This window comes from Pseudomonas sp. TE12234 (genome assembly GCF_054061835.1).
Window position 1 is genome coordinate 1 of the sequence record NZ_JBSSEP010000016.1, and the last position, 56536, is coordinate 56536.

The 56536-nt window shown below is 57.9% G+C and carries 52 protein-coding genes, 4 tRNA genes and 1 riboswitch (1 of these 57 cut by a window edge); of the genes, 24 read left to right on the forward strand and 32 right to left on the reverse strand.

Annotation, left to right across the window (positions count from 1 at the left end):
• Positions 1–241: 241 nt before the first annotated feature.
• Positions 242–318: transfer RNA gene (locus ACVWYU_RS22020), tRNA-Arg, on the reverse strand.
• A 311-nt stretch (positions 319–629) separates the two neighbouring features.
• Positions 630–800 carry a hypothetical protein gene (locus tag ACVWYU_RS22025; RefSeq protein ID WP_162842380.1) on the reverse strand — a complete coding sequence of 57 codons (171 nt, stop codon included), beginning with the start codon at positions 798–800 and terminating at the stop codon, positions 630–632.
• A gap of 110 nt (positions 801–910) precedes the next feature.
• Between ACVWYU_RS22025 and ACVWYU_RS22030 the strand changes: the two genes are divergently transcribed.
• The gene (locus tag ACVWYU_RS22030; protein WP_003178899.1) at positions 911–1237 is read left to right on the forward strand and encodes an Arc family DNA-binding protein; all 327 of its coding nucleotides are present in this window, start codon (positions 911–913) and stop codon (positions 1235–1237) included.
• A gap of 97 nt (positions 1238–1334) precedes the next feature.
• On the opposite strand, the gene mgtE is transcribed toward ACVWYU_RS22030, so the two are convergent.
• Complete coding sequence (mgtE, locus tag ACVWYU_RS22035; protein ID WP_247258094.1) at positions 1335–2777, reverse strand: magnesium transporter; 1443 nt, start codon at positions 2775–2777, stop codon at positions 1335–1337.
• 322 nt (positions 2778–3099) lie between these two features.
• Between mgtE and ACVWYU_RS22040 the strand changes: the two genes are divergently transcribed.
• Positions 3100–3618 (forward strand): cell envelope protein SmpA, encoded by a 519-nt coding sequence (locus ACVWYU_RS22040; protein WP_457373660.1) that lies wholly within the window; start codon positions 3100–3102, stop codon positions 3616–3618.
• A gap of 19 nt (positions 3619–3637) precedes the next feature.
• Here the strand turns inward: ACVWYU_RS22040 and ACVWYU_RS22045 are convergent.
• The 7 genes from ACVWYU_RS22045 to ltaE form a co-directional block, all read right to left on the reverse strand.
• Positions 3638–3714 (reverse strand) — tRNA-Arg (locus ACVWYU_RS22045).
• Between the two features lie 72 nt (positions 3715–3786).
• Positions 3787–3863, reverse strand: a tRNA-Arg gene (locus tag ACVWYU_RS22050).
• 108 nt (positions 3864–3971) lie between these two features.
• Positions 3972–4062, reverse strand: a tRNA-Ser gene (locus tag ACVWYU_RS22055).
• A 62-nt stretch (positions 4063–4124) separates the two neighbouring features.
• Positions 4125–4313 (reverse strand): carbon storage regulator CsrA, encoded by a 189-nt coding sequence (gene csrA, locus ACVWYU_RS22060; RefSeq protein WP_002554426.1) that lies wholly within the window; start codon positions 4311–4313, stop codon positions 4125–4127.
• 188 nt (positions 4314–4501) lie between these two features.
• Positions 4502–5743 (reverse strand): aspartate kinase, encoded by a 1242-nt coding sequence (locus ACVWYU_RS22065; protein ID WP_007934911.1) that lies wholly within the window; start codon positions 5741–5743, stop codon positions 4502–4504.
• A gap of 91 nt (positions 5744–5834) precedes the next feature.
• Positions 5835–8459: an alanine--tRNA ligase gene (gene alaS / locus ACVWYU_RS22070; protein WP_247258096.1), complete on the reverse strand. Its 2625-nt coding sequence runs from the start codon at positions 8457–8459 to the stop codon at positions 5835–5837.
• A gap of 146 nt (positions 8460–8605) precedes the next feature.
• Positions 8606–9610, reverse strand: a complete 1005-nt coding sequence (gene ltaE, locus ACVWYU_RS22075) for a low-specificity L-threonine aldolase (RefSeq protein ID WP_457373661.1) — start codon at positions 9608–9610, stop codon at positions 8606–8608.
• Between the two features lie 196 nt (positions 9611–9806).
• Positions 9807–9977: riboswitch (FMN riboswitch) on the forward strand.
• Between the two features lie 115 nt (positions 9978–10092).
• Between ltaE and ACVWYU_RS22080 the strand changes: the two genes are divergently transcribed.
• Positions 10093–10602: a 6,7-dimethyl-8-ribityllumazine synthase gene (locus tag ACVWYU_RS22080; RefSeq protein ID WP_090324574.1), complete on the forward strand. Its 510-nt coding sequence runs from the start codon at positions 10093–10095 to the stop codon at positions 10600–10602.
• Positions 10603–10729: 127 nt separating this feature from the next.
• Here ACVWYU_RS22080 and astE read toward each other — a convergent pair whose 3' ends face one another.
• The 7 genes from astE to ACVWYU_RS22115 all read right to left on the reverse strand — a co-directional run bounded on the left by astE (position 10730) and on the right by ACVWYU_RS22115 (position 18605).
• Entirely contained in the window at positions 10730–11740 is a 1011-nt protein-coding gene (astE, locus tag ACVWYU_RS22085; RefSeq protein ID WP_090324575.1) for a succinylglutamate desuccinylase, read from the reverse strand.
• Positions 11741–11752: 12 nt separating this feature from the next.
• Entirely contained in the window at positions 11753–12040 is a 288-nt protein-coding gene (locus ACVWYU_RS22090) for a topoisomerase II (RefSeq protein WP_090324577.1), read from the reverse strand.
• A 59-nt stretch (positions 12041–12099) separates the two neighbouring features.
• The gene (gene astB, locus ACVWYU_RS22095) at positions 12100–13446 is read right to left on the reverse strand and encodes an N-succinylarginine dihydrolase (RefSeq protein WP_247258098.1); all 1347 of its coding nucleotides are present in this window, start codon (positions 13444–13446) and stop codon (positions 12100–12102) included.
• 160 nt (positions 13447–13606) lie between these two features.
• On the reverse strand, positions 13607–15073 hold the full coding sequence (astD, locus tag ACVWYU_RS22100; RefSeq protein ID WP_457373727.1) for a succinylglutamate-semialdehyde dehydrogenase: 1467 nt from the start codon (positions 15071–15073) through the stop codon (positions 13607–13609).
• Entirely contained in the window at positions 15070–16095 is a 1026-nt protein-coding gene (gene astA / locus ACVWYU_RS22105; RefSeq protein ID WP_090324582.1) for an arginine N-succinyltransferase, read from the reverse strand. The genes astD and astA overlap by 4 nt, the downstream gene beginning before the upstream one ends.
• A 73-nt stretch (positions 16096–16168) precedes the next feature.
• Complete coding sequence (aruF, locus tag ACVWYU_RS22110) at positions 16169–17188, reverse strand: arginine/ornithine succinyltransferase subunit alpha (protein ID WP_247258099.1); 1020 nt, start codon at positions 17186–17188, stop codon at positions 16169–16171.
• A gap of 196 nt (positions 17189–17384) precedes the next feature.
• Positions 17385–18605, reverse strand: coding sequence for an aspartate aminotransferase family protein (locus ACVWYU_RS22115; protein WP_090324584.1), 1221 nt, complete (start codon positions 18603–18605; stop codon positions 17385–17387).
• Positions 18606–18917: 312 nt separating this feature from the next.
• On the opposite strand from ACVWYU_RS22115, the gene ACVWYU_RS22120 reads away from it, so the two are divergent.
• The gene (locus ACVWYU_RS22120; RefSeq protein WP_457373662.1) at positions 18918–23942 is read left to right on the forward strand and encodes a dermonecrotic toxin domain-containing protein; all 5025 of its coding nucleotides are present in this window, start codon (positions 18918–18920) and stop codon (positions 23940–23942) included.
• Positions 23943–23958: 16 nt separating this feature from the next.
• Here the strand turns inward: ACVWYU_RS22120 and argR are convergent, their stop codons facing one another.
• The 7 genes from argR to acs form a co-directional block, all read right to left on the reverse strand.
• A complete protein-coding gene (gene argR, locus ACVWYU_RS22125; protein WP_047532376.1) occupies positions 23959–24939 on the reverse strand; it encodes a transcriptional regulator ArgR in 981 nt (326 codons plus the stop codon).
• A 159-nt stretch (positions 24940–25098) separates the two neighbouring features.
• The gene (locus ACVWYU_RS22130; protein ID WP_090324587.1) at positions 25099–25863 is read right to left on the reverse strand and encodes an ABC transporter ATP-binding protein; all 765 of its coding nucleotides are present in this window, start codon (positions 25861–25863) and stop codon (positions 25099–25101) included.
• A gap of 27 nt (positions 25864–25890) precedes the next feature.
• Positions 25891–27003, reverse strand: coding sequence for a M14 family metallopeptidase (locus ACVWYU_RS22135; RefSeq protein ID WP_457373663.1), 1113 nt, complete (start codon positions 27001–27003; stop codon positions 25891–25893).
• A gap of 1 nt (position 27004) precedes the next feature.
• Positions 27005–27703: an ABC transporter permease gene (locus ACVWYU_RS22140; RefSeq protein WP_390957088.1), complete on the reverse strand. Its 699-nt coding sequence runs from the start codon at positions 27701–27703 to the stop codon at positions 27005–27007.
• A complete protein-coding gene (locus ACVWYU_RS22145; RefSeq protein ID WP_047532379.1) occupies positions 27700–28389 on the reverse strand; it encodes an ABC transporter permease in 690 nt (229 codons plus the stop codon). Before ACVWYU_RS22145 ends, ACVWYU_RS22140 begins: the two co-directional genes overlap by 4 nt.
• 92 nt (positions 28390–28481) lie before the next feature.
• A complete protein-coding gene (locus ACVWYU_RS22150; protein WP_047532380.1) occupies positions 28482–29258 on the reverse strand; it encodes an ABC transporter substrate-binding protein in 777 nt (258 codons plus the stop codon).
• Positions 29259–30083: 825 nt separating this feature from the next.
• On the reverse strand, positions 30084–32039 hold the full coding sequence (gene acs / locus ACVWYU_RS22155; protein WP_457373664.1) for an acetate--CoA ligase: 1956 nt from the start codon (positions 32037–32039) through the stop codon (positions 30084–30086).
• 478 nt (positions 32040–32517) lie between these two features.
• On the opposite strand from acs, the gene ACVWYU_RS22160 reads away from it, so the two are divergent.
• From ACVWYU_RS22160 to ACVWYU_RS22175, 4 genes are all read left to right on the forward strand, one after another.
• The gene (locus tag ACVWYU_RS22160) at positions 32518–32781 is read left to right on the forward strand and encodes a DUF2790 domain-containing protein (RefSeq protein WP_090324593.1); all 264 of its coding nucleotides are present in this window, start codon (positions 32518–32520) and stop codon (positions 32779–32781) included.
• A 191-nt stretch (positions 32782–32972) separates the two neighbouring features.
• Complete coding sequence (locus ACVWYU_RS22165; RefSeq protein WP_457373665.1) at positions 32973–33188, forward strand: hypothetical protein; 216 nt, start codon at positions 32973–32975, stop codon at positions 33186–33188.
• A gap of 514 nt (positions 33189–33702) precedes the next feature.
• Entirely contained in the window at positions 33703–34950 is a 1248-nt protein-coding gene (locus ACVWYU_RS22170) for a ribonucleotide-diphosphate reductase subunit beta (protein ID WP_090324615.1), read from the forward strand.
• A 366-nt stretch (positions 34951–35316) separates the two neighbouring features.
• Positions 35317–35895: a BRO-N domain-containing protein gene (locus tag ACVWYU_RS22175; protein ID WP_457373666.1), complete on the forward strand. Its 579-nt coding sequence runs from the start codon at positions 35317–35319 to the stop codon at positions 35893–35895.
• A gap of 99 nt (positions 35896–35994) precedes the next feature.
• Here the strand turns inward: ACVWYU_RS22175 and ACVWYU_RS22180 are convergent, their stop codons facing one another.
• The gene (locus ACVWYU_RS22180; protein WP_457373667.1) at positions 35995–36801 is read right to left on the reverse strand and encodes an HNH endonuclease; all 807 of its coding nucleotides are present in this window, start codon (positions 36799–36801) and stop codon (positions 35995–35997) included.
• A gap of 215 nt (positions 36802–37016) precedes the next feature.
• On the opposite strand from ACVWYU_RS22180, the gene ACVWYU_RS22185 reads away from it, so the two are divergent.
• Positions 37017–37988 carry a hypothetical protein gene (locus tag ACVWYU_RS22185; protein ID WP_457373668.1) on the forward strand — a complete coding sequence of 324 codons (972 nt, stop codon included), beginning with the start codon at positions 37017–37019 and terminating at the stop codon, positions 37986–37988.
• 6 nt (positions 37989–37994) lie between these two features.
• On the opposite strand, the gene ACVWYU_RS22190 is transcribed toward ACVWYU_RS22185, so the two are convergent.
• Positions 37995–38810 carry a sulfite exporter TauE/SafE family protein gene (locus tag ACVWYU_RS22190; RefSeq protein ID WP_457373669.1) on the reverse strand — a complete coding sequence of 272 codons (816 nt, stop codon included), beginning with the start codon at positions 38808–38810 and terminating at the stop codon, positions 37995–37997.
• A gap of 109 nt (positions 38811–38919) precedes the next feature.
• On the opposite strand from ACVWYU_RS22190, the gene ACVWYU_RS22195 reads away from it, so the two are divergent.
• The 4 genes from ACVWYU_RS22195 to ACVWYU_RS22210 all read left to right on the forward strand — a co-directional run bounded on the left by ACVWYU_RS22195 (position 38920) and on the right by ACVWYU_RS22210 (position 40820).
• Positions 38920–39687: an AraC family transcriptional regulator gene (locus tag ACVWYU_RS22195; RefSeq protein ID WP_457373670.1), complete on the forward strand. Its 768-nt coding sequence runs from the start codon at positions 38920–38922 to the stop codon at positions 39685–39687.
• A 93-nt stretch (positions 39688–39780) separates the two neighbouring features.
• Positions 39781–40098, forward strand: coding sequence for a helix-turn-helix domain-containing protein (locus ACVWYU_RS22200; RefSeq protein ID WP_090324630.1), 318 nt, complete (start codon positions 39781–39783; stop codon positions 40096–40098).
• Positions 40099–40165: 67 nt separating this feature from the next.
• Positions 40166–40507: a type II toxin-antitoxin system RelE/ParE family toxin gene (locus ACVWYU_RS22205; protein WP_457373728.1), complete on the forward strand. Its 342-nt coding sequence runs from the start codon at positions 40166–40168 to the stop codon at positions 40505–40507.
• Positions 40500–40820 (forward strand): helix-turn-helix domain-containing protein, encoded by a 321-nt coding sequence (locus ACVWYU_RS22210; protein ID WP_090324633.1) that lies wholly within the window; start codon positions 40500–40502, stop codon positions 40818–40820. The genes ACVWYU_RS22205 and ACVWYU_RS22210 overlap by 8 nt, the downstream gene beginning before the upstream one ends.
• 22 nt (positions 40821–40842) lie before the next feature.
• Here ACVWYU_RS22210 and ACVWYU_RS22215 read toward each other — a convergent pair whose 3' ends face one another.
• Positions 40843–41901, reverse strand: a complete 1059-nt coding sequence (locus ACVWYU_RS22215) for an MBL fold metallo-hydrolase (RefSeq protein WP_457373671.1) — start codon at positions 41899–41901, stop codon at positions 40843–40845.
• Positions 41902–42117: 216 nt separating this feature from the next.
• Between ACVWYU_RS22215 and ACVWYU_RS22220 the strand changes: the two genes are divergently transcribed.
• Together ACVWYU_RS22220 and ACVWYU_RS22225 are read left to right on the forward strand one after the other, a co-directional pair.
• On the forward strand, positions 42118–42729 hold the full coding sequence (locus ACVWYU_RS22220; protein WP_457373672.1) for a TetR/AcrR family transcriptional regulator: 612 nt from the start codon (positions 42118–42120) through the stop codon (positions 42727–42729).
• Between the two features lie 123 nt (positions 42730–42852).
• Positions 42853–43389, forward strand: coding sequence for a DUF1003 domain-containing protein (locus ACVWYU_RS22225; RefSeq protein ID WP_457373673.1), 537 nt, complete (start codon positions 42853–42855; stop codon positions 43387–43389).
• Here ACVWYU_RS22225 and ACVWYU_RS22230 read toward each other — a convergent pair.
• Positions 43378–44337, reverse strand: a complete 960-nt coding sequence (locus ACVWYU_RS22230) for a LysR family transcriptional regulator (protein ID WP_457373729.1) — start codon at positions 44335–44337, stop codon at positions 43378–43380. The genes ACVWYU_RS22225 and ACVWYU_RS22230 overlap by 12 nt on opposite strands.
• A gap of 15 nt (positions 44338–44352) precedes the next feature.
• Between ACVWYU_RS22230 and ACVWYU_RS22235 the strand changes: the two genes are divergently transcribed.
• Both ACVWYU_RS22235 and ACVWYU_RS22240 read left to right on the forward strand, forming a co-directional pair.
• The gene (locus ACVWYU_RS22235; protein WP_457373674.1) at positions 44353–45060 is read left to right on the forward strand and encodes a CTP synthase C-terminal region-related (seleno)protein; all 708 of its coding nucleotides are present in this window, start codon (positions 44353–44355) and stop codon (positions 45058–45060) included.
• Complete coding sequence (locus tag ACVWYU_RS22240; RefSeq protein WP_248916764.1) at positions 45057–45380, forward strand: antibiotic biosynthesis monooxygenase family protein; 324 nt, start codon at positions 45057–45059, stop codon at positions 45378–45380. Before ACVWYU_RS22235 ends, ACVWYU_RS22240 begins: the two co-directional genes overlap by 4 nt.
• A 71-nt stretch (positions 45381–45451) precedes the next feature.
• On the opposite strand, the gene ACVWYU_RS22245 is transcribed toward ACVWYU_RS22240, so the two are convergent.
• The gene (locus tag ACVWYU_RS22245) at positions 45452–45778 is read right to left on the reverse strand and encodes a DUF2025 family protein (RefSeq protein WP_457373675.1); all 327 of its coding nucleotides are present in this window, start codon (positions 45776–45778) and stop codon (positions 45452–45454) included.
• Between the two features lie 198 nt (positions 45779–45976).
• Between ACVWYU_RS22245 and ACVWYU_RS22250 the strand changes: the two genes are divergently transcribed.
• Complete coding sequence (locus ACVWYU_RS22250) at positions 45977–47116, forward strand: glycerophosphodiester phosphodiesterase (protein WP_457373676.1); 1140 nt, start codon at positions 45977–45979, stop codon at positions 47114–47116.
• Positions 47117–47234: 118 nt separating this feature from the next.
• Positions 47235–47540 carry a PepSY domain-containing protein gene (locus tag ACVWYU_RS22255; RefSeq protein ID WP_457373677.1) on the forward strand — a complete coding sequence of 102 codons (306 nt, stop codon included), beginning with the start codon at positions 47235–47237 and terminating at the stop codon, positions 47538–47540.
• Between the two features lie 59 nt (positions 47541–47599).
• Here the strand turns inward: ACVWYU_RS22255 and ACVWYU_RS22260 are convergent, their stop codons facing one another.
• Together ACVWYU_RS22260 and ACVWYU_RS22265 are read right to left on the reverse strand one after the other, a co-directional pair.
• A complete protein-coding gene (locus ACVWYU_RS22260; protein WP_457373678.1) occupies positions 47600–48043 on the reverse strand; it encodes a hypothetical protein in 444 nt (147 codons plus the stop codon).
• A 110-nt stretch (positions 48044–48153) separates the two neighbouring features.
• The gene (locus ACVWYU_RS22265; RefSeq protein ID WP_457373679.1) at positions 48154–49779 is read right to left on the reverse strand and encodes a methyl-accepting chemotaxis protein; all 1626 of its coding nucleotides are present in this window, start codon (positions 49777–49779) and stop codon (positions 48154–48156) included.
• A 275-nt stretch (positions 49780–50054) separates the two neighbouring features.
• Between ACVWYU_RS22265 and ACVWYU_RS22270 the strand changes: the two genes are divergently transcribed.
• The 4 genes from ACVWYU_RS22270 to ACVWYU_RS22285 all read left to right on the forward strand — a co-directional run bounded on the left by ACVWYU_RS22270 (position 50055) and on the right by ACVWYU_RS22285 (position 55347).
• A complete protein-coding gene (locus ACVWYU_RS22270) occupies positions 50055–51077 on the forward strand; it encodes a transporter (protein ID WP_090324653.1) in 1023 nt (340 codons plus the stop codon).
• A 129-nt stretch (positions 51078–51206) separates the two neighbouring features.
• The gene (locus ACVWYU_RS22275; RefSeq protein ID WP_090324655.1) at positions 51207–52820 is read left to right on the forward strand and encodes an inorganic phosphate transporter; all 1614 of its coding nucleotides are present in this window, start codon (positions 51207–51209) and stop codon (positions 52818–52820) included.
• A gap of 626 nt (positions 52821–53446) precedes the next feature.
• Positions 53447–54601, forward strand: a complete 1155-nt coding sequence (locus ACVWYU_RS22280; protein ID WP_390957105.1) for an MBL fold metallo-hydrolase — start codon at positions 53447–53449, stop codon at positions 54599–54601.
• Complete coding sequence (locus ACVWYU_RS22285; RefSeq protein ID WP_390957106.1) at positions 54598–55347, forward strand: class I SAM-dependent methyltransferase; 750 nt, start codon at positions 54598–54600, stop codon at positions 55345–55347. Before ACVWYU_RS22280 ends, ACVWYU_RS22285 begins: the two co-directional genes overlap by 4 nt.
• Positions 55348–55717: 370 nt before the next feature.
• On the opposite strand, the gene ACVWYU_RS22290 is transcribed toward ACVWYU_RS22285, so the two are convergent.
• Complete coding sequence (locus ACVWYU_RS22290) at positions 55718–56155, reverse strand: multidrug/biocide efflux PACE transporter (RefSeq protein ID WP_090324656.1); 438 nt, start codon at positions 56153–56155, stop codon at positions 55718–55720.
• A gap of 89 nt (positions 56156–56244) precedes the next feature.
• Here ACVWYU_RS22290 and ACVWYU_RS22295 point away from each other — a divergent pair, with 89 nt between their 5' ends.
• A protein-coding gene (locus ACVWYU_RS22295) for a LysR family transcriptional regulator (protein WP_248916770.1) crosses the window boundary here: on the forward strand, positions 56245–56536 show its beginning. It continues 563 nt past the right edge of the window; the window shows 292 of its 855 coding nt (coding positions 1–292); the start codon lies at positions 56245–56247; the stop codon falls past the right edge of the window.

Genomic DNA, 56536 nt, shown 5'->3' on the forward strand with positions numbered 1-56536 from the left:
CATTGTTTATCAAGGAGTTTTCCGTTTCGACTGCGCCGGAAGTGGGGCGAATTATAGGCCTCCAGAATCTGCCGTCAAGCACTGATTTGGTTTTTCTATCAATTACTTACGGAAGGGAGGAAAGACCCTCTCCCTATCGCCTCTCTATATAGAAGCGACTAAGCGGAAAGGAACGACAATACGCAGCAGTCACCGAATAATGACCAACAGGCAATGATGAAATTGGAAATTACAAATGAAATGGTGTCCCAGGGCAGGTTCGAACTGCCAACCTTCCCCTTAGGAGGGGGATGCTCTATCCAATTGAGCTACTGAGACACAAGCTGCCCGCGAGAACACGCGAAGCAAGGGACGGCGTGCATGTTAACGGGCAACCATGCCTTTGTCATGTCGTCCTTAGGCATTTTAAGTGTAGGCAGATGCCTCCGCTTCATCGCGAGCTCACCGCGACGCAAAAAAAGCCCACCCGCATGACGATGTTTTTCCCAAGGATCCACGCCCACCCTATGGCGAACGACTCACCATCCATCCTAAAAAGCATTGACTGCGCAGCTACCCCTAGTAAATCGGCCATTTGCCACTATCCTGTAGAGGTAAGGAACAGTAATTGAATTCGCATGACTTGCCCTTCAGATTTCATGACATCCACTGTCGGGCAGAAGGACGCGGTCAGCAATACGCGCTTGGGCAAACTTTTCAACCCAGCCCGCATTTCTGATAATTGGTGCTGGCATAACGCCTTTATCCAGTTCAATATTTGTCACAGAATTGACGCCAAGGATCTGGCTAATTTGAGGCATGATGCGGGCCTCTATCAATTCAGGTTGAACATTTGGCCAGAGCGCTTGTCCTATCAGACATCCTGCGGCCAATCCCGAGAACCGCTCCCCTGAACTAACCGGTTAAATATATGCGCCCATTGAAACAGGCAATTTATTCCAGCCGTACGGCTGACAAGTTCGTCGTACGTCTGCCAGACGGAATGCGTGAACGCATTGCCGAGGTGGCTCGCAATCATCACCGCAGCATGAACTCCGAAATCATCGCGCGCCTTGAGCAGAGCCTCATTCAGGAAGGTGCATTGGGCGAAGAATTAAGCATGCGCCTGGACAGCCCGGAACTTTCACTGCACGAACGTGAATTGCTGCAACGCTTCCGCCAACTCTCCCACCGCCAGCAAAACGCACTCGTTTCGCTGATTGCACATGACGCCGAAATGGCCGCAGACGCCTCGTAATTACCTGAAAGCTCAAGCCAGCCTAATCGCTGGCTTTTTTTTGCCCAAAATTCAGGCATAAAAAAACCCGCCGGTAAGCGGGTTTTAAAAAAGCATCTCAGAGCAGGAAGATCGTTGCCAGACCAAGGAAGATAAAGAACCCACCACTGTCAGTCACGGCCGTGATCATCACACTGGAGCCCATGGCAGGATCGCGCCCAAGCCGCACTAATGTCATGGGGATCAAAACGCCCATCAACGCCGCAAGCAGTAAATTGAGCGTCATGGCTGCGGTCATTACCACACCCAAAGACCAACTGCTGTAAAGAAGATAGGCGACAATGCCGATCACACCACCCCAGATCAGACCATTAATCAGCGCAACCGCCAACTCTTTGCGCATCAGCCGTGACGTATTGCCGGTACTGACTTGATCCAACGCCATCGCCCGAACAATCATGGTGATGGTTTGATTGCCGGAATTGCCCCCGATACCCGCCACAATTGGCATAAGCGCCGCAAGCGCCACCAGCTTCTCGATTGAGCCCTCGAAAAGGCCAATCACCCGAGATGCGACGAATGCGGTGATCAGATTCACCGCCAACCAGGCCCAACGGTTACGTAGGGACTTCCAGACGGACGCGAAAATATCTTCTTCTTCGCGCAGACCCGCCATATTGAGAACTTCGCTCTCACCCTCCTCACGAATCAGGTCGACCATTTCATCGATAGTCAGTCGACCGATCAATTTCCCGTTTTTGTCTACAACAGGTGCAGAAATAAGATCGTATCGCTCAAACGCCTGCGCGGCATCATAGGCCTCCTCATCCGGATGAAAGCTCACCGGATCGCTGGCCATTACCTCAGATACTTGCTTTTCCGGGTCGTTAACCAGCAAACGCTTGATCGGCAAAACCCCCTTGAGGACGCCGTCGTAATCAACCACAAACAGTTTGTCGGTATGACCGGGAAGCTCCTTGAGACGCCGCAGGTAGCGCAAAACCACTTCGAGACTGACATCCTCGCGGATGGTCACCATCTCGAAGTCCATCAATGCACCGACCTGATCCTCGTCGTAGGACAATGCGGAGCGAACACGCTCACGCTGCTGACCATCGAGCGTTTCCATCAGCTCATGGACGACATCTCGCGGCAGCTCAGAGGCCAAGTCAGCAAGTTCGTCGGCATCCATGTCCTTGGCAGCAGCCAGAAGCTCCTGATCGTCCATGTCGGCGATCAGGGTTTCACGGACCGAGTCAGATACTTCAAGAAGAATGTCGCCGTCGCGATCAGCCTTGACCAACTGCCAAAGCGTCAGACGATCGTCCAGTGGCAAGGCTTCAAGGATATAGGCGACGTCAGCGGAGTGCAGATCATCGAGTTTGCGTTGCAATTCGACGAGGTTCTGCCGGTGAACCAGATTCTCGACCCGATCGTGATGCGGGCCTTCCTGGCGATGAGTCAGGTCTTCTACTACTCGCTGACGCTGCAACAGCTCAACAACTTGAGCAAGGCGGTCCTGCAAGCTTTCTTGCGTTTTCTTTACTTCAACTTCAGACATAGGCGAACTCCACTCCCAGCAGCGGGGCACGCCGGAAGCATCAATCAGTCAATTCATGATTGGAAAAACGGGGTATTGAGTAACTACTGGGTAAGTCCATGGAGGTATTCCACAAGCCCCGGCGGGGCTGACGGGCGCAATGATAACACCGCCCGACGGTTTTAAACGTTAAAAAATCGTGGCTGAAACAAGCGCTTGCGAAACAATCTTGAGTGCCATCCTGATCCTTCAAACTGCGACGACTCATCCTGAAAAGAAAACACACCGGCAACTGAAAATGTAGCAGCTACCTTTGGACGAGTACTGTCACGGAGGACGTCGAATGCTACAAAAATCATCCCGCCTTTTACTGATCCCCCTTCTCTGCCTGCCACTTGCAGCGCGCGCTACCAATATCCATCGCTGTGAGGCACCAGGCGGACGCATAACCTTCACCACAATGAGCTGCAAAGCCGGTGAGCAGCTTTCACCCCAGGAAGTACAAACCTACTCACCCGGCACGGCACTCGCACTCATACCGGAAGCCAGCCATCGAGAAATAGCAGGAAGAAAACTCACAAACCGCGAACCGGCTGTCATCGGTCAGCCAGAAGACAAATGTGGAAACCTGATCAGCGCCAGGGAACGCCGAGAAGCAATCATCAATCAGCGCATCGTTGCCGGCATGAGCCAACAAGACGTCGAAAGCGCCTTGGGCAAACCAGACAAGATCAGCATCCGGAATTCGGCCACGAGCTATCGCTATGACACCAAGCGAGGTCGAAGTGCAAACGTAGAGTTTGATGCAAGAGGGTGCACGAAAGGAAAAGCCAAATCCCAGACGGCAAAAAGCCCGCATTAAATGCGGGCTTTCTGTTGTATGGTGCACTCGACAGGATTCGAACCTGTGACCGCTCGGTTCGTAGCCGAGTACTCTATCCAGCTGAGCTACGAGTGCATTTTGTGTTTTTATACCAGATCACAACTGGTTGAAGCCAAGTCATTCACATTACTGCAAACAACTCTTAAATGGTGCACTCGACAGGATTCGAACCTGTGACCGCTCGGTTCGTAGCCGAGTACTCTATCCAGCTGAGCTACGAGTGCATTTGTTGCCGCGCATTATAGGCCGTTCAATCTGTTTGTAAAGCGCTTTTTTCTAGTAATTTCAACAACTTACCGAAGAAGCCAGATTACAACGTACTACGAAAATAATGGCGGAGAACGGGGGATTCGAACCCCCGACACCCTTTTGAGGTGTACTCCCTTAGCAGGGGAGCGCCTTCGGCCACTCGGCCAGCTCTCCGCAACACGGGGCGTATATTAACCAGCTTCTTCCCCGTTTGCAAACATAAAAAACGATAAAAATTAATGGCTTGGTTCTTCGTCCTTCTCTTTCTTGATACGCAGGTAGATTTCCTCACGGTGCACAGCCACCTCTTTGGGGGCGTTCACACCAATACGCACTTGATTTCCTTTGACGCCGAGCACGGTCACGGTGATTTCGCCATCACCAATAATCAGGCTTTCTGCGCACCGACGAGTCAAAATCAGCATACCTTTCTCCTCACGCCTTACATTTCAGGGACAACAGTCTGCAAAAAAAAGGCACTCGACCTACAACCAAAATCGGTCATGGCCTACATGCCTGAGTATTGACTAGCGCGAGCAAAAGAACAGTCTCGAGGGTCACGCCATTCAAAAAACAAAAAGCGCGGTCAGACCGCGCCTTTTGGCAAAACGCATCACTCGCCCTGGCGGGCCGGTGCGTCCAGTTCGAAAGCCGTGTGCAGGGCGCGCACAGCCAGTTCCAGGTACTTCTCTTCGATCACCACGGAGACTTTGATTTCCGAGGTCGAGATCATCTGGATGTTGATGCTTTCCTTGGCCAGGGATTCGAACATGCGGCTAGCTACGCCTGCGTGTGAGCGCATGCCTACGCCGACGATCGAAACCTTGGCGATCTTGGTGTCACCCACGACCTCACGGGCTCCGATCTCGCGAGCGGTGTTTTCCAGCACCGATTGCGCGGCCTGGTAATCGTTACGGTGCACGGTGAAGGTGAAGTCGGTGGTGTTATCGTGCGCGACGTTCTGCACGATCATATCGACTTCGATGTTCGCGGCGCTGATCGGGCCGAGAATCTTGAACGCAACGCCCGGGGTGTCTGGCACGCCACGGATGGTCAGCTTGGCTTCATCGCGGTTGAAAGCGATGCCGGAAATGATCGGCTGTTCCATGGTTTCCTCTTCATCAATAGTAATGAGGGTGCCCGGACCCTCCTTGAAGCTGTGCAGTACGCGCAGCGGAACGTTGTACTTACCGGCGAACTCGACCGCACGGATCTGCAAAACCTTGGAACCGAGGCTGGCCATTTCCAGCATCTCTTCGAAGGTAATCTTGTCCAGGCGCTGAGCCACGGACACGACGCGCGGGTCAGTGGTGTAGACGCCGTCGACGTCGGTGTAGATCTGGCACTCATCAGCCTTCAAGGCTGCCGCCAGTGCTACGCCGGTGGTGTCTGAACCGCCACGACCCAGGGTCGTGATGTTGCCGTGCTCATCGACACCCTGGAAACCAGCGACGACAACCACACGGCCAGCCTTCAGGTCGCCGCGAATCTTCTGGTCATCGATCTGCAAGATACGCGCTTTATTGTGAGCGCTATCCGTCAGAATCCGCACCTGATTGCCGGTATACGACACCGCCGGCACACCGCGCTTGATCAGCGCCATGGCCAACAGGGCAATCGTCACCTGCTCACCGGTAGAAACGATCACGTCCAGTTCGCGCGGAACCGGTTGTCCGTCGCCACTGATTTGCTTGGCCAGATCGATCAGACGGTTGGTTTCGCCGCTCATTGCAGACAGCACAACCACCAGGTCATCGCCAGCATCGCGGAATTTCTTAACCTTGTCGGCGACCTGCTCGATTCTCTCGACAGTGCCGACCGAGGTGCCTCCAAATTTCTGTACGATCAAAGCCATTTCAAAGCCGCCTCTGCCCATGAAGGGCGCCCAAATAATCACTCAAACAGCGTTGCGGCCCGCCACTAGACTGCGGGCCGAAAGCACTGCCTTATAAACCCTGCTCTACAAATGGAACGGTCAGCGCCAGTGCTGCATCCAGTGCGCCAGCGTCGGTACCGCCGCCCTGCGCCATGTCTGGACGACCACCGCCCTTCCCGCCCACTGCCGCAGCGGCTTGCTTCATCAAATCACCGGCTTTGAGTTGGCCAGTCAGGTCTTTGGTTACGCCTGCAACCAGTACGACCTTTTCCTCATGGACACTGCCGAGCAGGATCACTGCGCGGCCGAGTTTGTTTTTCAGTTGATCGACCAGCGCCAGCAGCGCCTTGCCGTCCTGACCGTCCAGACGCACGGACAGCACTTTAACGCCGTTGACGTCCTGCGCCTGTGCCGACAAATCGTCGCCCGCAGCGCTGGCAGCCTTGGCTTGCAATTGCTCGAGTTGTTTCTCCAGCAGACGGTTGCGCTCCAGCACAGCCGACAACTTGTCGATCAGGTTATCGCGGCTGCCCTTGACCAGGCTGGCCGCTTCCTTGAGTTGCTCTTCTGCAGCGTTCAAGTAGGCCAGTGCCGCAGCACCGGTGACTGCCTCGATACGACGCACACCAGACGCCACACCGCCTTCGCTGATGATTTTCAGCAAGCCGATGTCGCCGGTACGGTTAGCGTGGATACCGCCGCACAATTCGACGGAGAAATCACCGCCCATGCTCAGCACACGAACGTTGTCGCCGTACTTCTCGCCGAACAGCGCCATGGCGCCTTTCTTCTTGGCGGTTTCGATATCGGTCTCTTCGGTTTCAACCGCAGAGTTCTTGCGAATCTCGGCATTGACGATCTCTTCCAGCGCCTTGAGCTGTTCCGGCTTGATCGCCTCGAAGTGACTGAAGTCGAAACGCAGGCGCTGACTATCAACCAGCGAGCCTTTCTGCTGAACGTGATCGCCCAGCACCTGACGCAACGCGGCGTGCAGCAAGTGGGTGGCCGAGTGGTTCAGCGAGGTGGCGTGACGCACGTCAGCCTCGACGTGGGTTTCCACCGGTGCACCGATCAACAGGCTACCCGACGCCAGCACACCGTGATGCAGGAACGCGCCACCGGTCTTGGTGGTGTCACGTACGTCGAAGCGGGAAGCACCGGCTTGCAGGTAACCGCAATCGCCGACCTGGCCGCCGGACTCAGCGTAGAACGGGGTCTGGTTCAAAACCACCACGCCCTCTTCGCCTTCGCTCAATACATCGACCGATTGCCCGTCTTTATAGAGGGCAATGACTTTCGCCGAGCCGCTGGTGGCGTGGTATCCGGTGAACTCGGTGTCAACATCCACCTTGACCAGACTGTTGTAGTCCATGCCGAAGGAGCTGGCAGAACGAGCGCGGACGCGTTGGGCTTCCATTTCGCGCTCGAAACCTTCTTCGTCGATGGTCAGGTTGCGTTCGCGAGCGATGTCACCGGTCAGGTCCATCGGGAAACCATAGGTGTCGTAGAGCTTGAACACGACATCGCCCGGTACCACGTCGCCTTTTAGCTCGGCGAGATCCTGCTCGAGGATTTTCAGGCCCTGCTCCAGGGTCTTGGCAAATTGCTCTTCTTCAGCCTTCAGAACGCGCTCGATGTGCGCCTGCTGGGATTTCAACTCAGGGAAGGCTTCGCCCATCTCGGCAACCAGCGCCGCGACGATCTGGTAGAAGAAGCTGCCCTTGGCGCCCAGCTTGTTGCCGTGACGGCAGGCGCGACGAATGATCCGGCGCAGTACATAGCCACGACCTTCGTTGGACGGCAACACACCGTCAGCGATCAGGAAACCGCAAGAACGGATATGGTCAGCCACGACTTTCAGGGAAGCCTGTGCGTCGTTGGTGCAACCGATGGCCTTGGCCGATGCGTTCAGCAGGCTCTGGAACAGGTCGATTTCATAGTTCGAGTGCACGTGCTGCAGCACCGCACTGATCCGCTCCAGGCCCATACCGGTATCTACCGACGGCGCTGGCAGCGGGTGCAGCACGCCATCGGCGGTACGGTTGAACTGCATGAACACGTTGTTCCAGATTTCGATGTAACGGTCGCCATCTTCTTCTGGCGAGCCCGGTGGGCCACCCCAGATATCGGCGCCGTGATCGTAGAAAATCTCGGTGCAAGGACCGCACGGGCCGGTATCGCCCATGGTCCAGAAGTTGTCGGACGCGTAAGGCGCGCCTTTGTTGTCGCCGATACGAACCATGCGCTCGGCCGGAACGCCGATTTCCTTGGTCCAGATGTCGTACGCCTCGTCATCGCTGGCATAGACCGTGACCCAGAGCTTTTCCTTCGGCAGGTTGAGCCACTTGTCGGAAGTCAGGAAGGTCCAGGCGTAGGTGATGGCATCACGCTTGAAGTAGTCACCGAAGCTGAAGTTGCCCAGCATTTCGAAGAAAGTGTGGTGACGGGCGGTGTAACCGACGTTTTCCAGGTCGTTGTGCTTGCCGCCGGCGCGCACGCATTTCTGGCTGCTGACCGCGCGGGTGTACGCGCGCTTTTCCTGGCCCAGGAAACAGTCCTTGAACTGGTTCATCCCCGCGTTGGTGAACAGCAGGGTTGGGTCGTTGCCCGGAATCAAAGAGCTGGAGGCTACACGGGTGTGGCCTTGCTCTTCGAAGAAGCGAAGGAAGGCTTCACGGATTTCTGCGCTTTTCATTAGGTTCTTCCACGGAGGCTGCGGCCAAAGGCCTGTTCGAAACGTCAACAGACGAAGCGACGGCAAAGGGCCGCATTATATCGGCCCTGCGCGCGGGGTACAGCGTGTTTATACGATAGAAACAGTCAATTGGAGCGCTAACGCTATCACTTGCGCGAAAAGTCGACGAATGTCGCGACGACCTGCTCGATTTGCGCCGCACTGACATCCATAAGCGTGACCATTCGCAAACGCGCAGCCGCGCTCAACTTGATCCCGCGCGCGTCAGCGAACGCCTTGATCGCTTCGGCCTTGTCGCCCATCTGCACGTAGACCATGTTGGTCTGCACCGGCTCGACCTCAAAACCTGCCCCGCGCAGGCCCTCGGCCAGCAACTGCGCATTGGTGTGGTCATCAGCCAGCCGCTGAACGTTGTTATCCAGCGCGTACAGGCCTGCCGCCGCCAGAATCCCGGCCTGCCGCATGCCGCCGCCGACCATCTTGCGCAGGCGCCGAGCCTTGCCTATCAACTCGACCGAGCCGCACAACACCGAACCCACCGGCGCGCCCAGACCTTTGGACAGGCATACCGAGACGGAGTCGAAATGCTGGGTGATTTCCCGGGCGTCGACCCCGAGCTTGACCGCTGCGTTGTACAACCGCGCGCCGTCCAGATGCAGTTGCAGCCCGTGCTCACGGGTAAAACGGCGCGCCCTTGCCAGATATTCCAGCGGCAAGACCTTGCCCTGCATGGTGTTTTCCAGCGCCAGCAGCCGGGTCCGGGCAAAGTGAAAATCATCCGGTTTGATGGCAGCAGCGACCTGCGCCAGGTCCAGCGAACCATCGGCCTGCACTTCCAGTGGCTGCGGCTGGATCGAACCGAGCACTGCCGCGCCGCCACCCTCGTATTTATAAGTGTGTGCCTGCTGACCGACGATGTACTCGTCACCGCGCTCGCAGTGGGCCATCAGTCCCAGCAAATTACTCATCGTGCCGGTCGGTACGAACAGCGCCGCGGCAAAACCCAGACGCCGGGCTAATTCGGCTTCCAGCCGATTGACCGTCGGATCCTCACCATAGACGTCATCACCAGTGGCCGCTGTGGCCATCGCGTCGAGCATACCGGCGGTGGGTTGGGTGACCGTGTCGCTGCGAAGATCGATAACACTCATGAATCTGGCCTCGGTAATCAGGGGAATTCCCTTTCAGAAAAGAATTACTGCGGTCATGCCGATGAATAATCAACCCTCAAGGAAGGAAAAGACGGCTTAATCCAGTGAATAATTCGATGAGATTCATCAGAAAGCATCGATGCGTGCGTAGGAAATATGTGTTAAAAACGCTGCGCCGCCAAACAATCTGGCGGCATAACGTTCTCAGGGCGGGGTGCAACTCCCCACCGGCGGTAATTGCGCGCAACGTGCATAGCCCGCGAGCGCTTGGTGACAGTACGGCTTCGGCGGTGACTGGCGGCAAGGTCAGCAGACCCGGTGTGATCCCGGGGCCGACGGTCATAGTCCGGATGAAGAGAGAACGGGATTGGCGCCGCCTAGGCTCTGTACCAAAGCGCCGTCCGCAGGCACTTGTGCCTGCGTACCCTTAAATCCCATTCGATTCATAACGCCCTGTTTTTCACACAAACAGGAGTCAGAACATGCAACCCACCGCAATCGACAGCAAAAGCAAAAACCATCACGGCGAACGCGTTGCGTTCATCCAGGCCTGCTGGCACAAGGATATTGTTGATCAGAGCCGTAAAGGCTTCGTCAGCGAAATGATTGCTCAGGGTTATCAGGAATCCGACATCGACTTCTTCGAAGTCGGCGGCGCCTTTGAAATGCCCCTGCACGCCAAGCTGCTGGCCAAGACCGGCCGTTATGCCGGCATCGTAGCGGCAGCCCTCGTGGTGGACGGCGGTATCTACCGTCACGAATTCGTCGCCCAGTCAGTGGTCAGCGGCCTGATGCAGGTTCAGCTGGAAACCGAAGTGCCGGTGTTCTCGGTGTCCCTGACCCCGCACCACTTCCATGCCGGTGAAGAACACCACAAGTTCTTCTTCGAGCATTTCGTGCATAAAGGCCAGGAAGCGGCGAAGACTTGCGCGGATACGCTGCTCAAGATCCGCAGCCTGCGCCGCACTGAACCACGTGCGGTAGCAGTCTAAACACCGCAAAAACCTGTAGGAGCGAGCCTGCTCGCGATGGTCTGCAACGATAACGCTGCGTATCTGATACCCCGCAGCGTTCTCTAGTCCATCGCGAGCAAGCTCGCTCCTACAGGGGGTTATCCGGTCAGGCCAGATTTTCGTCCGTGGTCGGCACGATCAGAATGCCGGCACGCAGGCCATTCTTCACCTTGGGGTTCGGGAAGATGATCCGGGCGCCCTCTTCCTCGATGATCCAGCGGGTCTGGGCGATGTCTTCGGCCAGCAGATAACCTACATCCAGCTCCGAAAAATTCTCGATGTCGGCTGGCAGGTTCAGGCGGAAGTTGTCGCTGTGCTTGATGATTTCCCGCGCGACGCTAAACAGTTTCAAGCCATCCAGCGCCACTTCATTCAGCGCCGGCTCGGAGCCTTCAATGATCTGTTTGAGGCGTGTTTCCAGCCGGGACACGTTCACCCCGTCGTTCTGCCCGAATGGCCGCGCCTTGCCCAACTCCAGCGTGAAGGACTCGGCACCGAGCTTGTCGTAGGTGTAGGAACTGAAAACGATGGACGGCTTGTTCTGCAGCAGCACCGCTTCCATGCCCGCAGCGCGCAGACGGGCCAGCTCCTGGCGTGAATGCTGACGACCTTCCTTCCACGGATACAGCGCGAACTGCTCGATTTTCGAGCCGCGAATGGCGGTATGCAGGTCATAGTGCAGGCGGTCGCGGTCCGGCAGGCTGAAGAAACTCGCCGCCAGGCGCTCCAGTTCACAGGCGCGCAACGCTTCGGAGCCGCTGCTTTGTTCGTGACGGCCGTTGAACAGCCGATTGACGTCCTGCTCGACAAATCGCTCGCCTTTGCGAATCGCTTCGGGGTTGCCAAACAGGAACAGAATACGAGCACGCGGTTTCAGATCACCGCGAGCGATGTCATGCAACAGACGATCAAGCAGTTCGATCGGCGCTGTTTCATTACCGTGGATACCCGCCGACAGCAGCAGGTCCAGACCATTGTCGCGAGCTTCAGGCGGCCGGACTTCCAGCGCGCCCTCGCTCAACCAGCGCATGCGCACGCCTTCGACAGTCAGTTGAGTCTTCTCCGCCGGTTCGCGGCCGGCGAGGGTCAGTTCAAGCAGTTTGCCGAGGGCGAGCATAGAGCGGTTTCCTTAGTGATCGTGATTGCAATCCGGACCATGGACGTGATCGTCGTCACCGAGCTCAGCCGGTTCCATTTCCAGTTGCAGACTTACCAGATTAGTCGCCAATGGGCGCAGCAGCAGGTTGGCGTATTCGGCGTCACCTTCTTCGACGTCCACGCCAATCAGCAATTGACCACGACCATCGTGCTGGATCCACAGCTCTTTGCCTTGCCACATGACCGCGACGCGGGTGCAGGAGGTTTCCAGTTGCGTGCCATCAGTGTCTTCAAGGATCAGCTGCAGTTTGTCGCTCATGTAATTACGCTCTCATTGGAGATGAAGCGGCGCGCTGTCGTGCCCGAGCGCGCCGTCGATCAATTGATCTGGAATGGATAAACCGAGCCCAGTTTAAGGATTTGTGTCAGTTCATCCAGTGCCGTCCGGCACTCAAGCAGCAATTGCGGGTCCGCCAGATCGTTTTCGGTCATGCGGTCGCGGTAGTGCTTGTCGACCCATTCGGTCAGCGTGCCATACAACGGTGCCGTCATGATAACCCCTGGATTGACCGCCGCCAGTTCGGTTTCGTTGAGAGCGACGCGCAAACGCAGGCAAGCCGGGCCACCACCGTTCTGCATGCTCTGCTTGAGATCGAAGACTTTCACTTCGCGGATCAGGCCGCCGGAGCTGGTCAAACCCTGCAGGTATTGCCAGACACGCTCATTGCCACGGCACTCTTCCGGCACGATCAACAGCATGGAACCGTCCGGACGGGACAGCAGCTGGCTATTGAACAGGTAGGAGCGAACGGCGTCTTCTACGGTTACAGCGGAACGCGGCACGCAGATCGACTGAAATTGGCCACCGACCCTGGCGAGCTTGCCCTGCAATTCGGCCAGCATCTGCTCGGTCTCGAGGAACGCGTCCTCGTGATAGAACAGCACCTCGCCATTACCTACGGCAATCACGTCATTGTGGAATACACCCTGGTCGATCACCGACGGATTCTGCTGGGCGTAGACCACGCCGTCATCGCTCAAACCGTGCAAACGGGCAACGGCTTGCGATGCTTCGAGGGTCTGGCGCGCCGGGTACTTTTGCGGTGCCGGGTAGCGGGTGTCGAACGCGCTACGACCGAAGACGAAGAATTCAACGCCGGCTTCGCCGTACTCACGGCAGAAACGAGTGTGGTTGGCTGCGCCTTCATCACCGAACTGCGCCACGGCCGGCAGGGCCGCGTGGTGCGCGAAGTGCTTCTGGTCGGCGAACATCGCACCCAGTACGCGACTGGTAGTCGGGTGTTCGATGCTGCGGTGGTATTTGCAATTCAGGTTGGCGGCGGTGAAGTGCACGCGGCCATCGGCAGTGTCCGCACTTGGGCTGACGGTAGCGGCGTTGGCCACCCACATGCTCGAAGCCGAGCAACTGGCAACCAGCAGAGGCATGGCGTCTTTGGCGGCGCGCTCGATGACTTGAGCGTCGGTACCACTGAAACCCAGGCGACGCAGTGCCGCTACGTCCGGGCGCTCTTGGGGTGCCAGCACGCCCTGCTGAAAGCCCATTTCCATCAGCGCTTTCATTTTTGCCAGGCCTTGCAGCGCAGCTTCCTTCGGGTTCGAAGACTGCTGGCTGTTGCTCTGGGACGCCACGTTGCCGTAGGACAGGCCACCGTAGTTATGGGTCGGCCCCACTAGACCGTCAAAATTGACTTCATAGGATTTCATCAGCGAGGCTCCACGAGAATCTGTTTTTTATAGGCATCAATAACAAAGCATTGGCGGCCGCTTCGCGACCGATCGCTGGCAAGCCAGCTCCCACAGAAATCACATGCATCCTGTAGGAGCCGGCTTGCCGGCGATGAGGCCCGAAGGGCCTCTTGGCGCACTAAAGCTGGACACCCGGCGTCAAGGCCGAAGGCAATACCAGGCTCGGGGTTTCCAGCGAGGCCACCGGGTACGCGCAGTAATCCGCAGCGTAGTAGGCGCTGGCCCGATGGTTGCCCGAGGCGCCGACACCACCGAATGGCGCGCTGCTGGCAGCACCGGTCAACTGCTTGTTCCAGTTGACGATACCGGCCCGGCTCTCCAGCCAGAATTGCTGATAACGTGCTTCGGAATCCGACAACAGGCCAGCGGCCAGACCGTAGGCAGTGTCGTTAGCCTCAACAATCGCCGATTCAAAATCAGCGTAGCGGATCACTTGCAGCAGCGGCCCGAACAACTCTTCGTCCGGGCGATCCGCCACGGCGGTCACATCCAGAATGCCGGGGGTCAGCAAAGCAGATTGCGCCTGAGGCTGAGTCATCTCCAGCAACGACACCGCGCCGTTAGCCAGCAAATGCGCCTGGGCGTCCATCAGTGCTTTGGCAGCGCCGAGGGAAATCACCGAGCCCATGAACGGTGCAGGTTGCTGATCGAAGGCCCCGACGGAAAGAGTCGAGCTGACCGCCACCAGACGCGCCAGCAGGGTGTCGCCCCAAGCGCCTTGCGGCACCAGCAGACGGCGCGCGCAGGTGCAACGTTGACCGGCAGAAATGAATGCCGACTGGATGATGGTGTACACAGCGGCATCGAGATCGGCGACCTGATCGACCACCAGCGGGTTGTTGCCGCCCATTTCCAGCGCGAGGATCTTGTCCGGACGACCGGCGAACTGCTGGTGCAGATGATTGCCAGTACGGCTGGAACCGGTGAAGAACAGACCGTCGATGCCAGGGTTCGCCGCCAGGGCGATACCGGTTTCGCGAGCGCCTTGCAGCAGGTTCAACACACCGGCTGGCAAACCGGCTTCAATCCAGCACTTGACCGTCAACTCGGCCACTTTCGGCGTCAGCTCGCTCGGCTTGAACAGCACCGTGTTACCGGCCAGCAGCGCCGGCACGATGTGGCCGTTGGGCAGGTGACCTGGGAAGTTGTAGGGACCGAACACGGCCACCACGCCATGTGGCTTGTGACGCAGAACAGCGGTGGCGTCGCCCAGCGGGCCGCTCTTCTCGCCGGTACGTTCGCGGTAACTCTGCACCGAGATCGCAATTTTGTTGACCATGCTGGTGACTTCGGTCGCCGCTTCCCACAGGGGTTTGCCGGTTTCCTCACCGATGGTGCGGGCCAGTTCGTCAGCGTTGTGCTTCAACGCCGCGGCAAAAGCCTCCAGCACCGAAATACGTTCTTCCAGGGTCCGACGGGCCCAGCCCGGAAACGCCTGGCGCGCCGCTTGTACGGCCGATTCAACTTGAGCGGCGGTGGCGCCTTCGCCGGACCAGATCACCTGCTGGGTCACCGGGTTCAGCGACTCAAAGGCTTCGCCCTGACCGGCCAGCCATTCACCTGCAATGTAAAGCGACTTCATTATTTCGACTCCCGAGCAGCGGACAACGGAACGGCGCGCACTTGATCGCCGGCGTTGAGTTGAAGACGTTTGGCGGTCAGCGGATCGACCACCAGCGTACCGGCGGCGAAGCGTGCGGGTGCGGCAGTGATCCGGCAGTCTTCGCGCTTGCGGTTGTGAATAATGAAAGGCGTGGCGTCATCACCCGGTGTGCCGATGGCCAGCACCAAGGCCTGGCTGTCGCGCACCGCGCGGATCTTGCCGGTTTCGCACTCGATGGCCGGGCCGGCGTCGAAGATGTCGACGTAGCCTTGATAGCTGAAACCTTCGCTCTTGAGCATCGCCAGGGCCGGCTCGGTGTCCGGATGAACCTGACCGATCACGTTGCGCGCCTCTGGAGAGAGGAAGCAGGTGTACAACGGGAATTTCGGCATCAGCTCGGCGATGAACGCCTTGTTGCCAACGCCGGTCAGGTAATCGGCCTGGCTGAATTCCATTTTGAAGAAGTGCCGGCCCAGGCTCTCCCAGAATGGCGAACGCCCCGCTTCATCGGACACGCCGCGCATCTCGGCGATGATCTTGTTGCCGAACAGGTGCGGGAATTCGGCAATGAACAACATCCGCGCCTTGGACAGCATGCGGCCGTTGAGGCCACTGCGGTAGTCGGCGTGCAGGAACAGCGAGCACAGCTCCGAGTTACCGGTCAGGTCGTTGGCCAGGAACAGCGTCGGGATTTCGCGATAGATTTTCAGCTCCTGCGAGGCGCTGACCGTCAGCCCCACGCGGAAGTTGTACCAAGGCTCACGCAGGCCTACGGCACCGGCGATGGCGGAAATGCCCACCACGCGACCGTCGTCGTCTTCGAGTACGAACAGGTAGTCCGCATCGCCCCGCCCGGCTTCGCCGCGGAAAGTCTTCTCGGCCCAACCGACCCGATGGGCCAGGCGCTCTTCGTTGGCTGGCAAGGTAGTCAGGCCGGTGCCGGTGCTGCGGGCCAGGTCGATCAGAGCGGGTAAATCGCTGCTGCGTACGGGACGAACGATCATGCTATCTCCTCAATCGGGTCGCTTGCGCCACCCGCGAAACTCGCTGCTTTCTAAGCATTCTTTGAAGCAGGCGTTAAACCGCCACCAGGCGCACGCTCGCACCTTCACCGACGCCCAGGGCTTCGGCAGCTTCCAGATCCAGGGTGACGGGTTTGCCCGGTGCGTAATCAAGCTCGAGCAATACCGCGCGGTAATCCTGCAACTGGGCGTTGGCCACCAGGTATTGACGACCGGCGCCTTTGACCGGCTCACCGATTTTCACCGGCACCACACGGCTCTGGGCAATCGAACGAATCCCCGAGACACGGGCGTGCAAGGTCGGACCGCCGTCGAAAATGTCGATGTAGTGATCGGTCTCGAAGCCTTCGCGCATGAGGATGTCGAACGTGATCTGCGCCCGGGGGTGCACCTGCCCCATCGCTTCCTGGGCGGAATCCGGCAGCAACGGCACGTAAATCGGGTAATGCGGCATCAGCTCGGCGAGGAACGTCCGGCTCTTCAGACCGCACAAACGCTCGGCTTCGGCGTAGTTGAGGTCGAAGAAGTTGCGACCAATGGCGTCCCAGAACGGTGAATCGCCATGTTCATCGCTGTAACCGACGATCTCGGTCACCACGGAATCGGCAAAGCGCTCCGGATGGCTGGCCACGAACAACAGGCGACCACGGGAGTTGAGTTCCGCCCAAGGCGAACCCACCAACTCGCGCTGTACGTAGAAACTGGTCAGCAAGCTGTTGCCGGTCAGGTCGTGGCACTGCGAAAGCACGTGGATCTTGTTATGAATCTTCAGCTCGCGGGAAGCGTGCACGAAGGTTTCATTACGGAAACTGTAGAACGGCTCGGAATAGCCGGCCGACGCGACGATTGCCGAGCAACCGACCAGTTTGCCGGTCGCAGTGTCTTCGAGGACGAAGAAATAGCTCTCTTCACCGTTGAAGCTGACTTCGGCGGCGAATGAGGCTTCGCTTGCCGCGATCTTGTCGCTCAAGCGTTCAACGTCATCCGGCAGGGAAGTGACACCAATCGGGCTGTCCGCAGCCAGACGCTGTACCTCGCCCAGATCAGCCATTTGCGCGGGGCGCATCACCAGCATGGTGTCACTCCTTTTTTAAAAAACTCTTCGAGGAAAATAAGCCGGCCCCTTGTAGGAGCGAGCCTGCTCACGATGGTGGATCAGCAACAATGATGTCGACTGACACACCATCGTGAGCAGGCTCGCTCCGACAGGAAAGCGGGTCCGGCATCAGAATTGGGTTCGACGCCTGAATGGTCAGGCGTCGAAAGGTCTATCAGGCTTGTGTCAGCTTAGCTGCGGCGCGTTCGAAGCGGTCCAGACCGGCATCGATATCGGCGTCTTCAACCACCAGGCTCGGGGCGAAACGAATCACGTCCGGACCGGCTTGCAGAATCATCAGGCCTTCTTTTTCAGCGGCGTTGAAGATGTCCTTGGCCTTGCCTTTCCAGGCATCGCTCAGGACGCAACCGATCAGCAGGCCCAGGCCACGCACCTGAGTGAACAGGCCGTACTTCTCGCCGATTTGTTCCAGGCGGGCCTTGAACTTGTCGTGCTTGGCCTTGACGCCATTCAGCACTTCAGGGGTGTTGATCACGTCGATCACGGCTTCCGCGACTGCGCACGCCAGCGGGTTGCCGCCGTAAGTGGTGCCGTGGGTGCCGACGACCAGGTGTTTGGCCAGGTCTTCGGTGGTCAACATCGCCGCGATCGGGAAACCGCCGCCCAGGCTCTTGGCGCTGGTCAGGATGTCCGGCGTCACGCCGTAGTGTTGATAGGCGAACAGCTTGCCGCTGCGGCCCATGCCGGTTTGCACTTCGTCGAACACCAGCAGCGCATTGTGCTCGGTGCACAGCTCGCGGGCGCCTTGCAGGTAGGCCAGTTCGGCCGGCAGTACGCCGCCCTCACCCTGGATCGGCTCCAGCACCACGGCACAGGTTTTGTCGGAAACGGCGGCTTTCAAAGCAGCCAGATCGTTGTAAGGGACGTGAGTAATACCGGTGATTTTAGGACCGAAGCCGTCGGAGTACTTCGACTGGCCACCCACGTTCACGGTGAACAGGGTCCGACCGTGGAAGCTGTTCAGCGCGGCAATGATTTCGTATTTTTCGCTGCCAAAGCGATCGAACGCAACGCGACGGGCCAGCTTGAAAGCGGCCTCGTTGGCTTCAGCACCGGAGTTGCAGAAGAACACACGTTCGGCAAAGGTGGCATCGATCAGCTTATGGGCCAGGCGCAAGGCCGGCTCATTGGTGAACACGTTGGACACATGCCACAGCTTGTTGGCTTGCTCGGTCAACGCACCGACCAGCGCCGGATGCGCATGGCCCAATACGTTTACCGCAATCCCGCCGGCAAAGTCGATCAACTCGCGGCCGGACTGGTCCCATACGCGGGAACCGGCGCCACGCACTGGAATGAAAGCGGCAGGCGCGTAGTTGGGAACCATTACCTGGTCGAAATCGGCGCGTTGTACCGCAGCGTGCTCAACGGACATCGGAGTCTCCTGAAGACGAACACTCGCCTGAAACTGGCGAGCGATGGGGGGATTGTAAGGACAGTTTTCAGCCCGGCCTTGCCGCCAAGCGACAACTTCTTATAGCGCAAACCCCGGATTTTCCCGGGTTTACGGCAATGCGACATATAGGGTCGCAAAGGCGCAGTTTAACTGGCTGCGAGCGTTTGCGGCAGGCTTGCTCCGCTGTAACCGATGCCGATTGGTCGAGTGAGGTAAATATGTACCGCACGTCATCCGCCCTCGCGCGGTTTCCTAAGGGCCTTATCAAACTTCGACGGCCCACCGCCCCCCATGACGACCCAACCTACCTCCCTGGCGACCGATGCTCTCCGGCCGGACGCCCACTATCAGCACCTGATCAACGTCATCCCGTCCTGGCTGCGCCAGGCAACGCCCCAGCGGCGTGAGGCACTGAGTCATATAAGCCCGGGCTTGCCGGCCAACCTCAAGGACGCCCCACCCCATCAGCAGGCGGAACTGCGCAAACTCATCGCCCTGCATGCGACCAGCCAGAATCGGGTCGATCGGATGATGGCGAATCTGCAAAGCCCCGCCGACTTCGCCGAGCCGCTGCTGCAAGCCGCGCTCAAGCGCGATTTCGGTCTGGAGCTGGACGTTCGCCATACCTGCCTGCGTCTTTATATCCCCACCCACCTTCCCTGGCTGCGATTGAAGTCAGGGGCCGCGCGCGTCTGGACGGTATCGCTGCTCGATGCTGCGCTGCACAACTTCGAAAGCGCCGAAACCGAAACGGACGCCTTCGAGCCCGCCTCGACTTACATCACGCCCCCCTCCGCCGACGGGCGATTCGATACCTTGCCGCAGATGACGGAAAAAATGCCCATCACGGCTTTCACCCGCCTGTGCCGGGAGCTGGATATTGGCCAGCGTTATAAAGAGTATCTGGAGGACAACCTGGGCATCAGCAACCCAGTGGCGGCGGCACTGCTGCAACCGAAAATCCAGGACAGCCAGAAAACCGCTCTGATCGCCGCCCTGCATATGGCGCAGATGCAAAAACTGCTGGGCAGTGATGCCCATCGGCTGATTCTTGGCCTGCTGGACGATCTGCCTTATTTGCGCTTGCGCGGCCAGCCATGGGGCTGCCACGAGCTGACCATCATGAACGCGCGTCTGACCGGCGTTCTGTTATTTGCCCCGGACCTTGAGAGCGCACGCGAAGTGGCCAGGGTCGTGGCCTACATCCCTGATGACCCCGAACATCCCGTCAAGGAATACCCCTCATCCGCCGCTTTTGCCGAGGAACTGAGCACGCGCCTGCGCGCGCCCACCTATCAACAGTTCTTCAGTCGCTTCATCGACCATGAGGATCGCGGCCACTTCTTCGCCCAATTGAACAGTCAACTGGCGCCCATCACCTGGCAACCCGTTGAGCCGGGTGATCCGCGCCCGACCTGGCGCGAGCAACCCGACCAACGAGCCAACCTGCGTATCGCCTCAATGCCGATCAAGGGCGACCTGTGGACTCACCAGTATCAGTCGAAGCTCAACAAGATTCTCAACGACGCGCGGGTCATCGCGGTCTCCACGGCAACGGTCGACCAGAGAGCCCGTTGGGCACTTTGGGATTCCTTCACCGAAATCGCTTCAACACTGTTGAACATCGCTGCCTTCATTGCTCTGCCGTTTGTGCCTTTGCTTGGCGAGTTGATGCTCGGTTACATGGCGTACCAGTTGCTCGACGAAACCTTCGAATGCGTCGTCGACTGGGCCGAGGGTCAGGGTCGCGAAGCATTCGGGCATTTGATGGGCGTCGTTGAATCCGCCGTACAGATGGGCACGTTTGCGGTGGGCGGGATGATTGCCGCAGGAGAACTGCGCGCGGCGCTGCCCGGGAAAACCGTGCAGTTCTTCGACCGCTTCAACTCGGTGAAACGACCGAACGGCGAACCCCGCTACTGGCAACCCGACCTCACCGCCTACGAGCATCCCGTCGTGCTGCCCGACGAATCAAAACCGGACGCGCTCGGGCTGCACCGTCATCAGGACAAAACCCTGCTATCCCTGGAGAACAAACGCTACGCCGTCAGCGAGAATCCACTGACGGGCGAGCATCGTATCGACCATCCGACCCGCCCCGAAGCCTACAAACCCGCGCTCAAACACAACAGGGCCGGCGCCTGGCAAACCGAGGTCGACCAGCCCCTGAGCTGGGACAAGGCCACCTTGCTTCGCCGTATCGGGCCGGACATGCAACGCTTTTCCGAGCGCGAATGCGAAGGCATGCTTTCCATCAGCGGCACTCACGAAAATGTCCTGCGCCAGATGCACATGAATGCCGCACAGGTACCGCCACTCCTGGCCGACACCCTCAAACGCTTCAAGATCGACCGGGATATTCAAACCTTTATCGAGCAAATCGGCAGTGACCGGCCTGAGGTGTATCTGAAGGCCGACCCCGTCACCCAGCTCGAATTACTCAACGCCAACGGCTACTGGCCGAAAACCAAAGGGCTGCAACTGACGGATGGCGAGGCGCACATACTTTGGCAAAGTCCAGCACCGAATGTGCCGCGGGTGCCAATCGATATCGCGAACCTCAAGGACGGCGATCTGCTAAAAACCTTCCTGCTTGCCCTGTCGGACGAAGAAGCAAGAACCTTGATGGGCGAAGAATTCGGCCTGCCCTCCCCCCGCCTCGAAAGTCGTACGCACAGCCTGCGCCAGAAACTGGCCCAACTCGCCCAACGCAAGCGACAGAGCCTGTTCGAACAGCGCTACCGCACACTCGAGCGTGGCGCTCACTCCATGGCACAAATGCTCATTGATGCCGAACCCGGATTACCGACCACCATCGCAGAAGCCATTGCCGCAACGGCCAACGACCTGGAGCTGCAACAACTCAAGGGCGGAAAGGTTTCCCCCAGACTGGCGGAGCTGAGCCAGGAGGCCAGGTTGCAAGTGCGCGTGACACGCGCCTACGAAGGGCTTGAGTTGCCGTCGACCGAGGACAACATCGACACCGATTGCCTGGCCCTGCACTCTCTGGAAAACCTGCCAGGCTGGACCGGCCATTTGCGTCTGGAAATTCGCCACTACAGCCCTGACGGGCGCCTGATTGACAGCCTTGGCAGCGCCGACGCCAGCGTGCGCAAAATACTGGTGCTCGGCGAAGACGGCGCCTATCAGCCATTCGATCAGGACGGAGAAGAACTCAGCGGTTCGACCACATTCTTCAACAGCCTGCTACAGGCGTTGCCCGACAGCGAGCGCATGGCGCTGAACGTCCAGATTGGCGACGAGGCACGGCTCAAACAGTTGATTCGCCAACACACCCTGAGCCGCGAGGCGCTGCGCACACGACTGGCTCAACAGTCCAATTTCAAACCTGCCTATGATCCGAAGGTCATGCGGCTGTTGGGCGGCGGCGATGGTTATCGGCACCTTCCCACCCATACCCCCACCCTGCAGGCCCGCGTCCAGTCCCTGTTTCCGCAATTGTCGGCCGAGGAACTCGATGCCTTTGTCGAGCGCCTGCAACAACACCCGACAGGGCCACGGGCAGAACTGAATCGACTCATGGTTGAATATTCGCGGCTCTACGACACCCTGTCTCCCTGGTGCAACGATGTTCCGCCGTTCCTGCCTGAAACCCAAACCAGGCTTACGCCTGAACAGCTCACCACCCAGATGCAAGCTCGAAGGCATTTCATGATCGACCTGATGGAGTGCTGGCGACGTCAATGGACACCCACGCAGAACGGATTCGCAACGACCGACTTCAATTTCTATCAACCGATCATTGGCGAGCTGCCAGCGCTGACCGCCGACTTCAGTCGTGTTCAGACGCTGACCATGGATGGCTGTGGCGCCACGCGGGGTACGCAGGCGTTTCTGCGCAGTTTTAGCGGGTTGCGCGCCCTGAGATTGCGTTATTTCAACCTGGGTCGACTTCCCGATGTGCTCGCGCAGCTACAACTGGAAGAACTGATTCTCAGCGATTGCGCGATCAGCCTCAGCCCCGAGGCCCACGCCACGCTCGCCGCACAGAATCAAATGACCACACTGGATATGTATAACAATCCGCTGGGCCTGGTGCCGGACGTCGGCAGCATGCCCAACCTGAACTACATAGACCTCTCACACACCGGCCTCCCCGAGCTGCCCAGGGACTTGCTGACTCGCCCGCGTCTGCGTACTGCACTGCTAAACGACAACCGGATCGAAGAATTGCCCACAGCTCTTTTCTCACTTCCACCCGACAGTCAGGAAGGATTCGACCTGGGCAATAACCCACTGTCGTCCGCCTCCCGCGAACGCCTCAAGCAACACTACCTGGCGACAGGCCAGGACTTTGGCATCTTTGCCGAGGCGGCGGACCTGCGACGTGCGCAAGCGCTTTATCCGATGATGGACCAGGAAGAAGCGAGCAAATTCGTGTATTCGCTGCCTGGAACACTGGACGAGGGGCGGGCCGAACTGAGTCGCCTGGAAGCCGAACTTGCCACTCTGGAAACTGAACTGGCTGCCTGGACCGCCGACATTCCGGCTCTCCACCCCGTCACCCAACAACCTTTCAACGCGCAGCAACTGCTGAACGAGCATTGGGCCCGTGATGAATTCAAACAGCTCGTGCTGCGATGCTGGCGTCGGGAGATCGGGGCCGATGACATGAGCGACTTGCTGCAACCCAGCTACGACTTAAGCCTGGACACCCACATTAACGGTGATTTGCCGGCACTGAGTGCAGACTTCAGCCATGTCACGATGGTTTATCTCAATAGCGAAAGCGGCATGACCATGGGCGTCAGCCCGTTCCTGGAAAGCTTCCCGAAACTCAAGACCCTCAGCATCCGCGACTTTCACCTGGGCAATATCCCGGACGCGATTTTCCGCATGGGCGAACTGACCTCGCTGAACCTTCCCGATTGCAACATCACCTTGACGGCGCAGAGCGTCCTGAACCTGTCCGAGATGACTCAACTGGATTTCCTGGACTTGAGTAACAATCCATTGGGACTCGCACCGGATGTCACTCAGATGACCGAGCTGGCCACCCTGCAACTGGACAACTGCGGTCTCACCGAACTGCCTGCCGGCCTGTTGCAACTCAAGAGTCTGGACATCGCCAATCTGAGCGGTAACGAGATCACCCGGATCCCCACCGATATTCTCGAGTTGCCGATGGAGGCAGCCGAAACCATCAACCTGCGCAACAATCCGTTCAACGAAGCCAGCTTGAAAATCCTGATTGAATATTTCAGGTTGACCAACGTCGACTTCGGGGTCGAGGAAGTGATCGAGCGGGCCGAGCTGGAGGCGTCGTCTTCCGGAGAATCAGACCCGGACGAGTAACCCTGTCAGGCGCGGATCAACCGCGCTCCGACGGCACCGAGGACAACTCGAATGGGCTGCTGCTGCGCCGCTGGTTGCGATCTTCCCGCGGTGTGGCGCCGAAGAAGTTGCGGTAGGCGCTGGAGAAATGCGGCCCCGAGGAAAAGCCGCAGGACAGGCCGATCTGGATGATCGACTTGCTGGTTTGCATCAACATCTGCCGGGCCTTGTTCAAGCGCAGTTCCAGGTAATACTGGCTCGGTACACGGTTGAGGTATTGCTTGAAAATCCGCTCCAACTGCCGACGGGACACGCACACGTGCTGGGCGATTTCGTCGGTGGTCAGTGGCTCTTCGATGTTGGCTTCCATCAGCAACACCGCCTGGGTGAGCTTTGGATGACTGGAGCCCAGACGGTTCTGCAACGGAATGCGTTGGCGTTCGCCCCCCTCACGGATACGTTCGACCACCAGCTCTTCGGAGACCGCACCGGCCAGCTCGGCGCCGTGATCGCGGGCCAGCACCGCCAGCAGCAAATCAAGTACCGACAGGCCACCGCACGCGGTCAAACGATCACGATCCCAGTCGAACAGATGGCTGGTAGCGATGACTTTCGGGAAGCGTTCAGCGAAATCGTCCTGCCAGCGCCAATGCACGGCCGCGCGATAGCCATCGAGCAAACCGAGTTGCGCCAACGGATAGACACCCGCCGACAGACCGCCGATCACACAGCCGGCACGCACCAATTGCTTCAGCGCACTGCTGAGCGCCGGAGCAAGGCTGGTCGGTGGCTCATCTGCCAGCAGGAACAGTTTCTGAAAGTTTTCGAGCTTGCCGGTCCACGCCTCACCAGGCAATTGCCAGGCACCTTCGGCAGGCGGTTCGGCCTGCAGGAACGACAGTTCGTAAACCACCTCCGGATGCACACGCTGAGCAACACGCAAGGCCTCCTCAGCCAGCGCAAGCGTCAGTGCTTTAGTGCTGGGCCAAACAAGGAAACCAATTCGATGGGCAGTCATGGCGGGCAATCCGAAGCGAAAAACAATGATGAAGGCATGGGCCAATGCTAGCCCGTAAATGAACGCAAATCTCGAAACCAGCATCGTCCCCTGTGGGACCGGGGATCGATCTCTAGGCTGCGAAGCATGCACTATCCCTGTGCACAACGTCAGCCCTGATTACTTCAGGCTGCCCGACAAGAATTGCTGCAGACGTTCGGATTGCGGATTCACCAGCACTTCGCGCGGGTTGCCGCTTTCTTCAACGACACCTTTGTGCAGGAACACCAACTGGTTCGACACTTCACGGGCAAAGCCCATTTCGTGGGTCACCACCACCATGGTCCGGCCTTCCTGAGCCAGGGCCTGCATCACTTTCAGCACGTCGCCGACCAGCTCCGGGTCGAGGGCCGAGGTCGGTTCGTCGAACAGCATCACTTCCGGTTCCATCGCCAACGCACGGGCAATCGCCACACGCTGCTGTTCACCGCCGGACATATGACCCGGGTAAGCATCCTTACGGTGACCCACACCCACCTTGTTCAGGTAGTGCTCGGCCTTTTCACGCGCTTCGGCCTTGGACACGCCCAGCACATGCACCGGCGCTTCCATGATGTTTTCCAGCGCGGTCATGTGCGACCACAGGTTGAAATGCTGGAACACCATCGACAGGCGCGAACGCATGCGTTGCAGCTGTTTTGGATCGGCAGCCTTGAGTGCGCCGTCCTTGTTCGCCACCAATTTCAGTTCTTCGTTGTTGAGCAAGATCTTGCCCGCGTGCGGCTGCTCCAGCAGGTTGATGCAACGCAGGAAGGTACTTTTGCCGGAGCCACTGGAGCCGATGATGCTGATCACATCACCCGCTGCCGCTTTCAGGGACACGCCCTTGAGCACTTCGTGACTGCCATAGCGTTTATGCAGGTCTTGGACTTCAAGTTTGTACATGCGGTCGGTTCTCACAAAAGCAGTCAGTCAGTCGTTGAGCAAGCGCCCGTGACGCAGCGCTTCGCGCCCCGCCACCTTGGCCAGCCAGAAACCGGGTTGGGCGTAACGCAGCCGTTCAATGGCAAACAGCACCCCGGACGTACCAGCACACACCGTGCTGACCCGATCCGCCAGCGGATCGATCACTTCAAAAATCTCGTCTCCGGCTTCCACCCATTCACCGGGCTTGCGCAGGAAACTCACCACGCCAGGGTGCGGCGCAAACAACAATTCAGTGCCTTCGAAGGGCATGCCTTCGCATGCGTCCTGCGCAGGTGCAGGCCATTCACCGCTGATCAATCCCTGCTCGGCGAGGAATGCCAGAATGCCTTCGGCGTGAGCCTCGGACTCGGCACGACCGGTGTCGGCCTGACCACCCAGCTCCAGAGTGGTCGCCAGGCACGCCAGCGGAATCTGCGCATCCGGGAACAGGCGCGACAAACGCAACCACGGCAGCGAACAGGCTTCGTCGAAGGAGCTGCCGCCGGAATCCTCCGCCAGCAGGCCGACTCGCACATTCAGGTGCGCGGCCAACGAACGCCAATGCGGCCAATGCTGCGGCAAGGCATACATATGCAGCGCGGCTTCGGCGTCGCAATGCAGGTCCAGCACCACATCGGCGGTGCAGGCATGGCTGAGCAAAATGCGCTGCATGCCCTGCAACTGGCTGCTGGCCGGTGGCAATGCGGCGAGCGCATCGCTCATGGCCTGGCGAATCAAACGGATGTTGGCGTGCGGGTCATCGCCCAGATGCCCGGCGACTTCGGCAGCCACTGGCGCACTGAGCTCGACGAAATCGCGGTTGAAGTTCTTGCCGCTGCCCGCCTCGAAACGCCCTTGGTGATTGCCTTGCAGCAGTTGACCGAGGCCCAGTGGATTGGCCACCGGCACCAGTTCGATCACACCGTTCAACAAGCCTTGGGCTTCCAGTTCGGCCAGGCGCTTTTTCAGTGCCCAGGCCGTGCGCATACCCGGCAGTTCATCGGCGTGCAGGCTGGCCTGGATGTAGGCCTTGCGCTCACCGGTGCCGAAGCGGAACACCGAAATCTGGCGTTCGCTGCCCAGGTGGCTCCACGGCAATGAATGATCAATGCGTTCCATATCAGTGCTTCCGCGGGGCCAGGTAGCCCAGCCAGCGGCGCTCGGCCAGTTTGAACACCTTCACCAGGATGAAGGTCAGGCACAGGTAGAACACACCAGCGGTGATGTACGCCTCGAACGGCAAGTAGAACTGGGCGTTGACCGTGCGCGCGGCACCGGTGATGTCAATCAGGGTCACGATGGACGCCAGACTGGTGGTCTGCAGCATCATGATCACTTCGTTGCTGTACTGCGGCAGCGCCCGGCGCAAGGCCGATGGCAGCAGGATGCGCTTGTACATCTTGAAGCGCGACATGCCCATGGCCTTGGCGGCTTCGATCTCACCGTTCGGCGTGGCGCGCAGGCTGCCAGCAATGATTTCGGCGGTGTACGCACTGGTGTTGATGGCGAACGCCAGACACGCACAGAACGTCGCGCTCGACAGCCACGGCCAGAGGAAGCTTTCCCGTACGACTTCAAACTGCGCCAGACCGTAGTAGATCAGGAACAGCTGCACCAGCATCGGCGTGCCGCGGATCACGTAGGTGTAGAGCCAGGCCGTCATATTGACGGCAGCATTTTTCGAAACGCGCATCAGGCCCAGCGGCAATGCACACAGCAAGCCGAAGAACAGTGACAGTGCGAGCAGTTTGAGGGTGGTCACCAGGCCGCCGAAGTACAGCGGCAAGGCCTCCCAAATGACGTTGTAGTCGAAGATCATAGATCAGCCGCCCTTACGCCTACCGAGTAGCGCTTCTCAAGGTGACGCAATGCCAGCAACGAGACACTGGTAATCACCAGATACATCGCCGCCACTGCGAGGAAGAAGGTGAAAGGCTCACGGGTGGCGTCTGCCGCCTGCTTGGCCTTGAACATCATGTCTTGCAGGCCCACCACCGAAATCAGCGCGGTTGCCTTGGTCAGTACCAGCCAGTTGTTGGTGAAGCCCGGAATCGCCAGACGAATCATCTGCGGCACCAGCACGCGGAAGAACACCTGGAAACTGCTCATGCCATACGCCATGCCGGCTTCGGCCTGACCTTTGGGAATCGCCATGAACGCGCCACGGAAGGTCTCCGACAAGTACGCACCGAAGATGAAGCCCAGGGTGCCGATACCGGCGGCCAGCGGGTTCAGGTCGATGTATTCGTCAAAGCCGAGCAGCGGTGCGACGCGGTTCAGCAGGTCCTGACCACCGTAGAAAATCAGCAGGATCAGCACCAGATCGGGAATACCGCGGATCACGGTGGAATACAGATCGCCCAGCCAGGCCAGCCAGCGTACCGGCGAAAGGCGCAGTGCCACACCGATCAGGCCAAGGACAATGGCCAGGGCCATGGACGACAAGGCGAGCTGAAGCGTCAGCCAAGCGCCATCGAGGATGACAGCCCCGTAGCCTTTCAACATGATTCAGGTCCTCGAAAGTTGGGATGAAAAAATGGCGCAAACCTCAGAGATCCTGTTGCTTGCGCCATTTCGGACTTTTCGTTGCGACGTACTTACTTGCCGTAAATGTCGAAATCGAAGTACTTGTCCTGGATTTGCTTGTACTTGCCGTTCTCACGAATGGCGGCGATGGCGGCGTTGAGCTTGTCCAGCTCAGCCTTGTCACCCTTGCGAACCGCGATACCTACGCCGTCGCCGAAGTATTTGACGTCGGTGAAAGCCGGGCCCACGAACGCGAAGCCTTTACCGGCGTCGGTCTTCAGGAAACCGTCATTCAACAGGGTAGCGTCTGCGACAGTGCCGTCGAGGCGGCCGGCGGCCACGTCGAGGTAAATTTCGTTCTGCGAACCGTAAGGCTTGATCTCGGCTCCCAGCGGGGCCAGGACTTCGCGGGCGAAACGCTCGTGGATCGAACCACGTTGCACGCCGATGTTCTTGCCCTTGAGCTCGGTCAGGCCTTCGCTGACCTGAGTGCCTTCCTTCATGACCAGGCGGGCCGGGGTGTTGTAGTACTTGTTGGTGAAGTCCACGGACTTCTTGCGATCTTCAGTGATCGACATGGACGACAGGATCGCGTCGATCTTGCGCACTTTGAGCGCCGGGATCAGACCGTCGAACTCTTGCTCGACCCATACGCACTTGACCTTCATCTCTTCGCACAAAGCGTTGCCGATGTCGTAGTCGAAACCAACGATGCTGCCGTCCGGAGCCTTGGAAGCGAACGGAGGGTAAGCCGCTTCGATACCAATTTTCAGAGGCTTTTCATCGGCGAAGGTTGGCAGGGACAGCACGGACAGTGCCAGGGCGCCAAGCAGCACGAGTTTCTTCATCTTGGGACTCCATCGGTAAAGGGCTAAAACGGCAGAGTGAGCGACAGCCCAATATGCGAATGAGTGGAACCGGAAAGTTTTGCTGCGTCCTACATTGCAGGTGCGAAATTTCAACACGGGCAACGACGAGCGAGTGATCGGCATTCTAACGACAGGCCCGAAGCCGATATTTCTTCAATGCGACAACTAGTTACAGAAGCACTGAGAAAGCCGGTTGAGCACGTTGACAGCCCTGCAAAATCATGCAAGAGCAAAAGACAGTGAACCGATCTACGTTGCAAATTGCGGGCCTATTATTGGCAAACCCTTCTAATCCGGCAAGCGCAGCGTTGGTTCTTATTTTTCAGTGACGTTTTGAACGCCCTGATACGGGGTCAGGCGTTTCCCTATGCCCCGTATCGGCGCAGGCGGTTACACATTTAGTAACTTGAAGGATCAGGGGTAACAGCGGGAAACAGCCTACAGAGGAAACCGATAATTATTGGCTGTTGCATCAGGGGCGACTGACAGGCCGTCTTCTCGAGCAAGGAGCAATGAGCAATGAGCACCTGCAATTTACGCCACACCACAGAACCCTGTGGGAGCGGGCTTGCCCGCGATGGCTTCAGCACATTCAACATTGCTGGCGCCTGACACACCGCGATCGCGAGCAAGCTCGCTCCCACAGGGATTTCGGTCGCTCACCCATACCGGCTACACCCACAAATCCTGTGGGAGCGGGCTTGCCCGCGAAGAGGCCCGCACAGCCACCACACAATCACCAGACATTAAAAAACCCCACCAGGCTCAACACCTGGCGGGGCTTTGGATGACGCCGAACGCTACTTACGCAACATTCATGGTCCTGTGCGTATCAATCAAATGCTGCACCACACTCGGATCGGCCAAGGTAGAGATATCACCCAACCCCTCATATTCGCCGGTCGCAATCTTGCGCAGGATGCGGCGCATGATCTTGCCCGAACGGGTTTTCGGCAAGCCCGGCGCCCACTGAATCACATCCGGCGAGGCAATCGGACCGATCTCCTTGCGCACCCAGTTCTTCAGCTCCAGACGCAACTGCTCACTCGGCTCCTCGCCGTTTTTCAGGGTGACGTAGACATAAATCCCCTGCCCCTTGATGTCGTGCGGCACACCAACCACCGCCGCCTCGGCGACTTTCGGGTGGGCGACCATGGCGCTTTCGATCTCGGCGGTGCCCATGCGGTGGCCGGAGACGTTGAGCACGTCGTCCACGCGACCGGTGATCCAGTAGTAGCCATCGGCATCGCGACGGGCGCCGTCACCGGTGAAATACATGCCACGGAAGGTCTTGAAGTAGGTGTCGACGAAGCGGTCGTGATCGCCGTACAGCGTGCGTGCCTGGCCTGGCCACGAATCGAGGATCACCAGGTTGCCCTCGGCCTCGCCTTCGATGATGTTGCCCAGGTTGTCCACCAGCGCCGGCACCACGCCGAAGAACGGTCGTGCCGCCGAACCCGGCTTGAGGGCGTGGGCGCCCGGCAGCGGGCTCATCATGTTGCCGCCGGTTTCGGTCTGCCACCAGGTGTCGACGATCGGGCAGCGCGACTTGCCGACGTTCTTGTAGTACCAGTCCCAGGCTTCCGGGTTGATCGGCTCGCCGACCGAACCGAGCAGGCGCAGGCTGCTGCCGTCGGCGCCTTCCACGGCGGCGGTGCCCGAGGCCATCATGGCGCGAATGGCGGTCGGGGCGGTGTAGAGGATGTTGACCTTGTGCTTGTCGACGATCTTCGCCACCCGGGTGATGTCCGGGTAGTTCGGCACGCCTTCGAACAGCAGCGTGGTCGCGCCGTTGGCCAGCGGGCCGTAGACGATATAGGAGTGCCCCGTGACCCAGCCGACGTCGGCGGTGCACCAGTAGACCTCGCCCGGGCGGTAGTCGAACACGCGCTCGTGGGTCATGGCCGCGTACAACAGGTAGCCGCCGGTGGTGTGCTGCACGCCCTTGGGCTTGCCGGTGGAGCCGGAGGTGTAGAGGATGAACAGCGCTTCTTCGGCGCCCATTTCCTTCGGCGCGCAGACGGTGCCCGCCACTTTCATCAGGTCTTCGTACCAGATGTCGCGGTGCTGGTTCCACTTGATGTTGCCGCCGGTGCGCTGGCACACGATGACTTTCTGGATGCTGCTGGTTTCCGGGTTGGTCAGCGCGTCGTCGACGTTGGCCTTGAGCGGGATCTTCTTGCCGGCACGAATGCCTTCGTCGGCGGTGATCACCACTTTGGACTTGCAGTCGATGATGCGCCCGGCCAGGGCTTCGGGCGAGAAACCGCCGAACACCACCGAGTGAATCGCGCCGATCCGGGTGCAGGCCAGCATGGCGACCACGGCTTCGGGGATCATCGGCATGTAGATCGTCACCACGTCGCCGCGGTGCACGTCCTGGCCGCGCAGGGCGTTGGCGAATTTGCACACTTGTTCGTGCAGTTCGCGGTAGGTGATGTGGCGGCTCTCCGCCGGGTCATCGCCTTCCCAGATGATCGCGACTTGATCGCCGTGCTCGGCCAGATGACGGTCGAGGCAGTTGTAGGAAACGTTCAGGGAGCCGTCGGCGAACCACTTGATGTCGACATGGTGATCGTCGAAGGAGGTCTGCTTCACCGTGGTGAACGGCTTGATCCAGTCGAGGCGCTTGGCTTGCTCGCGCCAGAAGCCGTCGGGGTTGACGACCGACTGCTGGTACATGGCCTTGTAGGTCGCCTCGTCGGTCAGCGTGTTGGCCAGAACCTCGGGACGAACGGGATACAGGGAAGCCGCACTCATCTTTCTTACCTCGGTGGAATAGTTGTTTTTGTATGACCCCGTTGTAGCCCGGGCCGGCCCTATAGAACCATTCGACGATGGTAGTAACAAGCCCATACAAAATGTCCTGAATAGAGCACCACCCTCCCACACAGTGCCCGCCGCGTCTTACCCCAAACGAAGTAGGAGCGAGCTTGCTCGCGATGGTCGTGAACGATAACGCGCTAAACCCGACACCCCGCCTCTCCCCACGATTCATCACGAGCAAGTTCGCGCCTGCACGGGATTGTTACGGAATCTGTCAAAGGTGTTTATCAAAAGCATGGCTATATGAATAAGCCCCCCGCCCCTAAAATCTGCCTCGCCAACCCGGCAAACTGAGTTAACCAAGTTACAGCCCCCACGAAGGCAGTTAACCCAACATCAAAGTAGTTCGGCTCCACACGCAACCCCAAAAAGGTTGCGTGACCCCACTCGACCTTAGAAAGGTAAAACTTAAATGAAAGCTTTATTGGTTCTGGCCCTCAGCAGTCTGTGCGCAACCGCCATGGCAGATGAGGTCTCGACTGATGTCGCGCAGCAGCAACCCGCCGTAGAGGAATACACTTACTCAATGCACCTGGATATCGCCAAAGTTGTATCCATGAGCGAAGTCCCCAATGTTTGTGAAGTTGTCCCGATGAAAATGGAGTACGACGACTCCAAAGGCCAACGTCATATCCTGCGCTACAGCGTCATGGGTAACGGCTGCTCCAGCGGCTGATTCACCCGCCCCTCACTTCCCCAAGGTTCGACCCAACCGCCCGAAGTATCAGGCCGCTGAAGCGCCGAACCTTATACATCTACAAATTCGATTGCTTAATGCATTTATGTGCGATTTCCAATCGATTTGTCAGGCATGGCATGAAAACCCTACCCAAGGCACATAACGCCAACAAACCTGGAGTCACTCCCATGAAAAGCAAACTGATCCTCGCCCTGACCCTCTCGGTACTGGCTGCCAACACCTTCGCCGCCGATGGCTTTGACCACACCGGCTCGGCCACCTTTGTCGCTGACGGTTACCCACTGACGGGTTCGGCAGTGGCCGCCGACGGCTACGACCATACTGGCTCGGCCACTGTCACGGCAGAGGGTTTTGCGCGCACCGAGTCGGCCAATCTCAGTTGATCACTGAAGGTCGCTCCCGGCCCGACTTCGGTCGGGCTTAGTTGTGTCTGGAGCCTGAGAAACCCCCTTCGAAACACAAGATGTAGTGAAAAAAGCCTTTTCTGGTTATTTCTTGAGCAAAAATAAACCAGGGCAAACATTTACGAAAAAAAATCTGCACCGGCCAAAGCCCTGTAAACCCTCGCTCCGACCGAAAAACGGTCCCTGTCGACCGATCCGTGAGCCATTTCGCCGCACCACGGCACCGAAAACTTCCCTATAATGCGGCCTTAAACGGGCCTGCAATATTCCCTTACAGGGATGAAAAGCCAGTCTGAAGCCCCGCAGAAGCGTTCGATGCTTTCTGCGCCCATCAGTGGCTCTCGGAACCCCGTACAAATTCTGTTTTATTGCCTGCCTTAGCTGCTGCAAAAAACGATTCCTTAAGATCCATCGCGGCCAGTACGGCCGTGTGAAAGACCAACCTATCAATTTCACACGGGCAATCTGGCCCTCACGCAGGAGACGACACGTCATGCTGAGCTGGGACGAATTCGACAAAGAAGACACGGAAGTAGCGGTCAAGAGCGCCAACGCTGGCCACGCCACCGAAGCCAATATGGACCGTCTCGACAGCGCTGGCGGTGCCGCCGCCCTGGAAGCCCGTGCCGTCACCGCCACTGACTCCGCCGCCGTCGCCCGTGCCAAGGCTGCCCTGGACGCACTCGACGTCGCCGAAGGTCTGGCCGAACTCGAAGGCGCCTCCGCCCGTGTCGCCGTTGACGAAAAACGCATGATCAACTGCCGCGCCGACCTCAACCAACTCGTGCCCTTCAAGTACGACTGGGCCTGGCAGAAGTACCTGGACGGCTGCGCAAACCACTGGATGCCGCAAGAAGTCAACATGACCGCCGACATCGCCCTCTGGAAAAACCCGGAAGGCCTGACCGACGACGAGCGCCGCATCGTGATGCGCAACCTCGGCTTCTTCTCCACCGCCGACTCCCTGGTCGCCAACAACCTGGTCCTGGCCGTTTACCGCCTGATCACCAACCCGGAATGCCGCCAGTACATCCTGCGCCAGGCGTTCGAAGAGGCGATCCACACCCACGCCTACCAGTACTGCATCGAATCGCTGGCCATGGATGAAGGCGAAATCTTCAACATGTACCACGAGATCCCATCGGTCGCGAAAAAAGCCACCTGGGGCCTGAAATACACCCGTTCGATCTCCGATCCGAAGTTCGAAACCGGCACCGTCGAAACCGACAAAGAGCTGCTGCGCAACCTGATCGCCTACTACTGCGTTCTGGAAGGCATCTTCTTCTACTGCGGCTTCACCCAGATCCTGTCCATGGGCCGTCGCAACAAAATGACCGGCGTCGCCGAGCAGTTCCAATACATCCTGCGCGACGAATCCATGCACCTGAACTTCGGCATCGACGTGATCAACCAGATCAAAATCGAAAACCCACACCTGTGGGATGCCGAAATGAAGGAAGAAGCAACCCAGATGATCCTGCAAGGCACTCAACTGGAAATCGAATACGCCCGCGACACCATGCCTCGCGGCGTACTGGGCATGAACGCGGCAATGATGGAGGACTACCTCAAATTCATCGCCAACCGTCGCCTGTCGCAAATCGGTTTGAAAGAAGAGTACCCAGGCACCACTAACCCATTCCCATGGATGAGCGAGATCATGGACTTGAAGAAAGAGAAGAACTTCTTTGAGACGCGGGTTATTGAGTATCAGACTGGTGGGGCGTTGAGCTGGGATTGATTCCTCAGGCTGCCGTGATTTGAAGATATAAATCGGAAAATCGAAAATTAAAGCCCCGTTTTGATCATCGATCAGAACGGGGCTTTTTTTTGGATTAGGAAAACTCCTACTCATACTCTTAGTAGCTGCTAAACCTCCCACAGGACTTCCAGCGGATTCTGAATTGATTGCTGTTCAAAGCGTCTCTAATCTTTGTCGCAGGTGCCTAAGAAACGCCCAACGTAGAAGCCAACCTCCTCATAGAACGCATGCTGATATCAGCTATTTATGCGCGTCTCTGTGTGCGGGAGAACGGCTTGTTGGGATTTCTTAGATCCTCTACGTCGGGCTCTGGCCCTCTTCAACTTCAACGTAGAGGTAAGGGATATGCCTAGAGAAACTCCACACCGATCAGTCATACGCGACTCTTATAGGCCGGCGATCTTCACCCGCCACAATCTCCACCTCCACGCCCTCCTCCTTGAAAATCAGCCATGGTTCAGCGCCCGCGACATCGGCCGCTTGATGGGTGTTCATCTGAGTGATCGTATGGTCAGCAAATTAGACAAAGACCAGCGTCGCGTTGTGTGGATTGAATATTTTCGGCAACCAGAAAAGCAGCTGATAGTCAGCGAGTCCGGTGTCTATGCGTTGTTGGTGTATCACTACGTTCCGGGAAATCGCTTGCTGCGTGAGTGGTTAACCCATCAGGTGGTGCCGGCCTTGCGCGATGCGGAGCAATCTGAAAACTCGGATCGGCCGATGTTGAGCTTGTTGGATTGGCCGGAAATGTCGTTGAGTCTGCTGCATTGGCAGAATGAAGGTTGGATTCGACTTCGGGACATGCCGTGCTGGTTGCACGATAAGACACCGCGGCAGGCAACTTTGGCTAAACCATGGTGGCGGAGAGTCAAGCAGGCAATTCAATCGACGAAACGTTCTATGGGTTTGCTTACGGATCCGTAGGATCACTCATAAGATCCCTCTCTAATTCTGTTTAGGATTCTTCGCATAAAGCTGTGATGACCGCTCGACATCACCGAGGGTTTTCAGCCCTCGGCGATCTTAATCGTTGAAAACCCATCGACCACGCAGAATGTTTTTCAGTTGCTCAACGCTAAGCATCTGATCGGGTCTCTTATGAACTGCCGCGTGACAGTTTGCGCAGAGTGTAATCAGGTCGGTGGCCGGATCCACTATCTGATCTTCATCATATCCAGAGATGGGCTTCACGTGATGAACATGGATAAAACCTTTCGCGTGCTCACCATAAGCTGTCTCAAAATCAAAACCACAGGCACTGCATGCGACCCCATGAATAGCTATCGCCTGCCGCCGAAGCTTTGGACTACGCTCGTACCTCACACCAAAATAGGTGGTTTGTTTTCCTTCGATGCCGGTGACTGTAGTCTCAAATTCCTGCTCATTGTCATTCAGCTTGTAATCGTCGATCTGCTCTGGCCTCAACACCGCTAAGGAACAGATCCTGTCAAATACAGTTTGATCAATTGCCCGGACACCATTACGCCAATAATTATCTTTGAGCTTGGGAGGAATGGGCTCTAGGTAGATCCCATCTACTTTATTGGGAACTGCAGATTCAAAAGATCTAAAATCCTCAATAACAGCAAACAGATCACCTTTTGTGCTGTTCTTATCTGCATGAATGCTTCCTATCCGAGCAATGCCAAAGTAATGAGGGTTGGCGCTGAGGCGTCCATTCCCAAATGCCTTGTTGGTCATTTTTCCTTTGTAATACAGCACAGAAGTTCCTTCAGATAGGATCGCCCTGTACTGCTTTGGGAAGTGGTAAATCAAGCCTGTTTCATCAGCCCACTTCGACTCATCATTTTCGGCAATTACCGCTGGCATCCATTCATCCTCCTACCGGAGAACAAAGCCTACCAAATCACCAGAAATTTCCTACACGGATAACGGAAAACAACTGCATTTCTTTGATGATGAAATGACGGAAAGCTGTCCGATACCTGGAGATATTGGTCGCAATGACCCTGAAATCAACAGGTGCACAACCACCCACTACCGGCTATTAATACCCCTCCCCCTCACGGACCCGAGCCCCCACCATGAAATTCGACCTCGCCTACTGCCTCAGCCTCGACGCCAAGCTGTCGATCTATGACGTGCGCGATTTGAATTTCGACGAGACCATGGCGTTCGATTCCGCCAAGGAACACTTCCAGTGCCCCAACGATGCCTGTCGTTTGGCGTTCGATGTGGCGAACGAGTTGGGGACGTTCAATGCCAAGAATGTGAATTACGTGCGCACGCCGCACTTCAAGAACTTGCCGAGTACGCGGCATGTCGAGGGTTGTCCTTATGTCAGCCTGAAGATGCCGGCATCGGGTGTGGAGGCGGACGGGGCGGAAACGGATGACGGTCGCGAGGAGCATTTCCCGTCAGAATTGTTACTGACTCGACGTGCGTATGTGCGTCAGCCGTCCAGCCCGGCGGTGGCGCCCGACAGTAAAGGGCATGAGCCCGCAACGCCTTCAGCCGCCAATCATGTCGAACCGCCGAGCCACGATTCGACACCGGACAAGACCAGCGTCTTCGCCCACCCGGTGGAGTGTTTCGTGTCGAACTTCGACGACAAGGACTTGCTCAAGCGCATGCCGTTGAAGATCGGCGAACACACGGCAACGTACGCGGCGTTTTTCAAGAAGATCGAGTACCTGCAGGACAACAAGGGGCTGATTTACTGGGGCAAGATCAAGCAGATCAAGGACTACACCCAGAGTTTTCGCATCGACTTCGAGAAGAAGGTCTGGTTTGAGAAGAAGCCATACTCGGTCAATGTTTACCTGAGCAAGAAGCTGATCGACACCTACCGCAAGCGCAAGGCGTTCCTGGAAGAGATCAAGCACGCCATCGAGAGCGGGCGCGAGTTGTATTGCTTCTTTTATGGCGTGACGCCCGAGCTGAAGCAGGTGCCAAGCAAGAAAAACCCCGAGCAGACGTTCGGGGTGTTCAGTGCCAACATTGAGAATCTGGATCACTTTATTGTGCGGGAGGCGCCGGGGCTGGAGGGAAAATGACCGCGCTCAGCCCAGGCCCATGCTGATCATCACCAACACCAGCAACCCGACGTATACCCGCGCGTGAATCTGATCCGGTATGCGCCCGATCCAGGGCGTGGCCAGGCGAATCCCCACCACCGATCCAACCGTCAACACCGCAAACGCCAGCAGATCCACGTATCCGACAAACCACGGCCCCAGATCAAACGCGCTGAAGCCGGCCATGGCCATGTAGGTCAGGGTCCCCGCCAGCGCCACGGGCAAGCTCAGCGGATTGGCCATGGATGTCGCCTGGGACATGCTCAGTCCGCATCGGCGCAATAACGGCACGGTCATGACGCTGCCGCCCACGCCGAGAAAGGTGGCAATGAGGCCGATTCCCACACCGCTGCCAGACTGTTCTGACCGACTCAATCGCCGTGGATTTCGCAGCTGGGTAGGTGTAAGAAAGCCGTCTCTGAACAGGCAATCCAGAATGGTCAGCCCCAGGTAGGCGATAAAGGCCAAACGAATGAGTTGGCCACTGGCCTGCATCGCGGCCACGGCGCCGAGTGCCGCTCCCACACCAATGAAGCCGCCCAACGGCCACAGGTAATGGCGAATGAGATGACCGGCGCGGTGGTGTTTTCCGGTGGCGATCAGGGAATTGACGATCATCACGCAGGTCGAGGTGGCAACGGCAATGTGCATCGCCGCTTGGCCGATGGGGTCGTCGACACCGTGCCTGGCCATGAGCATGCGGTAGAGCAATGGCACCACGACGAAGCCACCGCCAAAACCAAACAACACGGTGGTAACGCCGCTCATGCAGCCGAAGAGTGTCAGCCATAGATAGAACATTGCGCGTCGTCCGTTGATTGAGAGCGGTCGACGATAAAGCGCTGCGCCTTGGCCTGCTTCAGCAAGTCAGCTAATAATGTTTGCGTTTACGCCAACCGTGGGGGGCTCAATGCGCAATATTTCGATTGATCTGCTGGACGCCACGCCGCGCCCGGTGGTCGCCATCGGTACGGATTATGCCTACGGCCAATGGTTGCCCCGCCATACACACCGTCGCGCGCAGTTGTTGTATGGCGCCACGGGGGTGATGCAAGTGAGCACGCATGACGGCAATTGGGTGGTGCCGCCGCAACGGGCGGTATGGATTCCGGCGGGGGTGGCGCATGAGGTCTTGATGCTGGGGGTGAGCACTCGCAGCTTGTACATCGAGCCGAGTGCGATCGATTTGGGCCAGCGCTGTCAGGTCATCAATGTGTCGCCGTTGATGCGCCACCTGTTGATGGAAGCAGTGGAGATCGCGCTGGAGTACGCCGAAAACAGTCGCGACGCTGCCCTGGTCGATTTGCTGCTGCACGAACTGGCGCTCAGCACTCACCTGCCGTTGCATATCCCGCTACCGCTCGATGCGCGCCTGCTCGCGTTGTGCCAGGCCTTTGTGCAGCGACCCGACGCCCACCAATCGCCGCAACAATGGGCCGATCAATTGCATGTCAGCTTGCGTACGTTCAATCGCCTGTTTCGCCAACAGACCGGCTTGAGTTTCAGCCAATGGCGGCAACGCGCCTGTGTGGTGCTGGCGCTTGCGCGACTGGCCGCGGGTGAACCGGTGACCAGCATTGCCCTGGATTTCGGTTACGACAGCCCGGCGGCATTCTCGACCATGTTCCGACGCCTTTTGGGTCAGCCGCCATCCGTCTGGTTGGAAGGGGCGAAATAGCAGAAATCGAAAAATCAAATTGATCCGGGCTCAAAACAACTGTACAAAAACACAGTATATTTTGGATCAACACTCTCGAGCCCGGAGAACACCATGGCCTCTCAAGCGATGAAAATCACCCTGGAACGTATTGCCCTTTTCCAATTCACCCCGGCCCACTGCGCCCAGGCCCGAGCGATGCTGGGCTGGAGCGTGGAGGAACTGTCTCGCGAATCCGGGGTTTCGGTGGAGGCCATTCAGCGTTTCGAAGCGGAGCAGGATGTGCGGGACGTCACCCGGCTGACACTGGCGTATCGGTTTGAAGCCGAAGGGCTGGTGTTCTTCCCGGGGTTTGCACCGGGGCGCGGGATGAACCTGAGAGGTTGTACCCCCAATCCAATGGAGCGGGCGGATTTTGCGATGGTTGAGTAATCGAAGGCATCGATTGACGATTATTCCCATATAGGTATATTTTCGCAGAAGTACAAGGAAGCCACTCCTGTGGGTCGGTAGCAGCAAGAAAGATCTCAAGCAATTTCCCGCAGATGTACAGGATGTTTTTGGGCACGCTCTCGATCTGGCGCAAAGCGGTAAGAAACATCCTGACACCAAGCCTCTCAAGGGCTTTGGAGGTGCCGGGATCCTAGAGTTGATTGAGGACTTCAACACGAATACCTACCGCGCCGCTTATACCGTTCGTTTCGGTAGTGCCATTTATGTTCTGCACTGCTTTCAGAAAAAGTCGACTAGTGGCATCAGAACCGCGCAGTGCGACATCGATCTGATCAGGATGAGGCTTCAAGCCGCGCAGGATCATGCGAAAGGATCAGGAAATGATTGAAATCGAAGAAAGCAGCGGGAACGTCTACGCAGACCTGGGGACTCCCGATTCCAACGAAATGCGGGTCAAATCCCAGCTGGCCGCAAAAATTGGTGAAATCATCAAGGCACGCCATTTAACCCAGGTCCAGGCGTCGGAAATTTTAGGGCTGTCGCAGCCCAAACTTTCCGAGATGCTGCGCGGCAAGTTCCGAGGCATCAGTGAAGCCAAGATGATGGAGTGTCTGCTGCTGCTGGGGCGCGATGTGCAAATCGTCGTCAAGTCGGCCCCCCGATCACGAAAAGAGGGCCGGCTTGACGTCGTTTTTACCTGAAACGCCAACTATCCAACGCAACTTATGCATTCCGCACAGTCACCCGATCACTCTCCCCCTCCACCTCCAACCACCACGCACCACCGCGCTGCGGGTACATGAGGTTGAACGCCTCGCCCATCTGCGGCGTGGTAATCGAAACGCTGCGATCCCAGGCCAGGGCCAGGATGCGGTCGAAGGGTTCGTACCAGGCGTGCATCGACAAGTCGAAGGTGCCGTTGTGAATCGGCAGCAGCCAGCGGCCCTTGAGGTCGATGTGGGCTTGCAGGGTTTGTTCCGGTTGCATGTGCACGTGGGGCCACTCGACGTTGTAGGCGCCGGTTTCCATGAGGGTCAGGTCGAACGGGCCATATTGTTCGCCGATGTGTTTGAAGCCTTCGAAGTAGCCGCTGTCGCCGCTGAAGAAGATGCGCGTGTGGCCGTCGATCATCACCCACGAAGCCCAGAGGGTGCTGTTGCCGTCGAACAGGCCGCGACCGGAGAAGTGTTGTGAGGGGGTGGCGACGAAACGAATGCCATCGACTTCAGTGTCCTGCCACCAGTCCAGTTGCCGGATCTTGCTGGCGTCGATGCCCCATTTAATCAGGGTGTCGCCCACGCCCAGCGGCGTGAGGAAGTACTTGGCCTTGTCGGCGAGTTGCAGAACGGCCTGATAGTCCAGGTGATCGTAGTGGTCGTGGGACAGGATCACCGCTTCAATCGGTGGCAATTGCTCGAGGCTGATCGGCGGCTGGTGAAAGCGCCTGGGGCCGGCCCACTGCACAGGCGACGCACGTTCGGCGAAGACCGGGTCAGTGATCCAGAACTTGTCCCGCAATTTGAGCAGCACCGTGGAATGGCCAAGGCGATAGACGCTGTGGTTCGGCGCGGCAATCAGTGCCGCCTGGGTCAGGGTTTGCACCGGCACGGGGGCGCTCGGCCGGGTGTCGCGCGGCTTGTAAAAGATCACGTTCCACAGGATGCGCAGGGTCTTGCGAAAGCCTTCGCGCTTGTACGGCGCATGGTTGAGGTATTGCCCTTCTGTCTGACGGGACGCTTCAGAGGCGGCAACGATGTCCGCGGGGGAAGTGGTATTGGCCATGACTGAATGACTCCGGAGAAACCGCAAGAAACCGATTTCTCAAGGTTGGACGATGAATGGCCAAGGCATGCACGCATCAGCCGGATGGTTCTATTTATCACTGGGCAGGATTAACAAAACATTACACTGCACCGTGTAGTTTCTAGGTTGCATCAAAGCGGATGACAAGTAAACTGCCCAGTGTAATTTTCCACTTACCTCTGCCGAAGCGTACTTATGACAGCTCCACAGCGCCTCACCGACCGAAAACGCGACGCCATCATCCAGGCGGCCATTGCCGAATTCCGTGCCAACGGTTTCGACATCACCAGCATGGACAAGATCGCCGCCACTGCTGGTGTGTCGAAGCGCACGGTGTACAACCACTTCCCCAGCAAGGAAGAGTTGTTTGCCGAAATCCTCAATCAATTGTGGGCCCGCGTAACGTCGGAGCCGGAAACGCCCTATCGCTCTGACCAACCGCTGCGGGAACAACTGCGCCTGCACCTGATGGCAAAAATGCAGATGCTGGGCGATGACAACTTTCTCAACCTGGCACGAGTGGCAATCGCGGCCACCATCCATTCCCCCGAGCGCGCACAAAATATGGTGGCTCGCATGGGTGAGCGCGAAGAAAACCTGACGGTGTGGATTCGTGCCGCCCAGGCCGATGGTCGGTTGAAAGCTGTCGATCCCGGGTTTGCTGCGCAACAGGTCCAGGGCCTGCTCAAATCCTTCGCGTTCTGGCCGCAGGTTTCCATGGGGTTGCCGGGCTTGTCGGCAGAGATGCAGGGCACCGTCGTGGAGTCGGCACTGGACATGTTCCTGGCCTGCTACCAGTTGCAATAAATGACAATGTGCTGGCGTTGTCTCTCGTTGGGCGGCTGCAGATAAATCGGCGCAATGTGTTTCAGAATGAAACTAACGTCGGGGTTATAGTGAGCCCAAGTCCAGCCTCCAGTAGAGATCACCATGAGCACGACCCCCAAAGACAAACCCGACTCCCCCGTCGATCACCTGCGCTTTCATCGTCCTCACGCCCACCTGGCGCCGACCTTTGGCGATGACAAGTTCGCCCTGCGCGCCGAGGCCTTTGCGCGGTTCTTTGGCACGCCCACTTTTCTCGGTGCCCAAACCCTGATCGTCGCGGTGTGGATCGTCCTCAACATCTCCGGTGTAACCCACTTCGACGCGTATCCCTTCATCCTGCTCAACCTGGCGTTCAGCCTGCAGGCAGCCTATGCCGCACCGCTGATTCTGTTGGCCCAGACCCGTCAGGCGGCACGGGATAAAGCGCAGTCCGATGCCGATGCCCAGCATCGTGAAGCGCTGGCGACCGCCAACAGTGAGCGACAGGCAGAGGCGGCGAAGAACAATGCGCAACTGCTGCAATTACTCGAACAAAACACTCGTCTGACTGAAATGACCAAGGAACTCAGCGAACGCATCGAAAACCTGACCTCGGAAATGCATCAACACGTGTTGAATTCGGCACCCTCAAAAAGCTGACCTTTCCAAGGCAAGCTTCAATGCCCGCCCCAGCTCATCAAACAAGGTGACCACCGAGCGCAAGGCGCGGCAATCCGGGCGGGTCAGCAACCACAACGCGGTGTCACAACCCTGCAGTGGCTCACCCAACGCCTGCAATCCGTCGCCGATCAGGAAATCCGGTAGCGCCGCCACCCCCAACCCTGCCCGCACCAGCTCGGTTACCGACAGCATGCTGTTGCAGCGATAAGCGGGCGTCACGCCGGGCAATGCCTGACGACGCCAGGCAATGGTCGGGTGATCGGGCAGGAATTCGTCCGGGGCAATCCAGGTCAGTGCGGCGAGGTCACGGGTATCGACCGATTGCAGATAGCTCGCGCTGGCGCACACCCGGTAGGAGATGGCCGCCAATCGCCGCCCGACCAAATGCTCGGGCGGTGTGCGGGTCAGGCGCAGGGCGATGTCGGCGTCGCGGCGGCTGAGATTGGCGAAGTCGTTGGAGGTACTGAGTTCGATAGTCAACGCCGGATAGTTGGGCATGAACGGTGCCAGCGCCGGCAGCAACAAACCTTGCAGGACAGAGTCGGTGCAGGTCAGGCGCACGGTGCCGCTGATGACTTCACCACCCTGCTCCACGCCAATGCGCGCGGCTTCCAGTGCTTGTTCGGCGCGCTCGGCCTGTTCGGCCAGGGCCTGCGCCAGGCTGGTCGGCAAGTAGCCGGCACGACTTTTTTCGAACAATTGCTGACCCAACGCGGCTTCCAGTCGACGCACCGCCCGAAACACCGTCGAGACATCCACCCGCAACAGCTGCGAGGCCCGAGCCAGAGAGCCGCCACGCACCAGCGCAAGAATCAGCGCCAGGTCCGGGTAGTTCAGTTGATAGTGCGTCGCTGCATTGATCACTTGGGAAAACGCCCATATTGAGTGCGTGAACGCCAATCTATAGTGAGCGCCAGGAATCAACAAGCGCCGAGGTTGCTCATGGAAAACCGCGTCATCCGCATCGCCCTGATCGGCGACTACGACCCGCACGTCACCGCTCACCAAGCGATTCCCGTGGCCCTGAACATGGCTGCCGAACACGGCGGCCACAACGTGCAAGGACATTGGCTGGCGACTGACAGCATCCACGCCGACACCCCGCTCAATGGCTACGACGGTTTCTGGTGTGTGCCCGCCAGCCCCTACCGCAATATGGACGGCGCGTTACGGGCGATTCGTTTTGCCCGCGAACAAGGGCGACCTTTCCTCGGCACCTGCGGCGGCTTTCAACACGCCGTGCTGGAATATGCGCGCAACGTGCTGGGCTGGGCGGATGCCGAACATGGCGAGACATCGCCCAACGCTGCACGGGCCTTGCTCACGCCGCTGGCCTGCTCGCTGGTGGAGGCCATCGACAGCATTCATTTGCGTGAAGGTTCGTTGATCGCCAAGGCGTACGAAACGTCTGAAATACGTGAAGGCTACCGCTGCAATTACGGTGTGAATCCCGAGTTCGAGCGAGCACTGCTCAGGCATGACCTTCACAGCGTCGGGCAGGATTCGGCGCACGGCTTGCGAGCGGTAGAACTCGCCAGGCATCCGTTCTTTGTCGCCACCTTGTTCCAGCCAGAACGCGCCGCGCTCAAAGGCACCTTGCCGCCGCTGGTACGGGCTTTCATCCAGGCCTCCTCGGAGCAGCCGTCATGATTGCCAACACGCCGCCGGCCCCTTACTTCGCCGTGATCTTCACCTCGCTTCGCACCGAGGGGGACCAGGGTTACGCCAAAGCAGCCGAGCGCATGGTCGAGCTGGCCCGCGAACAGCCGGGGTTCCTCGGGGTGGAGTCGGCACGGGGCGATGACGGGTTGGGGATTACCGTGTCGTACTGGGCCAGCGAGGCGGCGATTCTGGCGTGGAAACAGCATCCTGAGCACAGCGCGATTCGCGAACGGGGGCGCTCGACCTGGTATGCGCATTGTCATACACGGGTATGTCGGGTTGAGCGGGCTTACGAGTTCCAGCGGTAGTTGATGCGGTGTTATTGAGGCAGCCATCGCGAGCAAGCTCGCGATGGGGCCAGTCGATTCACCGCACGCACTCAACCCCGCACCGATTGCCTGACCGCCAAAATCTCCGGTACTTCCCGCCGCTGCATGTACACCCGCAACGGCTCGGTGATGTTGATCCGGTCATCGATGTTCTGATCCAGCAATAACTGAATCGACTCGCGCTTGAGGGTCATGGTTTGCTCGGCACCGGGCGCCCAGACGAATTCGCAGGCAGGAATGATGCCGTCATCGGCCACGTCCATGCCGAAGGCGTCTTCACTGAAGCGCACGATGTAACGGCCGGTCTTGCGATTGAGCCCGACGAAACCTTTGAGTTGGTCGGCGGCCTGGCAGATGAGCTGGGAAGTGATGCGCATGAAAACCTCACAAAAGGTGATGGATGGTTTACACGCAAGGAAGGCGAGTGGGTTTCCCTCTGCTGGGGAAGTTGTCGGGGCCAAGGGTACTGCAAAAAAACACGTTGAACAGAGGGATGTCGATCAGGCGATAGCACTTGTAACGCTCAGTTGCTACAAGAGAGGACCTCGACAACCCATCGCGAAAGGATTTCGACCATGTCCACTACCTTCAGCAAAAGCGCCCTGCTGTTGAGTCTGCTGCTCGGCCTGGGCCAGGCCCAAGCCCAAAACCAGACCGCCAGCGAACCCGGCCCAGCCGCACTGGCGACGCATTTGGGCATCCCGCATCCGGCGGTGATTGCCCACCGTGGCGCGTCCTACGACGCGCCGGAATCCACCGCCGCCGCGTACAAGACCGCCCGCGACCTCGGTGCCGATTACCTGGAACTGGACCTGCAACGCAGCAAGGATGGCGTGCTCTTCGCCCTGCACGACAACAACCTGCAACGCACCACCGACGTCGCCAGCCGATTCCCCGAGCGCAAGGACAGCCCGGCCACCGCGTTCACCCTCGCCGAACTGAAAACCCTGGACGCCGGCAGCTGGTTCAACAGCGCCTATCCCGATCGTGCGCGGCCTGCCTTTGCCGGCCTGAAAATCCTCACACTCGATGAAATCATCGACATCGCCGAAGGCAATCCGCTGCAAAAACCCGGCCTGTACATCGAAACCAAGGAGCCCAAGCAGTTTCCCGGCATCGAGCGCGATCTCAAGGAAAAACTCCAGGCCCGTGGCTGGCTGATTCCAGCGGGTTCCAAACCGTCGAACAGCCAGGTGGCTGTCGGCCGGGGCAATGGCAAGGTCATCCTGCAAACCTTCGAGAAGAGCAGCCTCGAGCTGCTGCAAAAGGAAATGCCTCAAGTGCCGAAGGTCCTGCTGCTATGGGTCGGCGAAGGCAACATCGAGCCGGCCTCCAAAGTGCCGTTTGCCGAGTCCGGCGAAAAAGACAAAGCCGCTTACTACGCCAGACAGCAGCCCAAAGACAAAGCCGAATTTGAGCGCTGGATCGACTACGCCAAGGCCCAGGGCGCCATCGGCACCGGCCCGTCCGCGGCCCTGACCCGCGGTGGCGATCAAAGTTACGCTGACCTGGTGAAACCCTGGATGAACCAGTACACCCACGATCAGGGGCTGTTGGTGCACGTCTACACCATCGACGATGCGCTGGATTACCAGAAAGTCATGGACGCCGAGGTCGATGGCATCTTTACCAACCGCACGAGCGAGTTGTTGAAGTTCTACAAGCGTCCGGCGTCGGCGAGCGTGGCGCAGGTGCTGCAGAACAACGGTTTTTGATCGGGGATCGGGGCGCCCGCATCGCTGGCTTGCCAGCGATGCCTGGCAATTAAGGCTGAATTAAGTGGCCTCTCTTAACCTGACGCCACTCAAACAGCTCATCCAAGGAAAGACGCCCATGAAAACCCTGACCGCCCTGTTCACCGCCGCTGCCTTGACCCTGACCGCCGGTTTCGCGCAGGCCGATGTTCGCGTGGACGAGATCCCGCAACTGGTCAAGGACGGCAAGATCAAGCCGTTGGAAGATCTCAACAAAATCGCTCTGGATCTGCACCCGGGTGCATCGATCACCAAAACCGAGCTGGATAACCATTTCAACGGTTACGAGTATGAGATCGAATTGCGCGACGCGCAGAACGTCGAGTGGGATGTGGACATCGACGCCGCCACCGGCAAGGTCCTGAAGAACAAGCAAGACAAGTAACCGCGACACGCGCAAAAGCCGCACGACCGACCATCGTGCGGCTTGTGCGCGTGTTCAGTTCACGCCGACGTGCTGACTAGCGAACCGGACGTGCTGCCGCCCTCTTCCTGCAAAGCCTGCAACAGCGATGCGGTGGCGGTTTGCAACGAGGCAGAGGTTGTCGCTATCTGCGACTGGGCCGCCGCCACATCAGCCGCCTTGGCATCGGCACTTTCCTGCTTGGCCTGGGCCGCTTGCAGTTGTTGCTGTTGTTCCTGCAACTGCTTTTGCAGCTCGGCGATCTGCTTGCGCAGTTCCTTGACCGCATCGGATTCTTCGCTGCTGCTGGAGCTGCTGCCACCGGACGCCGGTGCGCCGCCAGCGGAAACCTTGCTGCCATCGCTTGCAGCCGACGTCGCGGTCGCTGCCGTGGTGGAGGTGTCTTCAGTACTCGTGGCGCTGGTCGAAGCCGTCGCTGTGCTCGACAGTGGCTGGGCGATTGAAACGGAGGTGATGCTGACCATGGGCGTTATCCAAAGTGGTTCGAATTCACCCCATCATCGACACGCCATGCCGGCACTTGAGATCGACTGTGTACCGACTCGGTAAGCAAGCAGGTACACAGCCGTTTTCATCACGCGCTCAAACGCGCCGTCACCTCGTTCAACGCCCCCGACAAGCCGTGCAGGTTGTTGCTCGCCGCCTCGGTGCGCTGCACGTTGTCCAGGTTGGTACTGGCGATACTGGTGATCTCCGTCAGATTGCGCGAGATGTCTTCGGCAACGGACGTCTGCTCCTCGGCGGCCGTGGCGATCTGGCGGTTCATGTCGCGGATCGCTTCCACGGCCAGGGTGATGCGTTCGAGCATGGCACCGGCTTCGGTGACTTGCTGCACGCTTTCCTCACTGCGCGACTGACCGCTTTCAATCGCCTGGGCCGCGTCCACCGCACCGCTCTGCACGGTCTGGATGATCTGGTTGATTTCGATGATCGAGGCCGCCGTGCGCTGGGCCAGGCTGCGCACTTCATCGGCGACCACGGCAAAACCGCGCCCCGCCTCTCCGGCACGAGCCGCCTCAATGGCGGCGTTGAGCGCCAGCAGGTTGGTCTGTTCGGCGATGCCGCGAATCACTTCCAGCACCTTGCCGATGCGCCCGCTGTCGGTTTCCAGCTGACGAATGACCGTGGCGGTGTTGGCGATTTCGCCGCGCATCCGGGTGATGGTGTGGATGGTGCCCTGCATGACTTTCTCGCCCTGCTGCGCGGACTGATCCGCATCGTCGGCGGCCCGTGCCGCATCGGCGGCATGGCGGGCGACTTCCTGGGCGGTGGCGGACATTTCGTTCATGGCCGTGGCCACCTGATCGGTGCGGTTGAACTGCTCGTTGGTGCCGCAGGCCATCAAGTTGGCAATCGAATTGAGCTCGCCGCTGGCGCTGTCCAGATCGGTGGCACTGCGTTGCAAACGGCTGAAGGTTTCCGCGAGAAAATCGCGCAAGGTATTGGCCGCCATCGCCAGTTTGCCCAGTTCATCCTGACGCTTGCTGGACACGCGCTCGGCAAACTTGCCCTGGCTGAGTTGCGCCACGTATTCGATCAATTTGCGAATCGGCTCGACCAGGTTGCGGTTGACCAGCCACAGGCTCAACAGACCGATCAACAGCCCCGAGGCCAGCATCACGATGATCCCCAGCAACACGGTGCGATCGGCACTGGCACTGAGCTGTTTGGATTGCTCCACGCCCTGCTGGCGCAACTCGCTGACCAATGCGCTCATCTGATCGCTGGTCGCACGGTCCACGCCCTTGACTGCGGTGTCGCCGGCAACGGGATCTGCACCCGCTGCCAAGTAGGCGTCACGGCCCTTCTGGTACGCGGCGCCCAGTTGGCGATGCTCGTCGCGCAGGCGTTCGATACGGGATCTCAGTGGCGGTTCGATGCCCTGCTGCCCGGCCAGTTCGCCGAGGATGCCCTGTACATCGCGCTGACGCTCTTCGAATTGCTTCCAGTATTTGTCCAGGTCCGCCGGTTGCTTGCCGCGCAACAGGACGTTTTTCCACTCTTGCACCTGCACTTTGAACTGCAGGTTGGCCTCATCGATCAGCTGCGACGTGCGCAACGGCCCCTCGATCAGGTTGGCGTAGCTCTGGACACCGCTGGACAAAAAGTGAAAACAGGCCAGGGCGATCAGCAACATCGCGACCAGACTGCCGCTCAGCAGGGCGAGAATTTGCGCTCTCAGGGACTTTTGCAAAAACATCGGAAAGTACTCATGACAGGAATGAAACACGCCCGGTTCAAGGCGTGAAAGGTATCCGGACATCCCTGTCTGCGGCGCTGGCCTCTGGCCAAAGGCGCGCAACTTACCCCAAGCGAGATCGGCGTGCCAGAGCCGTTCTTGAGGGCAATCCGACCGCCGGTAAAGCAATCGTTTGCCTTCACTTTATCGTCACAAAAACGTCATCCGCGCTTGCGATGATGCGGCGCAAGTGAACCTGTAAAACCCGCAGCAGGCGCCTCACCTTGCGAGCTCTCATGAACCACAGCATCGATCAAAGCCACCGCGACCCGGATCTGTTCGGCCTGCTTTACGGTTTCAGTTTTCGTCCCGGAGAGCGCGGTCGCGAGATCGATTCGGCCAGGGCATTGCAGTGCCTGCAGCAACCGAACGACAGCGACGAATTCCTCTGGCTGCATTTGAATCTGGCCCACGCCGCGTGCGAACGCTGGATGAAAAGCCACCTGGACTTGCCCGAAGAGTTTTTCGAGGCCTTGCATGAGGGCTCGCGTTCGACGCGCATCGAGCATGTCGATTCGGCCTTGCTGGCGGTGGTCAACGACGTGGTGTTCAACCTCAGCAGCATGGTCTCGTCGGATGTCTCGACACTGTGGGTGTGCGTGCGCAGCCGGCTGATCATCAGTGCGCGCCTGCAACCGCTGCACTCGGTGGACAAGTTGCGCTCTTCGGTGAAGGCCGGCGAATGCTTTCGCTCACCGCTGGAACTGCTGGTGCACCTGTTGCGCGATCAGGGCGAAGTGCTGACCCAGATCGTGCGCAAGACCAGCTTGAGTGTCGATCAGGTCGAAGACGAATTACTTTCCTCGCGCCTGTCGACCAACCGCGCCGAACTGGGCGCCAACCGCCGGGTGCTGGTGCGCTTGCAACGGCTGCTGGCGCTGGAACCGGGGTCGTTGCTGCGCCTGCTCAATCGCCCGCCGATGTGGTTGCAAAAGGAAGACGTGAAGGAGCTGCGCAAATCCACCGAGGAGTTCGCGTTGATCATCAACGACCTTACGGCGCTGGGCGAACGGATCAAGTTGTTGCAGGAAGAGATCGCCGCCAACATCAACGAACAGACCAACCGCACGCTGTTCACCCTGACGGTGGTGACGGTGCTGGCGCTGCCAATCAATATCATTGCCGGCTTCTTTGGCATGAACGTTGGTGGCATTCCGCTGGCCGGTGATCCGGAAGGCTTCTGGATCTTGGTGGCGCTGGTCGCGACCTTCACAGTGATCGCCGGACGCTGGGCGTTTCGCAAGCAGCAGGATTATTGACACGCCCTTCATCACCGGACACACAGATCGATGGCCCACGAAACACCAAAACCCTGATCCAAAGCAGTCTCCTTGTAATAATTGGCAACGACTATCACTGATACACCTCCCTCCTCAGGAATGTCAGTGATGGCTACGCCCACCTTCTCCGCCACCCAGGCGCCCGTCAGTAGCGCAAAACCGCAGTTGGACAAAAAACCTGGTCTGTTCACCATTGTGGTGTTCTTTGCGGTACTGGCCATTGGCTTGCTGTTTACCGCCTACAGCCTGATGCACGACATGAATGAACTCGGCACGGTGGTGACCACCTGGACGCCGTTTCTGCTGCTGGGCGTGGCGCTGCTGATTGCCCTGGGTTTCGAGTTCGTCAACGGTTTCCATGACACCGCCAACGCGGTGGCCACGGTGATTTACACCAATTCATTGCCACCGAACGTCGCGGTGGTCTGGTCCGGTTTCTTCAACTTCCTCGGCGTGTTGCTCTCCAGCGGCGCGGTGGCCTTTGGCATCATCGCCCTGCTGCCGGTGGAGCTGATTCTGCAAGTGGGTTCGTCCGCCGGGTTCGCGATGATCTTCGCCCTGCTGATCGCCGCGATCCTGTGGAACCTCGGCACCTGGTGGCTGGGCCTGCCGGCGTCCTCCTCGCACACCCTGATCGGCTCGATCATCGGTGTCGGCGTGGCCAACGCACTGATGCACGGCCGTGACGGCACCAGCGGCGTGGACTGGGCGCAAGCGACCAAGATCGGTTATGCACTGCTGCTGTCGCCGCTGGTCGGCTTCGGCTTCGCCGCGTTGCTGCTGCTGGCCCTGCGCGCCTTTGTGAAGAACCGCGCGCTGTACAAGGAACCGAAAGGCGACACACCGCCACCTTGGTGGATTCGCGGTCTGCTGATCGTGACCTGCACGGGCGTGTCGTTCGCCCACGGCTCCAATGACGGCCAGAAAGGCATGGGCCTGATCATGCTGATTCTGGTCGGTACGCTGCCGATGGCTTACGCCCTGAACCGCACCATGCCGGCCGATCAGGCGTTGCAATTCGCCGCGGTGGCCGAAGTCACCCAGCAAGCCCTGGTGAAAAGTGCCCCGCAACCCGCGCCCGCCGACCCACGGGCAGTGTTGTCCGACTATGTGCGCAGCAAGGCCGCCACGCCGCAGTTGGTGCCGGCCCTTGCCGCGCTGACCGGTAGCATTGGTAACCAGGTCAAGGGTTATGGCTCGCTGTCGAAAGTCCCCGTCGAAGCGGTGGGCAACGTGCGTAACGACATGTACCTGACCAGCGAAACCATTCGCCTGATGGACAAGAACAAGGTCGGCAGTTTCGACGCCGACACCAGCAACAAGCTGCAACTGTTCAAGCAGCAGATCGACAACTCCACGCGTTTCATCCCGCTGTGGGTGAAGATTGCGGTGGCGATCGCCCTCGGCCTGGGCACCATGGTCGGCTGGAAACGCATCGTGGTGACGGTCGGCGAGAAGATCGGCAAGACCCACCTGACCTACGCCCAGGGCGCCTCGGCGGAAACCGTGGCCATGCTGACCATCGGCGCCGCCGACATGTTCGGTTTGCCGGTCTCGACCACCCACGTGCTGTCTTCCGGTGTGGCCGGGACCATGGTCGCCAATGGCGGCGGCCTGCAAATGAAGACCATCCGCAACTTGCTGATGGCCTGGGTACTGACCCTGCCGGCGGCCATTGTGCTGTCGGGCAGCCTGTACTGGTTGTTCACGCAGTTGTTCTAAACCATCGCTAAACACCTGCAGGAGCGAGCCTGCTCGCGAAAGCGGCCTGACCGTCAGGATTGATGTCGACTGATACGCCGCCTTCGCCAGCAGGCTCGCTTCCACAGGTACAAAACCCACGGGCGCAGCCTGGGTTCGCAGCACATCAACCCGGCGGGTGTTCCCGCCGGGATTTTTTTCGTCCAGCGGCACGGCATTTGCTCACAAGCCCGGGAGCTTACGCTTTATTGACGCGCAACACGTCCAGCAGCCCTTCAGTTTGCTAGCGTGACGCCGACTCATAAAAGACTCGATGCATTCAGGAGTGGAATCGTGAATCTGTACATCAATCAGCTTCAACACAAAGCTGACTTCAAAGAAGCCATCTACACCGGCGATATCCACCATTTACAATAGCGTCAATTCCAGCGTCTTAACTGCTTTGCGGCGGAGTGAATGATCACTATTCAAACTTCCGACAAAATCCAAGACCAAGGAGCTGTACCTTAGTAGGTGAATAGCAATGCATACAAAGTGGTACATTCGCTTTTTTATATAGATAAATACTCAGAAAACAAAAATGATATAATTTTTAACTAGTATGTTTTTGAATTTATAATAAATTGATGATTATGAGGGACCCGTCGATGAATATAGAGTTTGTTAATCACGCCTCATTACTCTTAGAGGAAAATGGTAGTTTTTTTCTTACTGATCCTTGGTACATTTCACCTGCTTTTGGCGGCTGGATTCAAACCCCCTCACCTAACTTAAAGACTATTGAAAAAATACTCTCTCTTCCAGCCAGCAAGCTTAATATCATTATCTCGCATGGTCACGACGACCACCTAGACGAATTTTTTATTCAGAAACATCTAGCTGGCGCTTCATTCTTCGTCCCGAAATTCAAGACAAATGGACTGTCCAAGCGTATTGAGCGTCTCACAGGTCGTTATCCGGTTGAACTGACAGAAGAAGCTTATTATGTCGAAGGGGTGGAGTTGAGATGCTTCAAAAATCCAGAATTCACGGAATATGATTCGATTGTCACCATCACGTCTGAAACAGATGCTGTTATTCATGCCAATGATAATTGGCACGAGTATCCGGCTGCACTGACTAATAAACTCAATGAGTGCTTGAGTGCCGTCCCTGTTGAACGTCGTTATTTTTTTATCCAGTTTGGCATAGCTGATAGTTTTCCGGTTAACTACCCATCCTTTGATAATCAAAGCGCGGATGAGATGATTGAGTCTCGCTTCAAGCTTTATCAAGCTGCAACCACTGCAAACCTTAAGCATCTGGGGCTTGACAAAGGATATTATTATGCCAATCAATCACTATACCAATACCCTGCCTCTTGGGATAAAGCATCACTCTATGATCTTGCGCAAGATTTTTTGCGCAGAAATCCAGGACCGTTTATTCAGTGCAGCTCTGGGATCAACATAAAAACTAGCCAGATCTACAACGCCGCTAGTGATGAATTCTTTGATTTTTTGCTTGGAAGACTTGAGACCTTTATAAACAATGCAATTGATACTCCCACTCAAGTCAAGTTGATGACTTCTTCAAATGAATATGAAAGCGGTACAGTCGGCTACGAAGCTTCGCGACAGGTATGGTCTAGGATACTGAACGCTGAACTGACACTCGAAGCGATCATTATCGGAGGTATGGGGCTCATACACAGGCCAAATCAAAATATATCCAACATCCACAGCAAGGTATCTAAACTGGCTTATCTGATTCAAAGCAAATTAATTTCGAGCGGCCTTAACTTTTTAATGGAAAGCAAATGAGAACTAAAGACGGTCAGCTGTTTTTCACCCCCTCCAATCAGGCAGATGCATACGAAGAGTTGCGGAATATTCATGGTCAGATTCATACCATCGCAGGGGAATATTGGAATTGGCCTTCAGTTGCTACTCTGACAAGACCCACACTGGCGCGAATTTTAAATCTTAATTTCCTATACGATGAGATGCTCCCCGTTGCAGGGTCGATCTGCGAATTTGGCGTTCATTATGGTAGCAGCTTAGCAACATTACTAAATCTTAGAGCCATCAAGGAACCCTACAACTACTCCAGGCATATTTTCGGTTTTGACACTTTTAATGGGTTTGCCAGCATTGATGAAAAAGATGGGAAACTAGTAAAGTCCGGTGATTTTCATATAGACGATGGATATGAAAATTTATTAGATCGGCTTCTTCAAGCTCAAGAATCGCTAAGCCCTAATAATCACTTGAAAAAATATTCCCTCATCAAGGGAGATGCTTCAGTGACCTCGAAAAAATGGCTTGAAGAAAATCCTCACTCACTCATATCGATGGCCATTTTTGATATGGATGTTTACAAACCAACAAAGGATGTTCTAGAAGCAATAAAGCCAAGATTATCAAAAGGTTCGATTTTAGTGTTTGATGAATTAAACTGCCCTCACTTCCCTGGCGAAACACAAGCCTTGCTTGAGGTGTTTGATATGAATAATATTCAAGTCATGAGATCACCTTTCCTACCTTATACATCATATTTCCGCTTATAACTTTTAACAATGCGTCGTATGAATGGTCGTCGCTTTGAGGGAAAACTTTTAAATAGGCCTCCAGACTTGGTGAGTACCCACCCAAACGATTAAAACGGTTAAACCATCGGTGCCGATGAACAGATTTACTTCGTCGACACCGATTATGCCGAACAACATAAACAGCCCCACCGCGAATATTTCCTGATGGAGATGAATCAGGGATTACCCTAGAAGAGTTTGATTGCCTGAATTGAGCCGCCTTATCCAACGCGCGACGGCGGTAGTCTGGCCTATCAATTGATGGCGATACTACGCATACATCAAATGCAGGACCCTGCTTACAAACCGCCACCCTAGATCAGTTCGCGAGCCAGCTCGCTCTCGCCGTTTATGCGCCGCAACTTTCACGAATGACCATGCGCTCGCGCACCACGTCATACACCCAGTGATAAAGGTAGGTGTACGGCAGGAAAAACAGCAGCACGCCGATATCCAGCAAAAACGCCTGCCACAGGCTGATGTTCAGCCACCAGGCAATCAGCGGCACGCCGAGGGCCACCAGTCCGCCTTCAAACATCAGCGCATGCACCACACGAACCCAGGCGTTATGGGCAATGGCCAGGCGCTTGAGCATCCGATCGAAGAAACCGTTGAACACCACGTTCCACGCCAGGGCCAGCGCGGCCATGACCAGGGTCACGACGCCCATGTCGAGCATCGGTTTGTCCATGATCCACGCCAGCAACGGGGTGCAGATCAGGATGGCCAGCAATTCGAAACCGATGGCCTGGAAAATACGCTCAGTGATGGATTTGTTGGCGCTCATGGCCAGACTCCTTGAGTGACTGTGGTTGCCATGATCCCACCCCGAACCGATACTTAATAATCAATAACCATCGATCAAGGCGATAGTTCATGGCCTCTCAAGAAGTGTTGCAGGCCTTCGTCCAGGCCGCGACCCAAGGCTCGTTTTCCGCCGCGGCGCGTAAATTGGGCCGCAGCCAGTCGACCATCAGCGCGGCGGTGGCCAGCCTGGAAATCGACCTCAACCTGACACTGTTCGACCGCAGCAGTCGCAAACCCACGCTCACCCCGGCCGGGCACGTGATGTTGCAGCGCGCCGAGGACATTCTGGCCGCCACCAGTCGCCTGGAAATGGCGGCCAGCCAACTGTCCCAAGGGGTCGAGGCGAAGTTGACCGTGGCGC

What these genes read in the sequence shown, in the direction of transcription:
- ACVWYU_RS22180 (WP_457373667.1), bottom strand. Translation starts at nt 36,801, where the DNA reads ATGCCAGCGGTAATTGCCGAAAATGATGAGTCGAAGTGGGCTGATGAA.
- ACVWYU_RS22065 (WP_007934911.1), bottom strand. Translation starts at nt 5,743, where the DNA reads ATGGCTTTGATCGTACAGAAATTTGGAGGCACCTCGGTCGGCACTGTC.
- ACVWYU_RS22240 (WP_248916764.1), top strand. Translation starts at nt 45,057, where the DNA reads ATGATTGCCAACACGCCGCCGGCCCCTTACTTCGCCGTGATCTTCACC.
- ACVWYU_RS22275 (WP_090324655.1), top strand. Translation starts at nt 51,207, where the DNA reads ATGGCTACGCCCACCTTCTCCGCCACCCAGGCGCCCGTCAGTAGCGCA.
- ACVWYU_RS22265 (WP_457373679.1), bottom strand. Translation starts at nt 49,779, where the DNA reads ATGTTTTTGCAAAAGTCCCTGAGAGCGCAAATTCTCGCCCTGCTGAGC.
- acs (WP_457373664.1), bottom strand. Translation starts at nt 32,039, where the DNA reads ATGAGTGCGGCTTCCCTGTATCCCGTTCGTCCCGAGGTTCTGGCCAAC.
- ACVWYU_RS22190 (WP_457373669.1), bottom strand. Translation starts at nt 38,810, where the DNA reads ATGTTCTATCTATGGCTGACACTCTTCGGCTGCATGAGCGGCGTTACC.
- ACVWYU_RS22185 (WP_457373668.1), top strand. Translation starts at nt 37,017, where the DNA reads ATGAAATTCGACCTCGCCTACTGCCTCAGCCTCGACGCCAAGCTGTCG.
- ACVWYU_RS22285 (WP_390957106.1), top strand. Translation starts at nt 54,598, where the DNA reads ATGAGAACTAAAGACGGTCAGCTGTTTTTCACCCCCTCCAATCAGGCA.
- csrA (WP_002554426.1), bottom strand. Translation starts at nt 4,313, where the DNA reads ATGCTGATTTTGACTCGTCGGTGCGCAGAAAGCCTGATTATTGGTGAT.
- ACVWYU_RS22220 (WP_457373672.1), top strand. Translation starts at nt 42,118, where the DNA reads ATGACAGCTCCACAGCGCCTCACCGACCGAAAACGCGACGCCATCATC.
- ACVWYU_RS22270 (WP_090324653.1), top strand. Translation starts at nt 50,055, where the DNA reads ATGAACCACAGCATCGATCAAAGCCACCGCGACCCGGATCTGTTCGGC.
- ACVWYU_RS22080 (WP_090324574.1), top strand. Translation starts at nt 10,093, where the DNA reads ATGCAACCCACCGCAATCGACAGCAAAAGCAAAAACCATCACGGCGAA.
- aruF (WP_247258099.1), bottom strand. Translation starts at nt 17,188, where the DNA reads ATGCTGGTGATGCGCCCCGCGCAAATGGCTGATCTGGGCGAGGTACAG.
- astA (WP_090324582.1), bottom strand. Translation starts at nt 16,095, where the DNA reads ATGATCGTTCGTCCCGTACGCAGCAGCGATTTACCCGCTCTGATCGAC.
- ACVWYU_RS22130 (WP_090324587.1), bottom strand. Translation starts at nt 25,863, where the DNA reads ATGTACAAACTTGAAGTCCAAGACCTGCATAAACGCTATGGCAGTCAC.
- ACVWYU_RS22140 (WP_390957088.1), bottom strand. Translation starts at nt 27,703, where the DNA reads ATGATCTTCGACTACAACGTCATTTGGGAGGCCTTGCCGCTGTACTTC.
- ACVWYU_RS22210 (WP_090324633.1), top strand. Translation starts at nt 40,500, where the DNA reads ATGATTGAAATCGAAGAAAGCAGCGGGAACGTCTACGCAGACCTGGGG.
- ACVWYU_RS22090 (WP_090324577.1), bottom strand. Translation starts at nt 12,040, where the DNA reads ATGAGCGACAAACTGCAGCTGATCCTTGAAGACACTGATGGCACGCAA.
- astE (WP_090324575.1), bottom strand. Translation starts at nt 11,740, where the DNA reads ATGCTCGCCCTCGGCAAACTGCTTGAACTGACCCTCGCCGGCCGCGAA.
- ACVWYU_RS22255 (WP_457373677.1), top strand. Translation starts at nt 47,235, where the DNA reads ATGAAAACCCTGACCGCCCTGTTCACCGCCGCTGCCTTGACCCTGACC.
- ACVWYU_RS22290 (WP_090324656.1), bottom strand. Translation starts at nt 56,155, where the DNA reads ATGAGCGCCAACAAATCCATCACTGAGCGTATTTTCCAGGCCATCGGT.
- ACVWYU_RS22025 (WP_162842380.1), bottom strand. Translation starts at nt 800, where the DNA reads ATGCCTCAAATTAGCCAGATCCTTGGCGTCAATTCTGTGACAAATATT.
- astB (WP_247258098.1), bottom strand. Translation starts at nt 13,446, where the DNA reads ATGAAATCCTATGAAGTCAATTTTGACGGTCTAGTGGGGCCGACCCAT.
- ACVWYU_RS22170 (WP_090324615.1), top strand. Translation starts at nt 33,703, where the DNA reads ATGCTGAGCTGGGACGAATTCGACAAAGAAGACACGGAAGTAGCGGTC.
- ACVWYU_RS22150 (WP_047532380.1), bottom strand. Translation starts at nt 29,258, where the DNA reads ATGAAGAAACTCGTGCTGCTTGGCGCCCTGGCACTGTCCGTGCTGTCC.
- ACVWYU_RS22250 (WP_457373676.1), top strand. Translation starts at nt 45,977, where the DNA reads ATGTCCACTACCTTCAGCAAAAGCGCCCTGCTGTTGAGTCTGCTGCTC.
- argR (WP_047532376.1), bottom strand. Translation starts at nt 24,939, where the DNA reads ATGACTGCCCATCGAATTGGTTTCCTTGTTTGGCCCAGCACTAAAGCA.
- alaS (WP_247258096.1), bottom strand. Translation starts at nt 8,459, where the DNA reads ATGAAAAGCGCAGAAATCCGTGAAGCCTTCCTTCGCTTCTTCGAAGAG.
- ACVWYU_RS22165 (WP_457373665.1), top strand. Translation starts at nt 32,973, where the DNA reads ATGAAAAGCAAACTGATCCTCGCCCTGACCCTCTCGGTACTGGCTGCC.
- ACVWYU_RS22135 (WP_457373663.1), bottom strand. Translation starts at nt 27,003, where the DNA reads ATGGAACGCATTGATCATTCATTGCCGTGGAGCCACCTGGGCAGCGAA.
- mgtE (WP_247258094.1), bottom strand. Translation starts at nt 2,777, where the DNA reads ATGTCTGAAGTTGAAGTAAAGAAAACGCAAGAAAGCTTGCAGGACCGC.
- ACVWYU_RS22215 (WP_457373671.1), bottom strand. Translation starts at nt 41,901, where the DNA reads ATGGCCAATACCACTTCCCCCGCGGACATCGTTGCCGCCTCTGAAGCG.
- ACVWYU_RS22145 (WP_047532379.1), bottom strand. Translation starts at nt 28,389, where the DNA reads ATGTTGAAAGGCTACGGGGCTGTCATCCTCGATGGCGCTTGGCTGACG.
- ACVWYU_RS22040 (WP_457373660.1), top strand. Translation starts at nt 3,100, where the DNA reads ATGCTACAAAAATCATCCCGCCTTTTACTGATCCCCCTTCTCTGCCTG.
- ACVWYU_RS22200 (WP_090324630.1), top strand. Translation starts at nt 39,781, where the DNA reads ATGGCCTCTCAAGCGATGAAAATCACCCTGGAACGTATTGCCCTTTTC.
- ACVWYU_RS22120 (WP_457373662.1), top strand. Translation starts at nt 18,918, where the DNA reads ATGACGACCCAACCTACCTCCCTGGCGACCGATGCTCTCCGGCCGGAC.
- ACVWYU_RS22115 (WP_090324584.1), bottom strand. Translation starts at nt 18,605, where the DNA reads ATGTCCGTTGAGCACGCTGCGGTACAACGCGCCGATTTCGACCAGGTA.
- ACVWYU_RS22260 (WP_457373678.1), bottom strand. Translation starts at nt 48,043, where the DNA reads ATGGTCAGCATCACCTCCGTTTCAATCGCCCAGCCACTGTCGAGCACA.
- ACVWYU_RS22160 (WP_090324593.1), top strand. Translation starts at nt 32,518, where the DNA reads ATGAAAGCTTTATTGGTTCTGGCCCTCAGCAGTCTGTGCGCAACCGCC.
- ACVWYU_RS22245 (WP_457373675.1), bottom strand. Translation starts at nt 45,778, where the DNA reads ATGCGCATCACTTCCCAGCTCATCTGCCAGGCCGCCGACCAACTCAAA.
- ACVWYU_RS22235 (WP_457373674.1), top strand. Translation starts at nt 44,353, where the DNA reads ATGGAAAACCGCGTCATCCGCATCGCCCTGATCGGCGACTACGACCCG.
- ACVWYU_RS22225 (WP_457373673.1), top strand. Translation starts at nt 42,853, where the DNA reads ATGAGCACGACCCCCAAAGACAAACCCGACTCCCCCGTCGATCACCTG.
- ltaE (WP_457373661.1), bottom strand. Translation starts at nt 9,610, where the DNA reads ATGAGTGTTATCGATCTTCGCAGCGACACGGTCACCCAACCCACCGCC.
- ACVWYU_RS22175 (WP_457373666.1), top strand. Translation starts at nt 35,317, where the DNA reads ATGCCTAGAGAAACTCCACACCGATCAGTCATACGCGACTCTTATAGG.
- ACVWYU_RS22030 (WP_003178899.1), top strand. Translation starts at nt 911, where the DNA reads ATGCGCCCATTGAAACAGGCAATTTATTCCAGCCGTACGGCTGACAAG.
- ACVWYU_RS22195 (WP_457373670.1), top strand. Translation starts at nt 38,920, where the DNA reads ATGCGCAATATTTCGATTGATCTGCTGGACGCCACGCCGCGCCCGGTG.
- ACVWYU_RS22280 (WP_390957105.1), top strand. Translation starts at nt 53,447, where the DNA reads ATGAATATAGAGTTTGTTAATCACGCCTCATTACTCTTAGAGGAAAAT.